Source organism: Alistipes sp. (assembly GCF_048465575.1).
GTDB lineage: Bacteria > Bacteroidota > Bacteroidia > Bacteroidales > Rikenellaceae > Alistipes.
Map to the genome: position 1 here is coordinate 1 of NZ_DBFWLG010000038.1, position 57671 is coordinate 57671.

At 63.4% G+C, this 57671-nt stretch carries 44 protein-coding genes (1 of these 44 running past the window's edge); 27 read left to right on the forward strand and 17 right to left on the reverse strand.

All coding sequences use genetic code 11. The features are described 5' to 3' along the window. Nucleotides 1–148 precede the first annotated feature (148 nt). Both ACMQ11_RS09950 and ACMQ11_RS09955 read left to right on the forward strand, forming a co-directional pair. Nucleotides 149–517, forward strand: a complete 369-nt coding sequence (locus ACMQ11_RS09950; RefSeq protein ID WP_418992617.1) for a DUF6567 family protein — start codon at nucleotides 149–151, stop codon at nucleotides 515–517. Nucleotides 518–699: 182 nt separating this feature from the next. Then, entirely contained in the window at nucleotides 700–1065 is a 366-nt protein-coding gene (locus ACMQ11_RS09955; protein ID WP_418992618.1) for a hypothetical protein, read from the forward strand. A 50-nt stretch (nucleotides 1066–1115) separates the two neighbouring features. Here the strand turns inward: ACMQ11_RS09955 and ACMQ11_RS09960 are convergent, their stop codons facing one another. After that, nucleotides 1116–1820, reverse strand: coding sequence for a FadR/GntR family transcriptional regulator (locus tag ACMQ11_RS09960; protein WP_418992619.1), 705 nt, complete (start codon nucleotides 1818–1820; stop codon nucleotides 1116–1118). A 262-nt stretch (nucleotides 1821–2082) separates the two neighbouring features. Between ACMQ11_RS09960 and ACMQ11_RS09965 the strand changes: the two genes are divergently transcribed. From ACMQ11_RS09965 to ACMQ11_RS10030, 14 genes are all read left to right on the forward strand, one after another. Beyond that, a complete protein-coding gene (locus ACMQ11_RS09965) occupies nucleotides 2083–3153 on the forward strand; it encodes a LacI family DNA-binding transcriptional regulator (protein ID WP_418992620.1) in 1071 nt (356 codons plus the stop codon). Between the two features lie 64 nt (nucleotides 3154–3217). After that, the gene (locus ACMQ11_RS09970; RefSeq protein ID WP_418992621.1) at nucleotides 3218–5206 is read left to right on the forward strand and encodes a hypothetical protein; all 1989 of its coding nucleotides are present in this window, start codon (nucleotides 3218–3220) and stop codon (nucleotides 5204–5206) included. Nucleotides 5207–5225: 19 nt separating this feature from the next. Then, entirely contained in the window at nucleotides 5226–8336 is a 3111-nt protein-coding gene (locus ACMQ11_RS09975) for a SusC/RagA family TonB-linked outer membrane protein (RefSeq protein ID WP_418992622.1), read from the forward strand. Between the two features lie 14 nt (nucleotides 8337–8350). Further along, nucleotides 8351–9904 carry a RagB/SusD family nutrient uptake outer membrane protein gene (locus tag ACMQ11_RS09980; protein ID WP_418992623.1) on the forward strand — a complete coding sequence of 518 codons (1554 nt, stop codon included), beginning with the start codon at nucleotides 8351–8353 and terminating at the stop codon, nucleotides 9902–9904. Then, nucleotides 9898–10314 (forward strand): DUF5017 domain-containing protein, encoded by a 417-nt coding sequence (locus ACMQ11_RS09985; RefSeq protein WP_418992624.1) that lies wholly within the window; start codon nucleotides 9898–9900, stop codon nucleotides 10312–10314. The genes ACMQ11_RS09980 and ACMQ11_RS09985 overlap by 7 nt, the downstream gene beginning before the upstream one ends. Before the next feature lie 11 nt (nucleotides 10315–10325). Then, nucleotides 10326–12299 (forward strand): SUMF1/EgtB/PvdO family nonheme iron enzyme, encoded by a 1974-nt coding sequence (locus ACMQ11_RS09990; protein WP_418992625.1) that lies wholly within the window; start codon nucleotides 10326–10328, stop codon nucleotides 12297–12299. Continuing rightward, on the forward strand, nucleotides 12296–13441 hold the full coding sequence (locus ACMQ11_RS09995) for an exo-alpha-sialidase (protein WP_418992626.1): 1146 nt from the start codon (nucleotides 12296–12298) through the stop codon (nucleotides 13439–13441). The genes ACMQ11_RS09990 and ACMQ11_RS09995 overlap by 4 nt, the downstream gene beginning before the upstream one ends. A 6-nt stretch (nucleotides 13442–13447) precedes the next feature. Beyond that, nucleotides 13448–14866, forward strand: coding sequence for a sialate O-acetylesterase (locus tag ACMQ11_RS10000; protein WP_418992627.1), 1419 nt, complete (start codon nucleotides 13448–13450; stop codon nucleotides 14864–14866). 11 nt (nucleotides 14867–14877) lie between these two features. Then, nucleotides 14878–15885 (forward strand): nucleoside hydrolase, encoded by a 1008-nt coding sequence (locus ACMQ11_RS10005; RefSeq protein ID WP_418992628.1) that lies wholly within the window; start codon nucleotides 14878–14880, stop codon nucleotides 15883–15885. Between the two features lie 210 nt (nucleotides 15886–16095). Next, a complete protein-coding gene (locus ACMQ11_RS10010) occupies nucleotides 16096–17703 on the forward strand; it encodes a thiamine pyrophosphate-dependent enzyme (RefSeq protein WP_418992629.1) in 1608 nt (535 codons plus the stop codon). Between the two features lie 178 nt (nucleotides 17704–17881). Beyond that, on the forward strand, nucleotides 17882–18466 hold the full coding sequence (locus tag ACMQ11_RS10015; RefSeq protein ID WP_418992630.1) for an indolepyruvate oxidoreductase subunit beta: 585 nt from the start codon (nucleotides 17882–17884) through the stop codon (nucleotides 18464–18466). Beyond that, entirely contained in the window at nucleotides 18463–19776 is a 1314-nt protein-coding gene (locus ACMQ11_RS10020) for an aminotransferase class I/II-fold pyridoxal phosphate-dependent enzyme (RefSeq protein WP_418992631.1), read from the forward strand. The genes ACMQ11_RS10015 and ACMQ11_RS10020 overlap by 4 nt, the downstream gene beginning before the upstream one ends. Before the next feature lie 120 nt (nucleotides 19777–19896). Beyond that, on the forward strand, nucleotides 19897–21195 hold the full coding sequence (locus ACMQ11_RS10025; protein ID WP_418992632.1) for an acetyl-CoA hydrolase/transferase family protein: 1299 nt from the start codon (nucleotides 19897–19899) through the stop codon (nucleotides 21193–21195). Between the two features lie 46 nt (nucleotides 21196–21241). Beyond that, entirely contained in the window at nucleotides 21242–21892 is a 651-nt protein-coding gene (locus ACMQ11_RS10030) for an HAD family hydrolase (protein ID WP_418992633.1), read from the forward strand. Between the two features lie 129 nt (nucleotides 21893–22021). Here the strand turns inward: ACMQ11_RS10030 and ACMQ11_RS10035 are convergent, their stop codons facing one another. Genes ACMQ11_RS10035 through ACMQ11_RS10060 form a run of 6 tightly spaced genes read right to left on the reverse strand, consistent with a single transcriptional unit; the run spans nucleotide 22022 to nucleotide 33436 of the window. Further along, nucleotides 22022–24193, reverse strand: coding sequence for a S46 family peptidase (locus ACMQ11_RS10035; RefSeq protein WP_418992634.1), 2172 nt, complete (start codon nucleotides 24191–24193; stop codon nucleotides 22022–22024). Nucleotides 24194–24248: 55 nt separating this feature from the next. Further along, nucleotides 24249–26201, reverse strand: a complete 1953-nt coding sequence (locus tag ACMQ11_RS10040; protein WP_418992635.1) for a 4Fe-4S binding protein — start codon at nucleotides 26199–26201, stop codon at nucleotides 24249–24251. 40 nt (nucleotides 26202–26241) lie between these two features. Further along, nucleotides 26242–27840 carry a fimbrillin family protein gene (locus tag ACMQ11_RS10045; RefSeq protein ID WP_418992636.1) on the reverse strand — a complete coding sequence of 533 codons (1599 nt, stop codon included), beginning with the start codon at nucleotides 27838–27840 and terminating at the stop codon, nucleotides 26242–26244. A 22-nt stretch (nucleotides 27841–27862) separates the two neighbouring features. Beyond that, entirely contained in the window at nucleotides 27863–29359 is a 1497-nt protein-coding gene (locus ACMQ11_RS10050; protein WP_418992637.1) for a DUF6850 family outer membrane beta-barrel protein, read from the reverse strand. Continuing rightward, nucleotides 29356–30600 (reverse strand): DUF4876 domain-containing protein, encoded by a 1245-nt coding sequence (locus ACMQ11_RS10055; protein WP_418992638.1) that lies wholly within the window; start codon nucleotides 30598–30600, stop codon nucleotides 29356–29358. The genes ACMQ11_RS10050 and ACMQ11_RS10055 overlap by 4 nt, the downstream gene beginning before the upstream one ends. A gap of 4 nt (nucleotides 30601–30604) precedes the next feature. Beyond that, nucleotides 30605–33436: a TonB-dependent receptor gene (locus ACMQ11_RS10060; RefSeq protein ID WP_418992639.1), complete on the reverse strand. Its 2832-nt coding sequence runs from the start codon at nucleotides 33434–33436 to the stop codon at nucleotides 30605–30607. Nucleotides 33437–33956: 520 nt separating this feature from the next. On the opposite strand from ACMQ11_RS10060, the gene ACMQ11_RS10065 reads away from it, so the two are divergent. Then, the gene (locus tag ACMQ11_RS10065) at nucleotides 33957–35618 is read left to right on the forward strand and encodes a putative transporter (protein ID WP_418992640.1); all 1662 of its coding nucleotides are present in this window, start codon (nucleotides 33957–33959) and stop codon (nucleotides 35616–35618) included. On the opposite strand, the gene ACMQ11_RS10070 is transcribed toward ACMQ11_RS10065, so the two are convergent. The 5 genes from ACMQ11_RS10070 to ACMQ11_RS10090 form a co-directional block, all read right to left on the reverse strand. Next, nucleotides 35541–36887 (reverse strand): mechanosensitive ion channel family protein, encoded by a 1347-nt coding sequence (locus ACMQ11_RS10070; RefSeq protein WP_418992641.1) that lies wholly within the window; start codon nucleotides 36885–36887, stop codon nucleotides 35541–35543. The genes ACMQ11_RS10065 and ACMQ11_RS10070 overlap by 78 nt on opposite strands. A gap of 481 nt (nucleotides 36888–37368) precedes the next feature. After that, entirely contained in the window at nucleotides 37369–39777 is a 2409-nt protein-coding gene (locus tag ACMQ11_RS10075) for an OstA-like protein (protein ID WP_418992642.1), read from the reverse strand. A gap of 4 nt (nucleotides 39778–39781) precedes the next feature. Further along, nucleotides 39782–41188, reverse strand: a complete 1407-nt coding sequence (locus ACMQ11_RS10080; RefSeq protein ID WP_418992643.1) for a peptidylprolyl isomerase — start codon at nucleotides 41186–41188, stop codon at nucleotides 39782–39784. 20 nt (nucleotides 41189–41208) lie between these two features. After that, nucleotides 41209–42090, reverse strand: coding sequence for a hypothetical protein (locus ACMQ11_RS10085; protein ID WP_418992660.1), 882 nt, complete (start codon nucleotides 42088–42090; stop codon nucleotides 41209–41211). Between the two features lie 63 nt (nucleotides 42091–42153). Then, nucleotides 42154–43041, reverse strand: a complete 888-nt coding sequence (locus ACMQ11_RS10090) for a lysostaphin resistance A-like protein (protein WP_418992644.1) — start codon at nucleotides 43039–43041, stop codon at nucleotides 42154–42156. Between the two features lie 110 nt (nucleotides 43042–43151). On the opposite strand from ACMQ11_RS10090, the gene ACMQ11_RS10095 reads away from it, so the two are divergent. From ACMQ11_RS10095 to ACMQ11_RS10140, 10 genes are all read left to right on the forward strand, one after another. Continuing rightward, a complete protein-coding gene (locus tag ACMQ11_RS10095; RefSeq protein ID WP_418992645.1) occupies nucleotides 43152–43922 on the forward strand; it encodes a ParA family protein in 771 nt (256 codons plus the stop codon). Between the two features lie 181 nt (nucleotides 43923–44103). Then, complete coding sequence (locus ACMQ11_RS10100) at nucleotides 44104–44973, forward strand: ParB/RepB/Spo0J family partition protein (protein WP_418992646.1); 870 nt, start codon at nucleotides 44104–44106, stop codon at nucleotides 44971–44973. A 4-nt stretch (nucleotides 44974–44977) separates the two neighbouring features. Further along, on the forward strand, nucleotides 44978–46147 hold the full coding sequence (locus tag ACMQ11_RS10105) for a DUF5683 domain-containing protein (RefSeq protein ID WP_418992647.1): 1170 nt from the start codon (nucleotides 44978–44980) through the stop codon (nucleotides 46145–46147). Nucleotides 46148–46149: 2 nt separating this feature from the next. Continuing rightward, nucleotides 46150–47517: a transglycosylase SLT domain-containing protein gene (locus ACMQ11_RS10110; protein ID WP_418992648.1), complete on the forward strand. Its 1368-nt coding sequence runs from the start codon at nucleotides 46150–46152 to the stop codon at nucleotides 47515–47517. Next, complete coding sequence (mnmE, locus tag ACMQ11_RS10115; protein ID WP_418992649.1) at nucleotides 47514–49184, forward strand: tRNA uridine-5-carboxymethylaminomethyl(34) synthesis GTPase MnmE; 1671 nt, start codon at nucleotides 47514–47516, stop codon at nucleotides 49182–49184. The genes ACMQ11_RS10110 and mnmE overlap by 4 nt, the downstream gene beginning before the upstream one ends. 28 nt (nucleotides 49185–49212) lie before the next feature. Further along, nucleotides 49213–51030, forward strand: a complete 1818-nt coding sequence (locus ACMQ11_RS10120; RefSeq protein WP_418992650.1) for a GmrSD restriction endonuclease domain-containing protein — start codon at nucleotides 49213–49215, stop codon at nucleotides 51028–51030. Beyond that, nucleotides 51027–51446: a secondary thiamine-phosphate synthase enzyme YjbQ gene (locus ACMQ11_RS10125; RefSeq protein WP_418992651.1), complete on the forward strand. Its 420-nt coding sequence runs from the start codon at nucleotides 51027–51029 to the stop codon at nucleotides 51444–51446. The genes ACMQ11_RS10120 and ACMQ11_RS10125 overlap by 4 nt, the downstream gene beginning before the upstream one ends. Before the next feature lie 386 nt (nucleotides 51447–51832). Beyond that, the gene (locus ACMQ11_RS10130) at nucleotides 51833–52291 is read left to right on the forward strand and encodes a YqaA family protein (protein WP_418992652.1); all 459 of its coding nucleotides are present in this window, start codon (nucleotides 51833–51835) and stop codon (nucleotides 52289–52291) included. Between the two features lies 1 nt (nucleotide 52292). After that, entirely contained in the window at nucleotides 52293–52742 is a 450-nt protein-coding gene (locus ACMQ11_RS10135; RefSeq protein WP_418992653.1) for a GNAT family N-acetyltransferase, read from the forward strand. Nucleotides 52743–52745: 3 nt separating this feature from the next. Further along, nucleotides 52746–53471: a DUF5131 family protein gene (locus ACMQ11_RS10140; RefSeq protein ID WP_418992654.1), complete on the forward strand. Its 726-nt coding sequence runs from the start codon at nucleotides 52746–52748 to the stop codon at nucleotides 53469–53471. A gap of 99 nt (nucleotides 53472–53570) precedes the next feature. Here ACMQ11_RS10140 and ACMQ11_RS10145 read toward each other — a convergent pair whose 3' ends face one another. The 5 genes from ACMQ11_RS10145 to ACMQ11_RS10165 form a co-directional block, all read right to left on the reverse strand. Beyond that, nucleotides 53571–54095, reverse strand: coding sequence for a ferritin (locus ACMQ11_RS10145; RefSeq protein ID WP_418992655.1), 525 nt, complete (start codon nucleotides 54093–54095; stop codon nucleotides 53571–53573). A gap of 190 nt (nucleotides 54096–54285) precedes the next feature. Further along, nucleotides 54286–54729, reverse strand: coding sequence for a PepSY-like domain-containing protein (locus ACMQ11_RS10150; protein WP_418992656.1), 444 nt, complete (start codon nucleotides 54727–54729; stop codon nucleotides 54286–54288). Nucleotides 54730–54828: 99 nt separating this feature from the next. Beyond that, a complete protein-coding gene (locus ACMQ11_RS10155) occupies nucleotides 54829–56091 on the reverse strand; it encodes a sensor histidine kinase (protein WP_418992657.1) in 1263 nt (420 codons plus the stop codon). Further along, nucleotides 56088–56765, reverse strand: coding sequence for a response regulator transcription factor (locus tag ACMQ11_RS10160; RefSeq protein WP_418992658.1), 678 nt, complete (start codon nucleotides 56763–56765; stop codon nucleotides 56088–56090). Before ACMQ11_RS10160 ends, ACMQ11_RS10155 begins: the two co-directional genes overlap by 4 nt. A 64-nt stretch (nucleotides 56766–56829) precedes the next feature. Continuing rightward, nucleotides 56830–57671 carry the 3' portion of a glycosyl transferase family 90 gene (locus ACMQ11_RS10165; protein ID WP_418992659.1) on the reverse strand. Its footprint extends 145 nt past the window's final position, so 842 of the gene's 987 nt are visible here — the last part of the coding sequence; its start codon lies beyond the right edge, outside the window — the gene reads right to left on this strand; its stop codon occupies nucleotides 56830–56832.

The window sequence follows — 57671 nt, forward strand, 5'->3', positions numbered from 1 at the left end:
ACGGTCGTATTTCTTATTGTCCATAATCAATTGCCGACCGTTTTATAGATCATCCAATCGGTACACAAAGATAAAGACCCGATGATCCTTGCACAAGATGCATTAGAACGGATATTTACCTTGGGCGACAACCTAAACTTTCATTATTATGAAAAAACTTTTATGCGCGGCTGCCGTTGTAGCAGCTGCCGGTCTGATGACCAGCTGCGCAACCTCTGCGCACCTGACAGCCAACCGGAACGTCACGCAAACAAATGTCGAACTTGCACAGAAGAACTACCGGGTTATCGGCACCGTCGAAGGTTCCGCCAAGATCGGCCGTGTCTTCGGTATCGGAGGAATTTCGGGTAAAGCCATCCGGGCCAATGCTTACGCAGACATGGTGAAAAATGCCAAACTTTCGGGTTCTCAGGCAATCATCAACACGACCACCGAGGTCAAGCAGCGCGGCGTAGCCCCGTTCTATTGGAAGACCGTCGTAACAACTTACGGGCAAGTAGTCGAATTCACGGAATAATCATCCATCGAGCCATAGCCTGGTCAATCGGGCTATGGCTTTTCCGTATGCGAAAGTTCTTAACACTGCTTCTGATCGGAAGCCTTTTCGCCGATCCGTTATCGGCCGTCCCCCTCAAACGCGGAATTCCGTTGATCGTCTGCATGCGCACCTCGGCTAACAGCAATCGAAATACGCCCATCATGGCAGAGGTCGCAAACGACCTGATCGTGGCGGGCGAAACCGTAATCGTCCGGGGCACCCCGGTTATGCTGGCCGTCAACAAGAAGAAAGCGAAAGGCGTAGGAAAACCGGGTTATTTGCAACTGAGTTGCATCTCGACCTATGCTGTTGACGGGCAGACGATCCTCTTGTCGGGCGGAATCGAAAGAGAGGGTGAGAATCGGGAAGGCACCGCCATCGGTCTCGGGGTCGGACTGGGTCTTACGTTTTTACCTCTTGGAGGGTTCTTCTTTCTGTGTCTGAAAGGCGAAAAGGCGGTTATACCCGCCGGAACCGTACTCTTCGGCGTAACAGTAGCCGAAAGTTACGAGGTAGAAATCAACTGAACGCAAGCCCGCCGCCTTTTCGAGGCGGCGGACTTGCATAACCGGATGACTTACTCCAGAAAGTGATTCTCGTCGTTATTCGTCACAGCGAATTCGCTGAGCGAACGCAGGTGGCGGCGCAGCATCTCGGCGGCACCCTCCTCGTCCTGCTCGCGCACGCAGCGCAGCAGTTCGCGGTGCTCGAAACACACCTCTTCCAAGGGCACCGTGCAGACGCGGTAGCGCTGGTAGTAGCGCAGCACGTCGGGCGTGATGACCAGCAGCAGCGACACGATCACCGGATTGTGCGATCCGCGGGCGAGGGCCTGGTGGTAGGCAAAATCTTTCGACACGCGCTCATCGGTATAGAATTTCTCCTCGCACTCCCTCAGCGCCGCCTCGATCCGCATCAGATCATCTTCGGTACGGTTGCGAGCGCATAGCTTCACCGCCTCGATCTCCAGCAGCACGCGCACGTATACCAGCGATGCGAAATCGTACCGCTCGATCTGAAGCGCATCCGTTATCATGCGTTCGAGCACCTGCATCTTCTCCTGAGCCACGACCGTACCGCTCTGAGGAAAAGTCTGCACGATCCCGTAAAATTCGAGCTTCTGAAGCGCCGCACGCACATGGGCGCGCCCCACTCCCAGCATTTCGGCCAGGCGTCGCTCGGCAGGCAGCCGCGCGCCGGGTTGCAGGCAGCCCGAGTAGAGCTGCTCCTTGACATATTTGAGTACGCTGTCGACCTGTTTGCTGTTGGGTGAGTGATTCATCATTTTCGATTTACGGAGGCAAAGATCGTAAAAAAACCAATCAAACCAAAATATGACATGCCTGAAGCAGCCATGCAGGTTCGCCCGGCTGCAAGTTTTTCACGAACGGTCTATCGGAATTCTACCGTTATAGGTCGGATTCACAACTTGACTTGTTGCCTTGCCTGAAAAAATTTGCTAAAATTTTTGGATAAATAAAACGTTTTAGCTTACTTTGCAAAAGCAGGAGTTTTTCCATGCGACACAAGCAATGCTGAAAAATATGCGTACCCGCAAAGTTACGATCAAGGATATAGCCACCGAGGCAGGCGTTTCGGTCTCCCTGGTGTCGTTCGTGATGACCAACCGGGCCGGCGGAAAGGACGTGTACCGCGTCAACAAAGAGACGGCGCAGCGAATCCTCGAGGTGGCCGAGCGGCTGCGCTACCAGCCCAACAACGCCGCCCGCACGTTGCGAAGCGGCAAAACGCGGACGATCGGCGTCATCGTCTCCGACATCTCCAACAAGTTCTTCGCCGACATCGCACGCTGCATCGAGGATTTGGCTTATAAACATAAGTATACGGTTCTGTTCGGCAGCACCGACGAAAATCCGCGCAAACTCGAAAATCTGATGACGGTCTTCTTCAACCGCGGGATCGACGGGCTTATCATCGTTCCGTGCGAGGGGGCCGACCAGGCCATCCGGCGCGTGGCGCAGCAGGAGATTCCCATCGTCCTGCTCGACCGCGAGGTGGAGGGCGCCGAACTGAGCAGCGTGGTGCTGAACAACTGCAAGGCGGGCATCCGCATCACCGAGTCGCTCGTGGACCGGGGATATACGCACATCGAGATGGTCTCCTACTCCATGTCACTTTCCAACATCCGCGAGCGCGAAGAGGGGTATCGCCGCTGTATGGCACTGGCCGGACTGGAGGAGCGCATCCGCATCCACCACCTGCACCACGACCGGCTTGAGCAGATCGATCCGGTGGTGCGCGATGCCCGGGCGCGCGGCGTCGAAGCCTTCGTCTTCGCCACGAACACGCTGGCCCTCACCGGCCTAACAGCCATTCACCGAAACGGCTGGCACGTGCCGCAGGATTTCGCCCTGGCGTGCTTCGACAGCAACGAAACATTCGACATCTACGGCACCGCGGTGGCCTGCGTGCGCCAGCCCATCGAACAGTTCGGCCGCGAAGCCCTCGAACTGCTCATCCGTCACATCGAGCACCGCGACCAGCCGCCGAGCCCGGCGCGCATCGTCCTCACGCCCGAGATCGTCGAACAGGGTGACATCGCAGCTTCCGAGCCATCCTCCGCAAGCGACCGGGCCGCACCGATTCCGGTGTAATCCTTTTTTTTGTCCGCAATGCTAAATCGTTTTAATTCAACCCAAAACCCAATCCAACCAACCTATGAACAGTAAAATTCTACCATTCCTCTGCCTGCTGTGCTGCGTTCAGCAGGGCTGTACGGACGAACCCGACGGTGCGGGGGGGGGAGTTCCTCCCACCACCGGATTCGGTAACCGGATCACGGAGCTCACCGCCACACTCCCGAACGCCGGAAGCGATACCGAATGCGTGTGGCTGGTCGGCGATGCGGTCACCGTGACCGACGGCATCCGTTCGGCCCGGTTCGGCGCCAGCGCCGGCATCGGCACGGCGACCGGCAAATTCAACGGTTCGCTCGCGTGCGAGGCAGGACCTCTGTACGCCGTCTATCCGCCCGTCGGCGACCTGAACGGCTTTGTCGCACCGATCACGATCGGCACGGCGCAGCATGCCGGAACGCGCCTCGCCAACGACATTCGCGTGGGCCGCTGCGACGAGGCGCTCTTCCCCGCCGGCTCGCACTTCCAATTCGAGCGCAAAGCCGTCGAGGTGCATCTGACGCTCGACTTCGCGGCACCGGACGATCCCTATGCCGCCGAAAGAATCGCATCGGTGAAGATCACCGCCGACGGGGTGAATATCGCCGGAGAGTGCGCCTGCGACCTCCGCACGCCCGATGCCGCGCTGACGGGTTCGGTCAACAGCATCACCTACACGTTCCCCGAAGCGCCCGCGCTGGCCCGTCCGGTCGAAGCGGTTGCGCTGCTCGCCCCGTGCGACCTCACCCGCGCCGCCAGCGTACACTACCTCGTCACGACGGACCGCTATTCGTTCCTCTTCAGCCAGCGACCCGAAGAGGCTTTTGCAGCCGGACAGACGGTCCGTGTTGCGTTGGCGATCGGGGAGTTCTCGCCGACCGATGCGGAGACCCCCGCCGAGGGCGAGGTTCGCATCCGCCGCGAACTCCCGGCTCTCGATCTGAGCGCCCGGGGCACGGCCAACTGCTACATCGTGGACCGGGAGGCCCGTTGCAGTTTCGACGCCACCGTGATGGGCAACGGCGCCGCGGGCATCCTCGCCGCCGGCGGCTTCACCGACTACCTGGGCAACCCCCTCGCGGAGTCGGCGGCCATTGAGCCCGTCTCGGCCGCACTCCTCTGGCAGACCGCCGACGGGTTGATCTCCGAGCCTGTCCTGAGCAACGGCCTCGTCACGTTCACCTCCTCCGGCAAGCGGGGAAACGCCCTGGTGGCCGTTTTCGACGCCGAGGGGCGGATCATGTGGAGCTGGCACATCTGGTGTACCGACACCCCCGCCGAGCTATCCTGCATGCCCAATAAGGCGGGCAACGCCTACACGTTCCTGGACCGCAACTTAGGTGCGACCGCGGCGGACGACGATCCGGGGCTCGCGCTGGAAAAGGACCCCGCTCCCACCCTCGGTCTGCACTACCAGTGGGGCCGCAAGGACCCGCTGCCGGGCGCCGCCTGCTACAACAGCATGGCCGAACCCGCCCTCTACGGTCCGGTGGACAAGGTAGCCGTCGAAGCCCCCACCGCCGCCACGACCATCGGCTATGCCATTCAGCATCCCGCCACTTTCTTCAAGGCCGCGGACTGGCTCCAGGCCGGGCGCAACGACGCCCTCTGGGGCAATCCCGACGGGGAGGGTTCGACCCCGGCCGCCGTCCGCAAGTCGATCTACGACCCGTGTCCGCCCGGCTACAAGGTTCCGCCCCGCGACGCTTTCACGCTCTTCACCACGACGGGCGAAAACACCAAACTGCCCGCCGAACACAACATCCGCTTCGCGGAGTCGGCCAAGCGCGGCTGGCACCTCTACTACACGGCCACGGGGAGCGGGGCCGCCGCCTGGTACCCCAGCAACGGCTGCCGCTATTACAGCACGGGAGCGCTCAACCGCGGATCGTTCTACTACTACTGGACCTCGGCGCCGTCCGCCGGCACCAAGGCCTGCTGCCTGGCCGTCAAGAACGACGCGAAAGAGGTCGACCCGCTCTACACGTTCCAGCGCGGCAATGCGCAGACCACGCGCTGCGTCAAAGAATAACCGACAAAAAACCGAAGAAATGAACCGCATAATCCAAATCGCACTCCTGCTCCCGCTCCTGGCCGCGGCCTCTCCGGTCGCCGCCCAGGCCAAAGGGCACAAGGTCGCGGGCACGGTGATGGGCCCCGACAGCCTGCCGCTGACGGGCGCCGCCGTCATCATCAAGCAGGTCAACCGCGGCGCCGTGGCCGACTCCCGGGGCCGCTACGTCCTCCCGAACGTCGAGCCCTCGGCCACGCTCGTCTTCTCCTATCTGGGCATGGTCACCCGGGAGGTCGTCGTGGGCGACCGCACCGAGATCGACATCGTGCTGACCCCGGCCGACGCCCGGCTGGACGAGGTGGTCGTGGTCGGCTACAGCGAAGTCAAATACCGCGACCTGACCGGAAGCGTGGGCCGCGCCGACGTGGGCGAGATGCTCAAGGCGGATGCCGGCAATATCGCCGAGGCCTTTGCGGGCCGTGTGGCCGGGGTCGAGGTCTCCTCGAACGAGGGTATGCCGGGCGCCGAGATGAACATCGTCGTCCGCGGCAGCAACTCCGTCACCCAATCCAACGCCCCGCTCTACGTCATCGACGGATTTCCGCTCGAGGACACCTCGCTGGGCCTGCTGAACCCCTCGGACATCGCCTCGATCAGCATCCTCAAGGACGCTTCGGCCACGGCGATCTACGGTGCCCGCGCGGCCAACGGCGTGGTGATCGTCACCACCCGGCTCGGCACGCCGGGCGCCACCCGGGTGTCGTTCGACGCCAGCTGGGGGTTCGCCGACATCTCCCGGAAGATCGAGCTGATGGACGCCTACGATTTCGTCCGGCTCCAGCAGGAGATCATGACCGGGGCGGATTTCGAAAAGACCTACCTGGGCGAGGGCGGCTCCGTGGAGGATTACCGCCGCGCCCGCACGATCGACTGGCAGGACAAGGTGTTCCAGCGGGCCCCCGTGCAGAAATATTCGCTCAACCTCTCGGGCGGCAACCGGTCGACGCGCTTCAGCACCACCCTCTCGGTTCTCGACCAGGACGGTATCATCCGCAACTCCAATTACAGCCGCTACCAGGGCCGCGCCACCGTCGACCACCGCTTCGCAAAGCGCTGGCACGTGCAGGCCACGGCCAATTTCGCCCGGACCGTGCAGACGGGAGACTCCCCGTCGCAGACCAACTATACCGGGAGCGCCAACCTGCTTCCCAACGTCTGGAGCTACCGCCCGTTCGCATCGGTCGGCAACGACGACCTGGTGAACGAATGGGTGGACCCCTCAATCAACCCCTCGCAGGACTACCGCGTCAACCCGGTCTACATCGTCTCGGAGGAGATGCGCCGGCGGTTCAACAACAATTTCAGAGCCAACGCCTACGTCGAATACGAGATCGTGAAAGACCTCAAGCTCAAAGTGATGGGCGGTTTTCTCAACGACGACTACGCCTACGAGCAGTTCAACGGCTCGCGTTCACGCACGGGCAACAAGTACCGTTCGGACGGCGTGAACGCCTCCGTACAGCACAAGTCCACGCAGCAGTGGGTCAACGAGAACACGCTCACCTGGAAAACCGCGCTGGACGCCGACGGCAGGCACCGGTTCGGTCTGCTGGTGGGCCAGACCATGCAGGGCAGCCGCTACACCAACACCTATCAGAAGACCACGCACATCCCCAACGAGCACATGGGCATGAACGGCATGGGCGAGGGTTCGCCCGTGGTCTCCACCTACACCTCGGCCGAGTGGACGCTCATGTCGCTGCTTTCGCGCCTCGACTACAACTACGACGACCGCTACTATCTCACCGCGACGCTGCGGGCCGACGGTTCCTCGAAATTCGCTCCTAACCACCGCTGGGGCTATTTTCCCTCGATATCGGCGGCCTGGGCCCTCTCCCGGGAGCCTTTTCTGAGGGACAGCAAGGTCCTCTCCAACCTCAAGCTGCGCGTCAGCTGGGGCCTGACGGGCAACAACCGCGTGCCGGAGTATGCCTGGCGCACCCAGATGAACGCACTCGAAGGCTCGGAATACCCGTTCGACAACTCCAACACCACGGGGTACGTCATCACCAACCTCGGCAACCGCGACCTGAAATGGGAGACGACCTCGCAGTGGGACGCCGGCCTCGATGTCGGGCTCTTCGACGACCGCATCGCGCTGACGATAGATTGTTACCGCAAGGTAACATCCGACCTGCTGCTCTCGGCCGACATTCCGCCCTCGTCGGGATTCCTGACCAACACGATGAACGTGGGCAAGGTCCGCAACCAGGGGCTCGAAATCACGCTCCGGACCGAGAATATCCGGACGCGCCGGCTGCGCTGGACCACCGATTTCACTTTCTCGATGAACCGCAACCGGGTACTGGCCCTGTCGCGCAACCAGGAGAGCATCGTCAATGTCATCTCCTACGCCAACGCCTACATCACCAAGGTAGGCAAACCGATGGGCATGCTCTACGGCTATATCTACGAGGGTACCTACAAATACGAGGATTTCGACCGCGTGAACGACAAGTGGGTGCTTCGGCCCGAGATTCCCGAGAACGGCACGGGCCGCTCGGGCATCCAGCCCGGCGACGCCCGCTTCCGCGACCTGAACGGCGACGGCACCGTCAACTCCGACGACTGCACCGTCATCGGACGCGGGCAGCCGCTGCACACGGGCGGACTGAACAACACGATCGAGTTCGGCGGCTTCGACCTGAACCTCTTTTTCCAGTGGAACTACGGCAACGACATCCTCAATGCCGCCCGCATGCAGTTCATGCGCGGCAAATCGGAGGTGGGCTACAACCGCTGGAAGGAGTACTGCGGACGCTGGACGGCCGACAACCCCACAAGCGACATTCCCCGCGTGGGTGGCTGGGGCTCGGGCCAGTACTCGTCGTTCGAGGTCGAGGACGGCTCCTACCTGCGGCTGAAAAACCTCTCGCTGGGATATACCCTGCCCGCGAAGATCACCCGCAAGTTCTTCGTCGAGAAGTTGCGCATCTACTTTTCGGCGCAGAATCTGGTCACCTGGAGCAATTACTCGGGCTACGATCCGGAGGTCTCGACCAAAAACTCGGCCCTTACGCCCGGTTACGACTGGTCGGCCTATCCCCGGTCGAGGGTCTATAATTTCGGCATCAACGTCGTATTCTAAAACAACCGAACGCCATGAAAAAAATACTTATTCCGCTTTTGGCCGCCACGCTCGCCGCATGCGATTTCTTCGACGTCGAGACCGGGGGCTTCATCCCGCCCGAGACCTCGTACGTCGACCGGAAGAGCGTCGAGATGGCCCTCACGGGGGTCTATGCGCCCCTGTCGGACCTCTCGTTTTACGGCCGCGACTGGTTCTACGCTTTCAACCTCCAGGACGACCTGAGCTACTACGACCGCAACTACACCAAGCAGGAGTTGTTCCTGAACAACTACACCAACACCAACGCTACGCTCAACAACCTCTGGACGACGCTCTACCTGGGTATCGACCGCGCCAATTCGTTTCTGGAGTACATCCAGGGGTCGCCCGTGGACGAGGCGCTCGTCACGCGCTATACGGGCGAGGTGCGTTTTCTGAGGGCCTACTACTATTTCACGCTGGCGAGCCTCTGGGGCGACGTGCCCCTCCGGCTGCAATCGACCCGCGACGCCGGCGCCTTGCAGATGCCGGCCACTCCCGCAGCCGAACTTTTCCGGTTCGTGGCCTCCGAGATGGAGGGCGTCGTGGATCTGGTGGAGCCCGCCGACCGGCTCGCCGGCCCGGGCCGCATTTCGCAGTCGACCGTCGCGGGCATTCTGGCGCGCGTCTATCTCAAGATGGGCGGCTTCCCCACGCACATGGGCAAAGAGGCCTACGAGAAAGCCGCCTACTGGGCCCGGCAGGTCGTCGACAGCGGGCTGCACACGCTCAACCCCTCCTACGAGGAGGTCTTCACCAACCTTTGCAAAGATGTCTACGACCTCCAATACCGCGAAAGCATCTGGGAGATCGAGTTCAAGGGCAACAACCAGGACGGCCACACCACGGGCGGCTGCGTGGGCAGCTACAACGGGGTCTACAACAACCAGAACGACAGCTACGGATTCGGTTACGGCTACGTTTCGGTCACGCTCAAGCTGTTCGACCTCTACGACGACCCGGCGGATACGCGCCGCGCGTGGAACATCTGCGAGTACTACTACCGCAACGGCGAAAAGCTGTGGCGCAACCTCAACAACAAACAGCACGTCTATTGCAACGCGGGCAAGTTCCGCCGCGAATACGAACTCTCCGGCACCCGGGACAAGGACTACACGCCCATCAACTTTCCGGCGCTGCGTTACGCGGACGTGCTGCTGATGCTCGCCGAGGCGGAGAACGAAGCCTACGGCGGTCCGACCGGCCTGGCCCTCGACTGCCTCGACCGGGTACGCCGCCGCGCCAACCCCCTCTGCGCCGCGACCGAGGGGCTGGACCAGGCGGCTTTCCGGCAGGCGATCGTCGACGAGCGCGCCCGCGAGCTCTGCTTCGAGGGGTTGCGCAAGCAGGACCTCATACGTTGGGGGCTCTACGTCGAAGCCATGACTGTCGAACGCCGCGCCCAGGTCGCCGACCCGCGCTGGCACGCCAACAAGAGCTACGCCGGTGCCGTCGCCGACTACACCGAGTACCGTCACAACTGGTACCCCATTCCCAGCAAGGAGCTGGCCACCAATTTCCAGATCGAACAGAACCCCTTATGGTAATCCGACCCATGAAAAAGCTCATCCTCCTGCTGGCGGCCCTGTGCTGCCTGGCCTCCTGCGACAAGGTGCTCGAAGAGGTCTCGTTCCGTGTCGAAGCGGACGGAAATACACCCTGCGAAGCCGGCCGCGAAATCGTCTTCCGCCTCGGCGGGAACCCCGATTACATCACGTTCTACTCGGGCGAAGCCGGACACCGGTACGAATACGCCGGGCGGACCGATCCCGACGGCACGGCCCACTACGGCGTGTCGGTCAAGGCGATGGACAACCGCAAAAACGCTTTCACGTATGTCTATGAAAATCCGGGCGAATACGATGCGGCGTTCGTCGCCAAAAACGTTACCTTCGAGGGTGAAAACACCGCCGTCGTGCGGCTCCGGATCACCGTCTCCGAGCCCGCCGACCAATAAAACCGCCTGCCATGAACGCCAAAACGCTTTTCTCACTCTGCGCGCTGCTGCTCTGCGCAAACACACGGGCCTCAACACCCGACCAAATCCGTCTGGTCGAAATCCCCGCCGGTTGGTTCTGGATGGGTTCCAACGGAGCGGGCCCGGACTACGACGAAGCGCCCCTGCACCGGGTTCGTATCTCGCAGCCTTTCCGCATGTCGGCGACCGAGATCACCAATGCCCAGTACGAGCGGTTCGATCCCGCGCACAGGGCCCTGCGGGGCAGGCAGGGCTTCTCCACGGGCGACAACGAAGCCGTCGTCTTCGTCAGCTGGCACGACGCCGTCGCTTTCTGCCACTGGCTCTCCCGCCAGGAGGGGCGCAACTACCGGCTTCCGACCGAAGCCGAGTGGGAGTACGCCTGCCGCGCCGGCTCCTACATGCACTACTCGTCGGGCGACCGCCTGCCCGAAAAGTCGTTGAAAAACCAGACCGAACACCATGCGTTCCGCCCCGTGGACCTCACCGTCGGACAGGGCCGTCCCAACGCTTTCGGGCTCTACGACATGCACGGCAACGTCGAGGAGTGGTGCCGCGACTGGTACGGCCCCTACATCGGGGGCGAGCAGACCGATCCGGCGGGTTACGCCGACGGCTGGTACCGCGTGACCCGCGGCGGCAGCCACTCCACGACCGCCGAACACCTCCGCTCGGCCAACCGGCTGGCGATGATCCCCGAAGACCGCCACTTCCTCACGGGATTCCGCATCGTCGAAGCCCCGCTGCCGGACACTCCGCCCCTGCCGTTCGAGGCTCCGGCTTTCGAGGTCGCGCAGGAGCCCACCCGCTGGACCCCGGAACGAAAACCGCTGTTTCTCGAACCGCTGGTCTATGTGCGTCCGCCCGCCGCATCCGTTCCGCCCCTCTACCCCCACAACCACTGTCCGGCCGTGACTTGGTGCGCGAACGGCGACCTGCTGGCCGTCTGGTTCTCGACCATCACCGAGTTCGGGCGCGAAATGGCCATCTGGCACAGCCGCCTGCGAAGCGGCGCCGCGGAGTGGGACGAGGCCGCGCTCTTCTGCAAGGTCCCCGACCGCAACATGACCGGATCGTCGCTCTGGACCGACCCCGACACGGGCCGCCTGCTCTTTCTCAACGGCGTCGAAGCCGCCGGCTGGTGGCGCAACCTGGCGCTGATGATGCAGTCGTCCGACGACAACGGCGCCACTTGGAGCCGTCCGCGCATCGCGGCACCCGACCACGCGCCCGGACACCAGGTGATCGCCGGCATGATCCGCACCCGCGAGGGGTGGCTCCTGAACGCCTGCGACGCCGGACCCGACAACAACGAAGGCTCGGTCGTGCAGATCAGCCGCGACGGCGGCCTAAGCTGGACATCTCCCTGCGGCGAGCGGCCCGCAGAGTTCCGGGCCGGGGCCACGGGCGGCACGATCGCGGGCATCCATGCCTGCGTCGTGCAGCTTCTGGACGGCTCGCTGCTGGCTTTCGGCCGCGGCAACGACCTCCCCGATTCCGAGGGGCGCCGCCGCATGCCCCGCAGCATCTCCCGCGACATGGGCCGCACGTGGAGTTACTCGGCCTCGCCCTTTCCGCCCGTCTCGGGCGGCCAGCGCTGTACGATGATCCGGCTGCGGGAGGGGCCCATCCTGCTCGTCTCGTTCACCCACCATCCCCTGCGGCCGCCCAAAGAGGACGAGCGGATGCGCATCGGCTCCCAAATCGTGAGCGGCATCTTCGCCGCCGTCTCCTACGACGAGGGCGAAACCTGGCCCGTCGTAAAACTCCTCACGGACGGCGAATACCGGTTCATGGACGGCGGCGCCTGGACCGGATTCTTCGAAACCGACGCCCGCCGGGCCGAACCGCGGGGCTACCTGGCGATGACGCAGACCCCCGACGGGATGATCCACCTGCTGTCGAGCCGCAACCACTACCGTTTCAACCTCCCCTGGCTGGAGAAAACCGATCCCGAACCATGAAACCCGTTCGCAGACTGACCCTCGTACTGGCCTTCGCGCTGGGCCTCCCGGCTCTTGCAAAGCAGCCGACGCTCTTCACCAACCACTACGACCCCGCGGCCGACACACCCAAGCTGGACGCCGAGAAAGCCGTCGTCTTCGACCCCGTCGGGAGGTGGACCTACGCGCACCACCCCACTTTGGCCTTTTTCAAAGGCTGTCTTTACGCCGCTTTTTCCAACGGACCGGCCGGCGAGGACGAACCCGGTCAACGCATCCTCCTCTCCCGCTCGGAGAATTTCACCGACTGGAGCGAGCCGGAAGTGCTGCTCGAACCCGGCGCGGGCGACTACGGACAACCCGAGATTCTTACGCCGGGCGGACTGAAAGTCATCGGCGACAGCCTGGTGCTCTACTACACCGTCAACGACAACGACGGCACCTCGAACCGCCGTCTCGACCCCACCCTCCACGCCATCGTCACGCGCGACGGGCTGGAATGGTCCGACCCGATCCGCCTCTCGCTCCGGGTCTTCCCGTGTCACAGCCCGCTGACCCTCTCCGACGGGCGCATCCTCCTGACGGGCAACACGCTGGTCTACTATACCGACGACCCGTCGGGCACGGGGCGCTGGAACCGCTGCCGGATGGAGCTTCCCGAATTCCAGGACGGAGCCATCACGTTCGACCAGGTGCGCCCCTCGCTCTGCGAGGGCGCCCTGCTGGAGCACCCCGACGGACAGGTCTTCTGCCTGCTGCGCAGCACGGGCAAGACCTACGACGGCTATCTGTGGCAGATGCAGAGCGCCGACGGCGGCCGGTCGTGGAGTTCGCCCGTGAAGAGCCGCTTCACCGACAACAACACCAAGTCTTTCTTCGGACGCCTGCCCGACGGTCGCTGTTTCTACGTCGGCACTCCCGACACCACGCATCCGGGCGAACGGTGGCCGCTCGTGCTGGCCCTCTCCGACGACGGCTACGACTACGACCGCACCTGGATTCTCTCCGACGACCGCTATGCCCAGCAATACCGCGGCCGCTGGAAAGGCGGCGAATACGGCTATCCCTACGCCATCCTGCACGACGGCTACGTCTATGTGATCCTCTCGCGCCGCAAGGAGCGCATCGAGGTGATCCGCATCGAAACCGAGGCCTTGAAATAAAAAACCATGACACGACTTTTCCTGCTTCTGTGCTCATTCGCGCTCCTGCCGGCATCGGCGCAGCAGCTTCGATTCCCCTCCATCATCAGCGACCACATGGTCCTCCAGCAGCAGACCGACGTGCTGCTCTGGGGCCGGGCCGCCCCCGGTGTACGCATCACGGTCGCGCCCTCGTGGTGCCGCGAGACATTCTCCGCCGCAGCCGACCCCCGCGGCCGCTGGGAGCTGACCGTCCCCACCCCGGCGGCCGGAGGGCCTTTTCGGATCGAGGTCACGGCCGGGCAAGAATCGCGGACGCTGCACGATGTCCTGGTGGGCGAGGTGTGGCTCTGCGGCGGACAGTCCAACATGGACGTCAGTTTCCGCGGCCTTCAGAATCAACCCGTAGCGAACGCCGCGGACGAGATTTTCGATTCGAATTACCCCGCGCTGCGCCTGTTCCGCGTGAAGCGCGATTACAGCCTCGCTCCGCAGGAGGATTGCCGCGGAGCGTGGGCCGTGAGCAGCAGCGAATCGGCCGAGACGTTCAGTGCCGTGGGGTTTCTGTTCGGCCGGCTGCTCCACACGAGCGAGCGGGTACCTGTCGGGATGATCCTCTGCGCCTGGGGCGGATCGAAAGCCCGGGCGTGGATGAGCCGCGACGACGTGCTCCGCTTCGCCGGGATTCCCATTCCCGACACGACCGACCTCCATCATGCCAACGTCACCCCCACCGCCCTCTACAACGCCATGCTGCTCCCCATTGCCGGCTACACCATCCGCGGCTGCCTCTTCTACCAGGGCGAAGCCGACGTGGCGGACCCCGCGGGCTATCGCGCGCAGTTCCCGGCCCTGGTCCGGGAGTGGCGCAGGCTGTGGCGCAGGGAGTTCCCGTTCTTCTATGTCCAGCTCGCGCCCTACGGCTATCCCGACCTGGGCTGGACGCCGCGGGGCCGGGAGGCCGCCCGCTTCCGCGAGGTACAGCAACAGTGTCTCGCGGACATTCCCCGCAGCCGGATGGCTGCCACCTCCGACATCGGAGCGCCGCACACCATCCACCCCGACGACAAGCAGACCCTCGCCCGGAGACTCTTCTACCTGGCCGCCGCCGACTGCTACGGGCGCAAGGGTTTCGAACCGTCGAGCCCCGCCTACTGCGGCATGGAGATTCACGGGGATTCCGTCGCCCTCCGTTTCGAACACGCTCCCTACGGAATCAGCTCCCGCGGCCGGCCGATCACGGGATTCGAAATCGCGGGCGCCGACCGCACCTTCCACCCCGCCCGGGCCTGGATCCGGGGCCGCTCGACGGTGTGGGTCCGCAGCGACCGGGTTCCCGAGCCCGTCGCCGTGCGCTACTGCTTCACCAACTACTACCGGGCGAACCTTTATAACAATTACGGCGTCGTCGCGCTCCCGTTCCGCACCGACGACTGGAACGACTGAAAACCGAACACATGAACCCTGCTTTGCTCTTCTGCCTGACGTTGCTGTGCGCCCTCGGCGCAGGCCGCGTCCCCGCCGCGGAACCCGTCCGCGTAATTTTCGAAACCGACATGGGCAACGACGTCGACGACGTGCTGGCCCTCGACATGCTCTACAAATACCGGGAAGCCGGGCTCGTCGACCTGCTGCTCGTCTCCAACAACAAGGGCGACGCGTTCTCGGTCCCGTTCATCCGCCTGATGAACGCCTTTTACGGCCATGCGGACATTCCCGTCGCCTCGTCGCCCGACACGCTGCTGCCCGCACAACGAATGAAACAGCCTCCCTACACAGAGGTCGTCGTCCGCTCGGGCGAATTCGTTGTGCCGGACGGCCCCGCCGGCGATGCGGTGGATAGGTACCGGGCGACGCTGGCCGCACAGCCCGATCGGAGCGTGGTGATCGTCTCGGTGGGCTTCTCGTCCAACCTCGCGCGGCTACTCGCCTCCCCGCCCGACCGGCACAGCGACCTCGCAGGCCGCGAACTGGTCGCCCGCAAGGTGCGGCTGCTGACGATGATGGCCGGGAATTTCGACGGCGCGGGGCGCCGCGAGTTCAACGTCCGCATCGACATCCCGGCCGCCCGCGCGGTCTTCGTCCTGTGGCCCTCGGACATCCTGGTCTCCCCCTGGGAAGTCGGCGGAAGCATCTTCTACCGCTCCCCGGCACTGGACGGGATCGACTATGCCGCACCCCATCCGCTGAAACGGGCCTACGCCGCCTACCTCCCCATGCCCTACGACCGGGAGTGCTGGGACCAGACCGCCGTGCTGGCGGGCGTCGAGGACCCCCGGCGCTGGTTCTCGCTATCGCCCCGAGGCGAGGTCACGGTAGACGACCGGGGCCGCACGACTTTCACGCCCGCCCCCGCAGGCCGCATCCGCATCCTCGAAACCACGCCCAGGCAAAGGCGGCGGATCGCCCGCCGCATCACGCAGCTGGTCGGACGGACGCCCCGCCGATACGCAGCGGACAGGTAAGCGTCTCGCAGATAGGCGGAAGCCCGTCGACAGAAGCGACGGCAGCACTCCTGCTGCCGTCGCTTTTCGTATACTTACAACTTGACGGGCAAACCGCCCTGTTGGTAATATTTCGACGGATTTCGGTCGAATTTCTTAACTTTTTATCGCCAAACCGCAATTTTTAATTAAATTTTCCTAAATTTGTAAATCAGGATTAAAACCGCAGCTATGGCAAAACGAGAACTTTTACTCGGAGACGAAGCCCTCGCACTGGGGGCGCTCCACGCGGGACTCTCGGGCGTCTACGCCTATCCGGGCACGCCCTCGACCGAAATCACCGAATACATCCAGGGCCATCCGCTCACCGCCGCGCGCGGCGTGCACTGCACCTGGTCCGCGAACGAGAAAACCGCCATGGAGGAGGCGCTGGGCATGTCCTACGCGGGCAAACGGGCGCTGGTCTGCATGAAACACGTGGGGCTGAATGTGGCCGCGGACGCTTTCGTCAACTCCGCCATGACCGGAGCCAACGGCGGCCTGGTCGTGGTGGTGGCCGACGACCCCTCGATGCACTCGTCGCAGAACGAACAGGATTCGCGCTTCTACGGCAATTTCACCCTCGTGCCCACCCTCGAGCCCTCCTCGCAGCAGGAGACCTACGAGATGGTCCGCGCGGCATTCGACCTCTCGGAAAAGTACCGTCTGCCCGTGCTGATGCGCCTGACGACCCGCATGGCCCACTCGCGCGCCGTGGTCGAGGTCGCCGACGTGCGCGAGCCCAACCCTTACGCCTGCCCCGCCGCCGACCGCACGCGCCAGTGGGTGCTCATGCCCGGCAATTCGCGCGTCCGCTACAAGGCGCTGCTCGACGACTGGGACCGGCTGGAGCGGGAAGCCGCCGAGAGTCCGTTCAACGATTATGCAGACGCCGCGGACAAATCCCGCGGCATCATCGCCTGTGGCATCGGCTGGAACTACCTGATGGAGAACTTCCCGGACGGCTGTCCCCATCCGGTGCTCAAGATCACGCAATACCCCCTGCCCCAGGAACTCGTGCGCCGCATGGCCGCTCAGTGCCGCGAACTGCTCGTCATCGAGGAGGGACAACCCGTCGTGGAGCAGGCCGTGCGCGGCGTGCTGCCCGCGCCGCTGCCCGTGCGGGGCCGCCTGACGGGCGACCTGCCCCGCACCGGTGAGCTCACGCCCGACAGCGTGCGCATGGCCCTGGGCATGGCACCCCACCGGGCGCATGCCGCCAGTGAGACCGTCGTACCCCGTCCGCCCGCCCTGTGCCAGGGCTGCGGCCACCGCGACATGTACACGGCCCTCACGGAGGTGGTCCGCGAATACGAAAACGCCCGGGTCTTCAGCGACATCGGCTGCTACACGCTGGGGTGGCTCGCACCGCTGCACGCCATCGACACGTGCGTGGACATGGGTGCCTCGATCACGATGGCTAAAGGCGCCGCCGATGCGGGACAGCACCCCTCGGTGGCCGTCATCGGCGACTCGACCTTCACCCACTCGGGCATGACGGGCCTTTTGGACGCTGTGAACGAACGGAGCCCCATCACGGTCATCATCTCGGACAACCTCACCACGGGCATGACCGGCGGGCAGGACTCGGCCGGCACGGGGCGGCTCGAACAGATTTGCGCCGGCATCGGCGTCGAGGCCGACCACATCCGCGTGGTAGTCCCGCTCCCGAAGAACCGCGACGAGATGAAGCGCATGATCCGCGAGGAGATCGAGTACCCCGGCGTCTCGGTCATCATCCCCCGCCGCGAGTGCATCCAGACGGCCAAACGGCACGTCGCCGAGAAAATAAGAAAATAGCGGATTCCCGGGTGCCGCCCGCCGAAAGGGAGCAACACGGCCTACCGACAAAGCCCCTCCCGAGGGAGGGGTTTGGGGTGGGGTCAGCATTGTAAACACGGCGTTCCGCCGTGCATTCGAGACCGGCTAATACGCAAAACATTCGACAAGGACAATCAGGTTACAAAATCGTACAACCATGAAAAAAGACATCATACTCTCGGGCGTGGGAGGTCAGGGCATCCTCTCGATCGCCACCGTGATCGGCAGGGCGGCCCTCGACATGGGCCTTGCACTCAAGCAGGCCGAGGTCCACGGCATGAGCCAGCGCGGCGGCGACGTGCAGTCGAACCTGCGCATCTCGTCCTCGGCGATCCGCTCCGACCTCATCCCGCGCGGCGCGGCCGACATCGTCATCTCGCTCGAACCGATGGAGGCGCTGCGCTACCTGCCGTGGCTCTCGACCGACGGGTGGGTCATCACCAACACCGCGCCTTTCGTCAACATCCCGAACTATCCCGATGAGGAAGCCCTCCGGCGCGAGCTGGCGGCCCTGCCGCACGTCGTGGCGCTCGATGTCGACGCACTGGCCCGGGAAGCCGCCTCGCCGCGCGCCGCCAACATCGTCCTGCTGGGCGCCGCGGCTCCGTTCCTGGGGCTGGAGGCGGAAAAACTGGAGCAGGGCATCCGCGACATCTTCGCCCGCAAGGGCGACGCGGTGGTCGACACCAACCTCGCGGCATTCCGCGCCGGATACGAATACGCACAAAAACAACTGCGATGAAACTGCCGCTCGACAACTCGCTCCTCGCCTCCGCGCTGGAGCGCATGGACATCCGGGACATCGCCCGGGCGACCATCCGGCAGTCGGGCGACATCGCCCGCATCCTCGAACGCGAATCGGAGGTGGAGTTCCTCCACCTCGAAATGGGCGTCCCGGGGCTTCCGCCCGAACAGGCGGGCGTCGAGGCCGAGTGTGCGGCGCTGCGGGCGGGCGTTGCGTCGCAATACCCCAACATGTTCGGCATCCCCCAACTCAAGGAGCAGGCCTCGCGCTTCATCCGGGCGTTCCTCAACGTGGAGGTCGCCCCCGAGGGGTGCATCCCGACCGTCGGTTCGATGCAGGGCAGCTTCACGGCGTTCCTCATGTGCTCGCAACTGGACCCCGCACGCGACACGATCCTCTTCATCGACCCCGGCTTCCCCGTGCAGCGCAGCCAGGTCCGCATCCTGGGCATTCGGAGCGAGTCGTTCGACATCTACGACTACCGGGCCGGGAAACTGGGGCCCAAGCTCGAAAGCTACCTATCGACCGGCCGTATCGCCGCCATCGTCTACTCCAACCCCAACAACCCGGCCTGGGTCTGCCTCACGGAGGATGAGTTGCGCACCATCGGGGAGCTGGCCACCCGCTACGACGCCATCGTCATCGAGGACCTGGCCTACCTCTGCATGGATTTCCGCAAGCCGTTGGGCCGTCCATTCGAAGCGCCCTACCAGGCTTCGGTGGCGCGCTATACGGACAACTACATCCTGATGATCTCCGGCTCCAAAATATTCAGCTACGCCGGCCAGCGCATCGCCGTAGCGGCCATCTCGGACAAGCTCCGCACCCGGGAATACCCCGCCCTGCGGGAGCGCTACAACATCGGCCGGCTGGGCGACGCTTACGTACTGGTCTACCTCTACGCCGCCTCGTCGGGCACGAGCCACTCGGCCCAGCACGCCCTGGCCGCCATGTTCCGCGCCGCGGCGGACGGAGAGCTCGATTTCGTGGGCGAGGCTTCGGAGTATGCACGCCGTGCAAAGCTCACCAAGGAAATTTTCCTGCACCACGGCTTCCACATCGTCTACGACAAGGACCGGGAGGAGAAAGTGAGTGACGGTTTCTTCTACACCATCGGCCGCAAGGGCTTCGGCAGTGCGGAGCTGCTGCGCGAACTCATGCTCTACGGCATCTGCGCCATCTCGCTCACCTCGACGGGCAGCCGGCAGGAGGGCATCCGCGTCTGCGTCTCGCAAATGAACCGCCCCGAACAGTTCGAGCTGCTCGACCGCAGGCTGGCTCTGTTCGACGAGCGACACCCCCGGTAAAATCGGTTGCGAGGAGGGCTTCCGGGCACTGCGGCGGCATCCTATCCGTCCGGCGGCAGCGCAACGGACCCGGTGAGTGCCGACAAGCGGTCGCCCCGGAATAATTATGAATTGTGAATTATGAATTTTAAATTGAAAACTCCCGCCGAAGCCGTGCGGCTCATCTCGTCCGGCGACAGCGTCTACATCCAGGGCAGCACCTCGATCCCCGAGGTACTGGTCCAGGCCATGACCGACCGCGCCGCCGAGCTTCGCGGCGTGAAAATCTACTCGGGCTTCGCCGTGGGACGCGCCGACGCCCCCTACTGCCGCCCCGAGCTGCGGGATTCGTTCCTGGTGAACAGCCTCTTCGTGGCCAACAACATCCGACGCCACCTGGCCGCGGGCGACGGGCAGTCGATCCCGGCCTTTCTGGGCGAGATTCCCGGCCTGTTCCGCGACGGTACGCTTCCGGTGGACGTGGCGCTCGTGAACCTCTCGCGGCCCGATGCGGAGGGGTACTGCTCCTACGGCGTCTCGGCCGACCTGGCCGTCTCGGCCGTGGATTGCGCACGGATCGTCATCGCCCAGATCAATCGGGCCATGCCGTTCTCCTACGGCGATGCCGTGATCCACCTTTCGGAGGTCGACGCCGCGGTCGAGGTGGACGAACCGCTGGTTGAGGTTCCCACCGCGACCCCGACCGAGACCGAGACCCGCATCGGCCGCTACATCGCCGAACTGATCCCCGACGGCGCCACGCTCCAGATCGGCGTGGGCGGTATCCCAAACGCCGTGCTGGCGGCTCTCAAGGACCACAAGCACCTGGGACTGCACACCGAAGCGATGACCGACGGCGTGCTGCCCTTGTTGGAGAGCGGCGTGATCGACAACTCGCTCAAAACGGTCATGCCCGGTGTATCGGTGGCTTCGCTGGCACTGGGTTCGCGCCGCCTCTACGACTACATGGATTACCGCAAGGACCTTGTGATGAAAGACGTGGCGTGGACCAACGACCCGTTCCGCATCCGGCAGAACCCCCGCGTGATGGCGATCAACTCGGCCGTCGAGGTGGACCTCACGGGCCAGGTGTGCGCCGATTCGGTGGGCCAGCGCATCATCTCGGGCGTCGGCGGCCAGCACGATTTCATGTACGGCGGGTCGCTGTCCGAGGGCGGCAAGACTTTCATCGCCATCCCCTCCACCACGCCGCGCGGCGAGTCGAAGATCAAGGCGCTCCTTACGCCGGGTGCGGGCGTGGTCACCACGCGCCACATGGTCCAGCACATCGTCACCGAATACGGCGTGGCGCACCTGCGCGGCAAGAATCTTGCGGAGCGTGCCCGGGCGCTGATCGCCGTGGCGCACCCCGCCGTGCGCGAAGAACTGGAACGGGCCGCCGCCGAGCGCTTCGGCCATTCGTTCCTCCGAATCAAGTAACCAAACCCCGGCTCCGAAAAAGCCGGGGTTTGCATAACCGCATTTTATGAACCGCAAATACCTCTTTTTCGACCTCGACGGCACGCTGACCGACTCCATGCCCGGCATTACGCGCGGGGTGCAGTACGCCCTCGCCCATCTGGGCATCGAGGTCGACGACCTCAAAACGCTTCTCCCTTTTATCGGACCGCCGCTGCGCGACTCTTTTCGCGTATACTACGGACTGGACGAAGCCCGGATCGATCTGGCTGTCAGTAAATACCGCGAATACTACGAGCCGCGGGGCCTCTTCGAGAACGCGCCCTACGAGGGCATCCCCGAGCTGCTCCAAGAGCTGCAATCGGCCGGCTTCCGGCTGGTCATGGCCACCTCCAAGCCCGAGCACCTCGCCCGCCGGATCGCCTCGCATTTCGGCTTCGCCGACCGCTTCGCGCACATCGCGGGCAGTGCAGCCGACGGTTCGCGCGACAGCAAGGCCGACGTGATCCGCCATGCGATCCGGACGCTCGGCATCGCCGATCGGCGCGAGGCGGTGATGATCGGCGACCGCCGCCACGACATCGAGGGTGCGGCCGCCGCGGGCGTGGACGCAATCGGCGTCCTATGGGGCTACGGAAGCCGCGACGAACTCCTTACAGCCGGAGCGCACACCCTCGCGGCCGACCTCGGGGAGCTGCGACGCCTGCTGCTCGGATAGAGGCTGCGACCGGAGTATTGGTTGGACCGGCCGAGGTAGAAACTGCGAGCCGGGGAGCCGCACAAACGAATCGCCCTCTGCCGGAACAAGCTCCGGCAGAGGGCGATTCCCGTCACGGCAGAGCCGCAGCTACTTTTCGAACCGCATCTCCCGGAGCAGCTGCCCGGCCCCTGCGTAGTGCTCGATCACCCACATCACGTAGCGGATGTCGACCGAGACCGTGCGCGCCAGTTCGGGGTGGAACCACACGTCGCCGGCCATCGACTCGCGGTTTCCGTCGAACGCCAGCCCCACCAGCCGGCCCCGCGCATCGAGCACCGGGCTTCCCGAGTTTCCGCCGGTTATGTCATTGTCGGTAAGGAAATCGACATGGAGCGTTCCGTCCTCGCCCCAGCGGCCCCACGCGCGGGCCTCGACGAGTCGCCGCAGCCGTTCATCCACACGCCATTCGTAGACGCCCGGATCGTACTTTTCAAGGTACCCAGCCACTGTCGAACGGGCGTCGTAGTGAATCCCGTCCGCGGGGCTGAGGGGTCGGACCGTCCCGTACGAGAGCCGCATCGTCGAGTTGGCGTCGGGATATTGCGGCACGCCCTGCGCGGCCCGGAAATCGTAGAGCGCCTCGGCGTAACGCCGCTCGGACGGGCCGATCTTCACCCTCGCACGCTTCTCGGCCCGGTCCACCTCGCCCGTGAAGCGCTGGACGCGCACCGATTCGGTCAGCGCCACCAGCGGATCGCGGCGTATTTCCGCAACCGACCGGTCCCGGGAGAAATAGGCGTCGTAGCGCGCTGCCGTTGCGCAGAACGAGCGGTCGAACGCCTCGCGGGCCATGCGGTCGGCATCGCCGCCGGCCGCGTCGTACATCGCGCACAACGTCTCGCCCCACATCCCGCGCGGCACGTGGGCCGTAAAATTGACAGCCATCCGGGCCAGCAGGTCGCAGTCGGTCGCCGGATCGTAGTTGCGCTTCAGGCGCCCGCTCCCCGCGACCACGGCCTGCGCGTCGCGGTCCGACAGGCGCAGCGAATCGCGCCCCGTGCGGTCGAGTTTTCCCAGAAACGACGAGACGCGGTTGGCCACCAGGAGCGCTTCGCTCGGCCCGAGCCACGCCTCGCGGAAATAGTTAAGGTCCCGCTCGGCTTCGCGCCGCGCGGCATAGCCCCGCTCCAGTTCGCCGAGCACCCCGCCGTAACGGGTCCTCCGCGCCGTGTCGGCCTCGATCCAGCGCTGCATGGCCTGCTCCTCCTGCCGACGCCGCTCCGCCACGTCGAACCGCCTCAGACATTTCGTCTCCCACTTGGCGTAGTCGGCATAGTTGCTCAGCGAGAAAAAGGCGTCGGAGTAGGCCATCCGCACCTTCGGGTCGCGCTCCATGTGGCGGCGAATGATCGCCATGCGGTCGTGGCGGTTCCCCACGACGATGGGGTTCTTGATCCGCTCCCGCTCCCGGATGGCCTGCGACGAGGCGTAACGATTGGTGTGCCCCGGAAATCCCACGACCATCGTAAAGTCGCCCTCCCCGACGCCGCCCGCAGCGATCCGCAGCACCCGGCGCGGACGCAGCGGCACGTTGTCCGCCGCATACTCCGCCGGACGCCCATCGGCATCGGCATAGACGCGGTAGAGCGCGAAATCGCCCTTGTGCTGGGGCCAGCCCCAGTTGTCGTAATCGCCGCCGAACGCACCGATCGAGACGGGCGGTGCGCCCACCAGCCGCACGTCGCGGTAGACGTCGTAATAGTACATCAGGTAGCGGCGCCCGCCCCAAATCGACGCACACGACACCTCGCAGTCGGTCCCCTCGCCGTGACGCTTCTCCAGGTCGGCATAGAGACGCCGCATCGACATCATGCCCCACCGTCCCGCGGCTTGCATCCCGGCCCTGAGCGCCTCGGCCTCCGCGGTCACGTCCTCGACGCGGCGCAGAAACGACACCGTCTTACCCGGAACCGGAATTTCGTCGGCGCGCTCCGTAGCCCAGAAACCCGTCTCGAGGTAGTTGCGCTCGGGGGTCGAGAGGGCGCAAATATCGCTGTAAGCGACGTGGTGGTTGGTAATCATCAACCCCTCTTCGGAGATCATGCTGCCCGTTCCCGCACCGCCGTCCACGGCGACCACGGCGTCCGCCAGCGCCTCCTCCTGCTCGTTGTAAATCGCTTTCAGGTCGATCTTCAGGCCCGCTTTCCGCATCCGGGGGTAGATCCCCTCCAGCGAATTGACAAGCCACATCCCCTCGTCCGCCGCCACAGGTTGTGCGAGCGGGAGCAGGACGACCAGCCAGATGAACCATCTTTTCATATCCGTTCCTTTCTAAATACGGTCGAGGGCCGTTGACGGCCCTCGACCCGGTACGTTACTCCCCGACGGTCCGCCCCTCGCGGGTGAATTTGAGCCGCGGGTCGACCTCCTTGAAAGTGCCGTCGGCCATGCGGACCGTCCATTTCTCGGCCTGGAAAACCTCGTTCCACAGCCGCGCGTCGTCCCACATCGACCGCACGTAATGCACGCGCATGACGGGCACGAGGTCTCTCAGCACGAAATCCACCGACACGATACCGTCCGTACACGAGAGAAAACTCTTGAAATAGGGGAATCCCATGCGGATCGGCAGTTTCTCGATCCCCGGGAACTCCATCTCATAGACCGCCTTGGGGAACTGCTCGTCGTCCCCCCATTTTTCGGCATTGGCCACAAAGCGGCCCGAGAGCTTCTCGACCTCACGGAACATCGTCTGCGCAAACTCTTCGCGCGAAATCCGTCCGGCGACGTCATACGTTTTCAACACCGTGTGCATCGGGATAATTTTCTCGCCCTCCTTGGACGGAATCACCAGCTCGCGGGCGTCGATGGCCTCTTCGAGCTGCTTTTCGGTGATCCCGGCCGCCGGATCGGCATAGACCGTCACGTCCACCGGGCAGGCGAACTCGGTCGTGAAGCCGTACACGCCCTCGATCCGCTGGAGCACCATGCCGAAATAGACCATGTCCATGCGGTCGTGCAGCCCCTCGACGCCCAACTTGAGCACGTCGAGTTCGGGAATATGCTCACCCGGCGTGGCGAACTTGCGCAGCGTGGGAGAGAAGATCGCCGCCTGAATCTTCAGCGTATCGGTCTTCGCGGGATCGTACAACACCTCGATTCCGTGGCGCCGCACGAACGTCTTGACGCCGTAAACTCCCGGCACGGTCTGCATCTTGGCCGAAAAGGCTTTCGACGAACCGAAGCACTTGATGGTTTGCAACCCCTCCATCTCATAGGTCCTGAGCCCCTCGGCCTGCTCGTATTGGCCCCATTTCTCGTCGATGGTCGGCAGTTCGAGCTTCGACCCGAGCCACAGGGCCATCAGGAAGAGGACGATGGCCAGCAGGCCCGGCACCCAGCGCCACGAGCGGCGGCCGTTGACCTGGAGCGCCTGCGTGGCGCACGACGAGATGCACTGCCCGCACATGGTGCAGTCCACGTGCTTGACCTTGGCGTAGTCGTGGATCGGAATGCGGTAGGGACACTTTTTCTCGCACAGCCCGCAGTTGTTGCACAGGGCGGCATCGCGCCGCACGTACATCAGCGGGAATGCGCAGCTGCGCAGCTTGACGATCTCGATCAGGTAGGCCGCCGCGCACGTTGCGCCGACCACCCACACCCAGGCTTTTTCGACGCCCAGCAGGCCCAGCACCCACGCTCCGACGGCCGCCACGACGAGCAGCACCGTGAATTTGAAGATGTTGCTCACGGCTCCCAGCGGGCAGATATAGCGGCACCAGAACATCCTGACCACGAAGCCGCCCAGGAGGAGCAGCACCAGGCTCGTCAGCGACATCCACAGCACGATCTCACCCTGGAAGCCCGTGGCCACGGCATAGTACGGGTCGAGCTTCTTGCAGAACAGTTCGCTCGACGAGAGCGTGAAATAGAGGATCGTGAAGAGCAGCACGTATTTCACGGCCCGCAGCAGGCGGTCGGCCGCACTGCCTGACGGCACCTCGACCTGTATTTTCAGCTTCCGCCCTGCGCGGCCCATCGCCTCGCCCACCGTACCCAGCGGGCAGAGGTAGCCGCAAAAGAGTTTCGAGAAGAGGATGACGCCCGCGGCCAGCACGAGGCCCATCATGATCTGGAGCATCGACATCGAGCAGGCCAGCGAGTTGTTCACCAGGTAGGTGCCGAAAGCCTGCAAGCCGCCGAACGGGCAGTATTTTTCCACATCGACGGGTTTGTCGCTGAACGTGGCCCAGAGCACCGTCGTGACGATGGCGGCCAGGACGCCCCATTGCAGTATGTGCTTCAGGTAGTTGGGTTTTCGTTTCATCTATTGTTGTGTGTTGTGTGTGTTTGTGTGTGTCGGCAGGTTATTCGGCGTTTTTGATGCAGCGGACGGGAGCGGCACCGTACGCACCCTGATAGGCAACGGTCAGTCGGTTATTCTTGGCGTTGTAGGTCAGCATCCCGGCATAGTATTGTATGTTCTTGATGCCGCTCGTCGTATCGTCTGCCGTGTTGTAAGTAAGTTTGTAGGCCGTGGATGAAGCGAAATAACCCATGCCATAAGCCGACTGGTCCACAGCGGATTTCGTCGCTGCATAAGCGGGAGCCGCCACGGAACTGGCTGCATTGATATAGCCGTAACCGGCGATGTTCAACCCGTCGGCATTGAGTTTCGGAATCGGTGCTCCCGACTCAGCCGCATCGAAATAGGGCGAGGTCGGATCGGAAAGGCTGCCGCTTCCGGTACCGGCCAGTTTGAGCCATTCGGCCATGGTCGGCACGTGCCAGCCATCTGGGCAGATACCCTGCACGCCCTCCTTTTTGTCGAAATTGTCCGCTGTAAATTCGCCGGAGATCCCCAACAGCATGGGGTAGCTGTACAGCAGGCCATTGGTCTCGACCAAGGCCGGATCGGCAGCCTTTTCCAGATTGCACGGATACCATACGCCGTTCCCGTCCGAGGGATCGCTCGATGGAGTTTTCCCCTCCGGCACATACCTCAGGTTCTCGGCCATCCACGTGCGGCCGTCCTTGAGGGTGACGATCTTGTATTTCACGCCGCCCCACTCCACCGTGGGAATCTCGATCGTTCCCTCGCCGTCGGGCAGCAGTTCGTCGCCATCCTCCCAGCCGGCGATCGCTCCGGTGTATTTCACCTCGATGTCGGCGGGCTGGACGTTGCATTCCATGCCGCGGTTCTCACCCGACTTGAGGTCGGTCACCCCGAGCGTCTGCGTACGCTTCTTGCCGTCGGCCGTCGCCACCGTGACCTGGAGTTGCACGCCGCTCTGGGGCACCAGCAGCGCATAGTAGACCGACGCGGAGGCCTTGTTGGCCGTCACATCCACCTTTTCGGCGCCCTCCTTGGCCGTGAAATCTCCGGTCCCGGGGTCGAGCACACCCGTGCCGACTGCGCCCTTGACGACGATTCCCGTCACATCGGAACCCGATTCGTTGGTCACGCGGATGACGATGCGCGCCATCTTGTGCCGAAAGGTCATGGCTGTGGACGAAAGCGTGGGTTTCACGCCCGCCTTGACCGCCACGATCAGGTCCGAAGCCTTGTAGTTGTCGCCGCCCTGGTCCGCCAGGACCGCGAACTCCGTGGGGACGGTCGCTCCCTCGGCAAAAGGATAGTAGGCCAGCATCGTCGAGGTGGCGTTCACATCCTCGTACCAGAGGAATCCGTCGCTCTTGAAATCCGTGCCGTCGAACGACATCAGTTTGTTGTCCACGAATTGCGAGCCGTCGGCATTCATCGTGATGCGCAGGCCCACCCGGTCGCCCAATTCGAAATCGGTATCGGTCGCGCGTGTCGATTTTGCGGAAGGCGTCAGCGCCGGATTGGCGATCGTGGGGTTAATGCGGACCGTCCGGTCGCCCGCAGCCGTCGTTCCCTCCTCCTTGGAGCAGGCGGATAAAAGCATTGCCGCCAGCGCCATCATCGTAATCGAGTTTTTCATAATAGGATGGTTTTAAAGTAATTTAAAAATTATACCCTACGCTCACCGTCGCCCGCACGCGGTAGGACTGCGGCGCGAAGCGCAGGCCGAAGCCGTGCTCGTAGCGGGCCGAGAGGTCCACGTAGAAACGGTGTATGTTGCGTCTGAGGCCCGCTTCGACACCCACGCGGTCGGCCGTGAGGTATTCGTTCTCGCGGTCGTACCAGGCGCTCAGCCGCTCGGGGTAATCACCCGGTTCGGCGGACGACTCATAGCGTCGTTCCCGCTCCGAGAATCCGCCCGTGCGGAAATCGGCCGCCAGGGAGACCTCCCAGAATCCGAACATGCGGATGACGGAAGCGTAGATCTCGGCATAGCGCAACTTCTGCCCCTTGACCAGCGGGTACATGAGCGTCGATTCGCGGTTGAGCTCGGAATAGGCCGCCCCTGCGCGCAGGTCTGTCTTTCGGGTCACCCACTCGTACTCGCCCCTCAGGTCGAGGCTCCGGCGCCCGAACGTGGGCGTCGAGCCGTGGATGCGGGGATTCGAAACCCCGTTGACCGTCTCGTAGGTGATGATGTTCTCGTTGTTCTGCTGCCGTTGCCACGCGAGCCCCAGGCGCAGGAAATGCAGGCCGGATGTCCCGCCGAGCGTCAGCGCCGCATCGGCCGTCACCCGGTCGGTCGTGAACTCGTGCCAGATCACGCCCCGCTCGCCCGTCTCGCCCTGCCGGTTGCGATAGGTCGCGTCGACATAGAGCGGGCCGTATTGCAGCTCGACGCCCGCACCCTGGGTATTCTCCCGCACGGGGAACCCCGATACGCCGCTGGTGGTCAGGTGCATGTCGCTGCTCTCCCACAGTTGCAGCGACCCGTAGCGCAGCCCCCGGTCGAAGAACGCCTCGTAGGAGTCGGACGAGGAGCCGATCTCCTCGGCCTCGAGTTTCTCGGAGTTGGTGCCCACGATGTAGGCGGCCCCGAATGCAAAGCGTCCCGCACGATACATCGCGCCGGGTGCGAATTCGAAATCCAGCCGCGTGTTCTTGTGGCGCAGGTCCTTGCGCTTGGCGTAGTTGCGGGCTTCGAACGCGACATTCAGCCCGCCCGTCCAGCGCCGCCCCAGCACGGCCGCGACAGCGCCCGTGAAAGCATAGGTCTCGCGGACCTTGCGGCCCGGCGTGAACTCCAGTATATCCACGGGATAATATCCCGGAGAGGTGAACATCGACCCCGCCATGTTGCGGCCGTCGAAATAGTCGTAGGCGAAGCCGCCCCGGAACGACACCTTGTCGAAATGGCGCACCGACTCGGTCGCGGCCCCGGCGTTCCAGCTGTCGTCCGAGGCCGAGGGGTCCGCCAGACCGCCGTTCTCCTTGGTAAAGTAGACCACGGCATAGGAGCGGCTCAACGTATCCTGCCGGATGCCCGCGGCATTCACGCTCCCGTTCCACGCATTGCGGCGCACCACGTAGTCGAAACGCTCCTGCGCCCCGGCGCCCCAGGCGGCCAGCACCGCCCCGATCAGCAATATCCGTCTCATAGGCTCTCGCGCAGGGATTGTGTCTCACGCTCGTAAAAGTCGTTCGACGAGTTGTTGGTATCGACGAGGATTTCGAATCCCGCGGCGCCCGAGGCCTCCTCGTCCCGCTTGCGGTGGACGGTATGGCCCAGCGAGGTGCCCGAAAACCCGAAATACCCGGCATCCACCTCGCCGTGGAGGCGCTTGTTGCGCACCGCCTCGCCGGCATTGCACACCTCCGCCCCGTCGACGATCCACTCCCAGGGAATCTTCGAGTAGAGGATGCTGCTGTTCTGCACCGTCGATTGCTGGTCGTCGGCCAGGTAGGCCTCGAGATCGACGTCGGACGGCGCTCGGAAGAGAATCACGGCGGGCGAGAGATCCGAGATCACATAGGTGTTGGCCCCGTTCTCGCCGCTGCGGCCCGTCTTCTTGAGCACCTTGAGGTAGTGCGACGGATCGATCCGGTCGCCCGGCACGGGCGTGGGGTTGGCCTTGTTGCCGGGATAGAGCGCCTGGTCGTAGAGGACGAAACAGCCCTCGCGGTCGAGGTTCACCGAGCGGGAGTAGGTCTGCGTGTGGTCCACGCCGTGGAACGCCACCACGGCGTCCTCGCCCGGTTCGAGCGGGAAATCGGTGCCCGAACCCGGGAATGCCCAGATGCAGTCGGGCACGGCGGCATAGTCACGGAAGAGGATATTCCCCGACGGATCGATGCTCGTCCACGGGTTGTTGGCGTTCGAATTGTAGGGCGCGACCATGTCCAGACACAGCCCGTCGAGGTAATAGGTTTCGAACGAGTTGTTGTGCAGGACGATGTACTTGTCTTTCTTGTAAGTCCCCGTGGCGGGCGGGTCGACGGGGCAGCCGCCCGAGTAGATCTCCTTGATGAGGATCGAGCCCGGTTTGGCGGCTTTCAGCTCGACGGTGAGCGCGGCGTCCTCGCGGGCCAGGTCCACCTGCTCGATGAGGCCGTTGAAGACCACCTCCGCCGAGGCCCTGTCGAGCGACGAAAGGCGGTAGTGACCGGCCGCCACACGGAAAGCGGCCTCGCCCCGAGCGTCCGTAAGGGCCGTATAGACGTTGCTCGTGTTGCGGTCCGCCAGCCGCACCTCGACCCCCGCGCGCAGGTAGGAGCCGTACTCGGTAGGATAGATCAGCCTTACGTCGAGCGTCCGCAGCGTATCGCCGTAGGGATTTCCCTCGAACGAGGTGCAGGCCGCCGGCAGCAGGCAGAAAAGTATGCAGACAATCCGTTTCATCGTTTCAGAATTTGAGCCGCAGCGTGAGTCCGTAGTAGAACCCGGGCGTGAAGACCGCCTTGACGCCCGTGGCCCACGAGCGCACGAACGGCCGCGAGTTGGTGAAATTGTTGGCATAGAACGAGATCGAGACGTGGTCGCCGATCTCCTTGGTAATGCTCAGGTTGGCCGAGAAATAGGGGTCGTAGCCGTCCGGATCGTAGGTGTAGGCGTTGGCCGAACGCAGCAGCAGCGAGGCGAAAGCGGGGTCGTTGCGCTCGGCATCGGTGAACGGACGGCGGTTGCCCTCCAGGTCGATGTAGGCCGTGGGCCAGATGGCCGTATAGCTTCCGCCGCCGTAGATCGAGCCGCCCGTGGGGTTGCGGTTCTCATCCACGTTGAAAGCGTATTCGCGCCCACCCAGTTCCGAGAGGTTCTGCGACCGCCTGACCAGCGAGGCTTCGAGCCGCAGCGAGACGATCATCCGGATCGAGGGCAGGTGCGTCGTGGCCGTGAGGTTCATGTCGAGCGCATGGGTCTTGCGGCCGTTGTAGGTCACCACCGAACTGCCCCCGTTGTCGGCATAGATGCCCACATAGGGGTAAAAGTCGCCGCCCGAGGTGGTCGAGGGGTAGTAGGCCGCCTCGCCCTCGTTGACGTATTTCGTGTAGCCGTAGGCTCCGTCGAGCCGCAGCTGCGTGCGGATGGGGTTGATCTGCGGAAAATCGACCACCAGCTCCAGCCCCATGCGGTCCACGGGCGATCCGTTGTCCTGGCAGGTGTTTTTCACGAACGTCCGCTTGGTCGAGGTCACGGGCATGGCGATCCACCCCGGCGAGGGGTTGTCGGCATCGCGGACGAAGATTTCGCCCGTCTGGCTGTCCACCCGGAACAGCGGATTGGAGGGCATGCGGTAGGTGGTTCCGTCGGGCAGCGTCGCGGGCAGGCCCATCAGGTTGTAGGTGAACGGCTCGTAGGAGGCGCTCAGTTCGTAGGGGTACCGGGTCCGGTTGAAATAACCCACCAGCGAGACGGAGGTGCCGCCCAGCCGCAGGTCCAGGCCCACCTCCGCGTTGCGGTTGCGCTGCCAGCGCAGTTGGTCGTTGTAGCGGATTTCGAAAGGCTGCGTGTGGTAGACGTAGGCGCTGCGGCCCGCGGCGTAGGTGGTGCTGAACACGCGCGTATCGCGGTACTGGGGCTCGGGATAGAGCACGTTGAACGACGGCAGCTTCTCGGTGATGCCCCAGCCGCCGCGCAGGGTCACGGCTTCCGAGATGCGGAGCTTGAGGTTCAGACGCGGCGAGAGGCTCTGCGTGTTTTTGTACTGCGAATTTTCGATGAACGTCTTTTCGGCGCGCAGCCCCGCCATCAGTTGCAGCGACACGGAGCCCAGCGGCACGGTGAGCGTCTCCTCGACGTAGGCCGCGAGGTTGTGCATGTAGGGAATGTCGGTGTAGGGCCGCGGCCGGTAGCCGTTAGGCGCAAGGGGGGGGGAGTCGTAGTACGCGCCCTTGCCCACATTGCCGTCGGCGCGCCACGAGACGCCGACCTTGGCGTGGCTGTGTATGCCGCCCCAGCTGCGGACCCACGAGGCTTTCAGGTTGGCCGCGTAGTCGAGCTGTTTCGAATCGACGTAGCGCGTGGCATAGTAGGTCGTCGGCAGCATTTCGGCCTGGTAATAGCCCTCGTCCAGGCTGTGAACCGCCGGGCTTTCGGTCGCCGAGGAGAAATAGGCATGCGTGCGCGCCAGATTGTCGGCATAGTTGAGCGAAGCATCGAAATCGAGGCTGGTGATCCACTTGCGGTTGAGCTGCCACTTGAGCGACGTGTTGACCCGCACGGCGTTGTCGCGCTCTTTCTCCCACTCCCCGACCATCGCGTCGGGATCGTCCTCGGTGTTCATGCCGCCGATATTGGCCGCCAGACCGAGGTTGAAGCGCAGGACCTGCCGAAAGGTATTCTGGTAGTTGAGCGAGAGGCCCGTACGCGCATAGGAGGTGTAGGGCGAGGTGGGGTTCTTCGTGGCGCGGGTGTACTCGACGCTGCTGTTCAACACCCCGCGGTCGCGGCCCAAATCGAAGCCCTTTGAGGCCGAGATCTGCTTGGTGCGCGGATTGGTCGAGAGCACCAGCGTGTAGGGGGTTTTGCCCTTGCGCGTCCGGACTTTCACCACGCCCGAGGTGATGTCGCCGTATTCGGCCGACGGAACGCCGGTCACCACCTCCACCGACTCGATGTTGGTCGAGGCGACGTTGCGCGTGCTGGCGCCCGACATGTCGGCGAGCGAAGCGTTGGTCGAGAGCCGTACGCCGTCCACCTCGACGGCCGTGCCGAACGAGGCATTGCCGGCCGAGGAGCCGCCGTCGCGCAGCGAGAAGACGTTGTCGGTCATCAGGTCGGGATTCACCGTCTTGCCGCCGGGCAGCAGCGAAGCGATGTCCGAGGCGTTGACCATTTGGAGGTGGTCGATGGCGCTGCCGCCGATCGAGCGCGAGGTGGCCATGGCGTTGGGGGCCTCCCGGGCCGTAACGACCACGCTTTCGAGCGTCAGGTTGTCCTCTGGGGCATAGAGCCTCAGCGAATCGACTCGGCCCCGGATGTCGATCTCCGCCACGGTGGTGACGTAGCCCAGACACGACACGGCGAAGCGCGTCTTTCCGGCCGGCACGCCCTTTACGAAGAAATTGCCGTCGCTGTCGGCCACGGCCCAGAGTCCGTTGCCGGGAAGTTCCACGACAGCCTGCCCGATGGGCTTGTCGGTGCCTGCGACAAGCACCTTTCCCGTCACGTCGAAACGCTGGGCCAGGGCGAGCGCAGGAGCGGCGGTATACAGAATCAACAGGAAAAGTTTTCTCATAGCAGCCCTCCTAACGCAACAAATATAACAAAAAAGAGCCGTACATATATCGCATATCGTACTTTTTTTTGCCGTTTCGGTTGCCTGAGCAAAGGTAGAGCATCTTTTCGGGGGCTGCAATCGCCAGAAAAAGGTATTTTCCGAAGACGGGATCCGACGCTTGTTGGTAGGGAAACCGGCACGAAAAAAGGGCGGCCGAAACCGACCGCCCCGAGGCTGCGAGATAACCAATCCCTCAAAAGTATCCCGACAGCGACCGGGTGGGTTTTGCAGGCTCTGCCCGGCACAGAAGCCTTGTGCGTCATTACATTCCCTGTGTGAATCAAGGCAGGACAAAGATATGCAATAAAATCTACGAATCCATGCCCGGAACGGATTTGTCGAGACGTCGGACCGAATTAACCGGTCGAAACGTCTGGCAATAATCCATGCGGACCGGATCGGAAAACAAATCGTTCGGCGAAAACGGGGGATTTTGGAAAAATTGCCCTACTTTTGCAGCAGTTCACGTGAAGCAGAGATGGAATGGCTTAAAAACTTAGTGGTCGAGCACTCGGCGTTGCAGGCCGTGGTGGTGATCTCGCTCATCTCGACCGTCGGTATCGGGCTGGGCAAAATCCGGTTCATGGGTATCTCGCTCGGCACCGCTTTCATCTTCTTCGTAGGGATCGTGGCCGGCCATTTCGGACTGACGCTCGACCGCTCGATGCTCATCTACGCCGAGAGCTTCGGCCTGATTATCTTCGTCTACGCGCTGGGACTCCAGGTCGGACCCGGCTTCTTCTCCTCGATGCGCTCCGACGGCCCCAGACTGCTCTCGCCCTCCGTCGCCGTGGTGCTGCTGGGCACGGCCGCCGCCGTGGGGATGACCTTTTTGCTGGGCGTCCCGCTGCCCGACATGGCGGGCATCCTGTGCGGCGCCACGACCAACACCCCGGCCCTCGGAGCCGCCCAGCAGACGCTCGAGCAGTTGGGGATGGACACCAACGGCGCAGCCCTGAGCTGCGCCCTGACCTATCCCTTGGGGGTGGTGGGCGTCATTCTGGCCCTCATCGCCGTCCGCAGGCTCTTCGTCCGGCCAGGCGACCTGGCGGGCCCCGACGTCGAGCACCGCAAAAACGTCTTCATCGCCAGCTACCACCTGACCAACCCCGCCGTTTTCGGCAAGAACGTCCACGACATCGCCGTCGAAAGCCACCACCGCTTCGTCATCTCGCGCCTGTGGCGCGATGGCCGCGTCTCGATCCCCACCTCGGACAAGACCCTGCAAAAGGACGACGTGATCCTGGTGGTCACCACACCCGGCGAGGCGGACGCCCTGCGGCTGATCTTCGGCGAACAGGAGAAGAAAGACTGGAACCGGGAGAACATCGACTGGAACGCGGTCGACAGCCAGCTCACCTCGCAGCGCATCCTCGTCACGCGACCCGAGATCAACGGCCGGAAACTCGCGTCGCTGCGGCTGCGGAACAACTACGGCATAAACATCAGCCGCGTCTACCGCTCGGGCGTGCAGCTGCTGGCCACGCCCGATCTGAGGCTCCAGCTGGGCGACCGCCTGACGGTCGTGGGCGAAGCGGCGGCGATCCGCAACGTCGAAAAAATCCTCGGAAACGCCGTCAAGAGCCTCAACGAACCCAACCTGGCGGCGGTCTTCATCGGGTTGATCCTGGGTCTTGTGCTGGGGTCGATCCCCGTCTCGCTGCCGGGCATCTCGATTCCCGTCAAGCTGGGGCTTGCGGGCGGCCCGATCGTCGTGGGCATTCTCATCGGCACGTTCGGACCCCGCCTGCACATGCTCACCTATACCACGCAGAGCGCCAACCTGATGCTGCGCGCGCTGGGCCTCTCGATGTACCTCGCGTGCCTGGGGCTCGACGCCGGCGCCCATTTCTTCGAGACGGTCATGCGGCCCGAGGGGGCGCTGTGGCTGGTGCTGGGCTTTCTGCTGACGTTCGTTCCGGTGGTGCTGCTGGGGCTCTTCTCGCTGCGCGTGCTGCGGCTCGACTACGGCTCGGTGGCCGGCCTGCTGTGCGGCAGCATGGCCAACCCGATGGCCCTGAACTGGGTCAACGACACCGTCGAGGGCGACAACCCGTCGGTATCATACGCCACGGTCTACCCCGTCTGCATGTTCCTGCGCGTGATCGTCATTCAGATCGTGCTGATGATCTTCCTTTAAGGATACGTCCGGCCTGCGCAGCGCCTCCAGATCGCTGCCCGTAGGGTTCTGGAATACCCTGAGGTCGAACTCCGGAATAATGGCCAGCACGTGGTCGAAGACATCCGACTGAATGCCCTCGTAGGCGATCCAATCCACCGTGTTGGTAAAAAAGTAGAGCTGCATCGGCAGGCCCGTCTCGGTGGGTTGCAGCTGGCGGACCATGAGCGTCATCTGCTTGTTGACGGGCACCTCGTTCTGCAAGTAGCGCACCAGGTAGGCGCGAAAGACCCCGAGGTTGGTCTGGTGCAGCCCGTTGATGCGCCGCTCCGCAGCGGCGATGCCGTGCGCCGTGTTGTAGGTCTCGACGCGCTTCTCGGTCTGGTCGATGTAATCCTTGATCAGGTCGATCGTGCGGTAGCGGTCGAGCATATCGGAGGTGCAGAATTGCACGCTGGTCATGTCGATGGCCACCGAACGCATCACGCGGCGTCCGCCCGAGAGCTGCATGGCCCGCCAGTTCTGGAACGATTCGCTCACCAGAATGTAGGGCGGCAGCATGACCACCGTGTTGTCGAAATTGCGGATTTTGACCGTCGTAAGCGACACCTCGATCACGTTTCCGTCGGCGCCGTACTTGGGCACCGAAATCCAGTCTCCGACCTGAAGCATGTCGTTTGCCGAGAGCTGAATGCCCGACACGAAACCCAGGATGCTGTCGCGGAAGATCAGAATAATCAGGGCCGCCGAGGCGCCCAGACCGGTCAGCAGAATGGTCGGAGACTTGTCGATCAGGATCGACACAATCAAGATCACACTGATTATCAGCGCGATTCCCTGCGCCGTCTGGCGCAGCCCCTTGATGGGTTTGTTCTGCCACGCAGGCCGGTCCGAGGCGATGCGGAACGCGGCCGAAAGCAGGGCGTTGACGAAGCGCAGGACTGTGATGACAACATACACCTCCATGAGCCGCATCACCACCTCGCGCGCCGTCGACGCCTCCTCGAAGACCACGGGGAGGATGAATGCCAGCAGCACCGCGCTCAGGATGTGGCACAACCGGTTCAGCACGTCGGTGCTGAAGAGTTCGTCGTCCCACCTTGCGCGCGTACGCTGCACCAACCGCCTCACGCCGCGCACCAGAATCAGCCGGCTGACGAAATCGAACAGCACGACCAGCACGACAGCCAGCGCCAGCGCCACCCAGCGATCCCAGCCGTCGTGCTGCGCGGAGGTAGCTCCCAGCCAATCCAGCAGGGCATCGGTCCATTTCTTCAGAAACGTCTGCATGCCCCGCCTATCCGCAATTTCCGCGCCGTGCGGTCGAACGCCGAAGCCCGCAAATACGCGTACCATCCGACCGCCCAATCCCTAACTGCCAAACCCGAGTCATTCCGAACGTCTTATCTTACCATTCCGACCGCCAGCGGGCCCCTCCTTGCCATCCCGACCGACCCTATCCAGCCCTCGCGGCCACACATTGTCATTCCGACCGACACACTTTGTCATTCCGACCGTCCCAATCCTGTCATTCCGATCGTCAGCGAGGAATCTTCCGTTTATGATCTTTCCCTTGCCTCCCGCAGGCTCCAAGCCACCGGACCGGTTCGTTTCGAGCATCTCGAAGCACGGACGGGCGCCGCTTCCCGTTTTCGATTTTAGAGGAGCAGATTTGCGCTTAAACGAGCAGCGCGCGGATGGGTAGTACATAAGTACGTCCCATTCGCGCGCAGCGAAGAGCAAGTGCAAATATGCCCTATAAAATCGAAAACTACCGTGGCTGGCCGACCTCGTAACCCAACGTCCGCATCCATTCGACGGTGGCGGCATCGACCTGATCCTCGCGGTCGGACCAGCGGTGCAGCTCCGTCAGACGCACGCGGTCCTCGTCGATGCGGCGGCGGATGGGAAAGTCGGGCCTCCGCAGCCCGGAGCGGTACTCCCGCTCGGAGGGGCGGATCGTGCGGTCGAAGACCTCGTCCCGGGTCGGACGCCGGGCGCCCTCCCACTTGAAGCCCTTGAGGTAGAGCTCCTGGTCGGGCGGAATCTTGTTCATCGGATAGAAATTGTAGACCGGATTTCCCTGCCAGGCGATGCGCACGACCTGCTTCTGTTCGATATAGAAAGTGATGCTGCCGCTCTCCACCACGCCCATCATCGTGATCTCGGGCGGCTCGCCGTCCTGCATGAAATAGAGGGTCTGGGCATTGCCGTTGACGTCGTTGCGGTAGATTTCGTTGTTGCGGAAATAGGCCGTCATGGTCTTTCCGGCCACCTGGTTGTAGTGGAGGGTATCGATTTCGGAGACCATCATCGGGCTGCCGATGAACTCGGCGCGGACGATCTGCTGGTTCTCGGTGAAGATGTCCATCACGTCGGAGGTGATCTGGTTGTTCTGGTTCCAGATCACGGGATCGATGTAGAGGTGGATCGTCGAGTCGGTCGAGATGGCTACGATCGAGTCGCAAACGGACTGGAAATCGGTGCGGAAAATCCGCACGTCGCGGTAGCCTTTCACGAGACGGTACATGGTGTCGCGGGGCGCGAGCGAATCCGGAGCGAGCGCCGAGGGATTCATCCCGAGGCTGTCCGCCGCGAGCGAATCGGCCACGGCGCGCTGAAGCGAATCCTGCTGGGCGCCGTTTTGTTCGAGGAGCGAATCCAGTTCCCGCAGTCGGGTCGAGTCGGCCGGGAACGGCTTGCCGCGTCGCTCGGCACGCAGTCGCCGCGCCCGGAGTCTGGCCTCGGCTTTCAGCCGCCGGGCCGCCAGCCGCTTCTCCTCTTTCTCATTCTGGGCCAGGAGTTTGGCCGTGGCTTTCTCCTGCCTGGCGGCCGCTATCTCGGCCAGTTTTTCCTTTTTGGCCTTTGCGGCGGCCGCTTTCTTCGCGGCGGCGGCCTTGCGAGCCTCCTCTTTGAGGTAGGCCTTGCGGGCGTCGCCCACCAAAGTATCGAGGGGATTGACGGGCTGCGGGGCCAGCGAGTCGGCCTCCATGCGCAGCGAATCGACCGGCTGGGCGGAGAGGAGCGAATCGGGCCGCGAGAGCCGCAGGCTGTCGGAAGCGGGCTTCAGCGAGCGCAGCGCCCCGGCCAGCGAATCGCTCGGTTGCACAGGTGAAGCAACCAGGGTGTCCTGCACGGCGGCAACCGCCGTGCTGTCGGCTTGGGCCGCGGGCTCGTCCCGCTCGAAGACGGTGAAGAGAAAGAGCGAGTCGGCGCGCATGAAGAGCGAGTCGGGCCCCTGCGAGAGGTCGTAGCTCACCACCGACGGGCGCCTGGTGAGAAAGGCGTCGCCCGGCTCTTTCCAGTACTCGCCGTAATCGCCGAACAGAAGCACCTTGTGCTCCGTGTCGTCGATCTGCAAATCGTGCCGCAGGATGACGTGCTCCTCGGCGCGGTAGTAGTGGATGCTGTCGCTCCACATCTCTTCGTCGGGGGTGAGCACATAGCCGTTGCGCGTGACGATGTAGAGCGTGTCGGCTTTGTCGTAGGCGCCGCGGTCGGCATAGAGGTAGTCGCCGTCCCGGCTCCAGATATTCGTCCGGTCGAAGAAAAAAGCGTTGTCGGTGGCCATGTTGTAGACCACCGAGTCGCCCTTGAGTTCGTATTCGTCGTTGCGCATCTCGACCCGCTCGACGCAGATGAGCTCTTTCGAATCGGCGTAGTAGTAGCCGCGCACCGATTCGAGCAGGTTCTCGCGGTTGAGCATCACCCCGCCGCCATCGAACTCGCCGATGTTCTCCTTGGTGTTGAACAGGAAATCGTAGGTGTAGAGCGTGGCATCGCCGTCCACGACTTTCACGATGTCCGAATAGACGCGCGCCTCGTTCAGGTCGCCGTTGTATTCGGCCCGGTCACCGTAGATGTAGGTGGTGTTCTTGTTGATCAGGACGTTTCCGAAGAACTCGATCCGGCGGTCCGAGTAGCGGACGGCCGAGTCGCAGGTGATGACCGCGCCGTTGTGCTGGGCGGCGAAATTGCCGACCAGGAAGATCACCGAGTCGCCCGGCGCCACCGGCCCCGAGAGGTCCGACTTGAGGTCGATGATCTTCTTCTCGGACTCCGCCTCGGTACCGGTTTCGGTCGCGCGCGGTCCGGTCGGGGGAGGCTGCATGCCGCCGCGGGCGAAGAACACCCCGCCCGCCGCGAGCGCCACGGCCGCTATGGAGACGATCCGGCGCACGGTGCTATTTCACCCAGTGTTTGTTCTCGAACTCGCCGTCGCGGAATTCGGGCGTGATAAAGACGTACATGCCGTCGATCTTCTTGCCGAGCCACTCCTTGAATATCCGCTCCTTCTTGTCTGCGAGGGCCATATCCTCCAGACGCAGGTAGTCTTCGTTGAGCGAAGCCGTATGCGTGGGGATGATCTCCACGAGCTTGACGATCTTGCCCAACTGGTTACCCAGAATATCCTGCGTCAGAAAGGCCCCCGACACCTCTCCGGGCTTGAGTTTCGAGAGGGCGTTGTAGTCGTCCAGCGCGTTGAAATGGGCGAAATCCTCCTTGAGGAACCGGGTGACGGTCAGCTTGGCGTCGAATGCGTTGAAACGCTCCAGAATGTCGTGGTTCGAGACGATGCCGCCGTTCATCTTCGACGTGGCGTCGTCCGAATGGAGCAGCGCGGCACGCTCGAACGTGATCGAATCCCGGTGGATCCGGTCGGCGATGCTGTCCAGCACGTTCAGCGTCTCGCCCAGCTCTTCGGTCGTATAGACCGGACGCAGCAGGATGTGGCGGAAATGGTAGAGCTGGCCGCGCTTGTCCAGGAGCTGGATGATGTGGAACCCGAACTGCGACTCGACGACCTCCGAGATCTGCCCGGGACGCATGTTCTCGAGCGCCGCAGCGAACGACGGATCGAGCCCCGCCAGCGGCGAGGGGTCCATCTCGCCGCCCCGCATCATCGTTCCGGGGTCCTGCGAGTACATGCGGGCCAGGTTCTCGAACTTGGCCTTGCCGGTGATGACCCGCTCGCGCATGTCCAGCAGCCGCTCGCGCGTACGCTGCTTGGCCGCGGTCATCGACTTGGGGAACTTGGTGATCTGCGCGTAGACGTACTGGTCGGCGACGGTAGGCAGGCTGTCTTTCGAGATGGATTTGTAGAAGCGCTCGACCTCGCCGGGAATGACCGAGACCTTGCCCGTCACCTCATTCTGCATGCTGTTGGCATAGGCCTGCTCCTCGTACCGGCGGCGCATCATCTCGCGGATGTTGAAGATGGCCATGTGGTGTTTGGCCTCCAGCAGGGGGATCGACCCCTCGGTATCGACCATCTGCTGCACCTGCTCCTCGACATGGGCGGCAATGTCCGCCTGGTTGATCTGCACCGAGTCGATCTGGGCCTGGTTGTAGAGCAGTTTCTGCGTCATCAGGGCTTCGAGCGCCTCGTTCATGGGGTCGCGGTCGGAGGTATACCCCTCCTGCCGCCGCTGCTCGGTGAGCTGGCGCGCGTATTCGTCCACCTCGGAGTAGAGGATCGACGACCCGCCCACCACGGCCACGACCTTGTCGAGCATCACCTGCCTCTTCTGCGCGACGGCACCCGCTGCCAACAGGGCGAGCGCCACGGCCATCATACCTTTCTTCAACATCTTCTATTCGTTTATCGTTTTTATTCTTCTTTTCCGTTTTCCGGTTCGTAGACCCGCACCTCGCCCTGCTCGGCCGAACGGGCATACAACTCCTCCTCGTAGCGGCGGATCGCTTCGCCCTGCCGCTGGTTGAAGAGGATGCGGCGGATGATCGGCCGCAGCCGTTCGAGCGGTATGGGCTCGCCCGCGCGCCGCACCTCGTCGATCTGGAAATAGTAGTAGGAGTGGCTGTCGCGCATCTCCTGCACGCCGCTGGACGCCAGCAGCGAGTCGTAGCTGGCCGAGCGCAGCGTGGGCAGGTAGCTCAGAAACTCCGTGTAATCGACCCAGCGGTCGCGGAAATCGCTCACCGTAAATTCGTTCTTGGCGCAAATATCGTGAAAATCCTGCTGTTTGGCCTCCGCCGGGGAGCCCATCAGCTCCTTGAGCTTGCGGGCCTGGCGGTAGTTCTCGCCGAAGCGGACGATACGGCCCTTGACCAGCGTGCGGTCCAGCTTGAAATCGCCCTGGTGAGCGTCGTAATAGGCCGCAATGTCCTCCTCGGTAAAGGTCGTGTCGACCCAGCGGTCCACATAATGCTGGTCGAGCTTGCGGATCAGCAGCGCCTGGCGGTACTCCTCGACCATCTTGTCGATGTCCGCGGCCGAGGAGGAGAAGAGTATCTCGGCCTCCTGCAGCTTGAGCTGCTTGCGCACCCAGCGGTCCACCCACACCTTGACGAACGCCGCGCTGTCCTCGGCGGCCATCCCTTTCGGGGCCACCGACCTCAGGTCGCGCAGCAGCAGTTCATTGCCGCCGGCGCGCGCCACGACCGTGTCGCCTCCCAGATAACGGGGCAGCTCCCGGCAACCCGCCAGGAGCAGCACCAGGGCCGCGACCGCTATTTTCGTCCGCCGATTCATCATTGACTTACCGGGCAAAGATACGCTTTTTTACTTGTATGTAACGCGGCGCGGCACGGATTATTACTCCGCGGCCGCAATTTTCTCCTGCGCACCGAGCCGGCGCAGGGTGCGCCAGACCATGTATCCCGAGACCCCCGTGACGGCCAGCGCCGCAATGTAGATCACTGCATAGAGGGCGCGGCTCTGTACCATATCGTACAGCAGTATTTCGCCGTTCCCCGTTACCAGCAGCAGGTAGGCCACGGCGTTGTTGAGCGCATGCAGGATGATGACGGCCCAGAGCGAATCGGTGGCGATATAGATGAATCCCAAAATGAGTCCTATGACGAAAGCGTTGATAACCAGCGTCGGCTGTACGTGCAGCACGCCGAAGAACACGGACGATACGAGCCACGCCGTCAGCACGCCGTAGCGTGCGCGCAGCGAGCCCAAAATGACCCCGCGGCAGATCAGCTCCTCCAGCACCGGAGCCAGGACGACCAGCGCCACGATCGTCCACAACCCGCGTCCTACGTCGGGCGAGGACACGGGCAGCAGCGCCAGCAGGGGTTCCACGACGATACCCGCCGCGATCATCAGCACGAAAGCCCAGAGCAGCAGCACCGGATTCAGCCCCCGGCCGGAGAAACGCAAGAGCGGACCCCGCGCCCCGCGTACCCGGCGGTAGCGGCGAATCAGGAGGTAGGCCGGGAGCATCGAGAAGAGGTAGGTTGCAGCCAGCAGGCGCCCCATCGCAGCCGGGTCCAGCTCGTTCATATTCCGGCCGCCGACCAGCAGCACGACCGCCGCCACCAGCCCCACGCCGATTTGCAGGCCGAGGACGATACCCAGCATGGCGAACAGATCGCCTACCGACGGAAATTTCTTCCGCACGATCTCCTGCACCGGAGCATTCGGCGCGGCTGCGGATTCCCGGCCGGGAATCTGCGGATTGTTTTCACTCTTCATAATGCGCACAGTCACAATTTTCCAAGCCCAAAGGTAAGCATTTTTCGGGAACGGTTATGGATTTCCGCGGATTTTGTGTAAATTTGCCCGATTATAATCCCGTTCGAAACATGGCAAAGGTTATCGCATTAGCAAATCAGAAAGGGGGCGTGGGCAAGACCACCACGGCCATCAACCTCGCGGCCTCGCTGGCGCTGCTGGGCAAAAAGGTCCTGCTGCTGGATGCCGATCCGCAGGCCAACGCCACCTCGGGTCTGGGTTTCGACCTCGACCTCGAGGGTATCTACGAATGCATCGCGGGCAGCAAGAGGCCCGAGGAGGTGATTCTTCCGAGCGAGGAGGTGAAAAACCTCTGGCTGCTGCCCTCGTCGATCGATCTGGTGGCCGCCGACACCGAACTGGCGAAGCGGGACGATGCCCATTTCGTAATGAAGCGTCTGGTGGACTCCGTGCGCGAACGGTTCGACTACGTCTTCATCGACTGCTCGCCCTCGCTGGGCTACACCACGGTCAACATCCTCACGGCCGCCGACTCGGTGCTCATCCCCGTGCAGTGCGAATACCTGGCCCTCGAGGGGCTTTCCAAACTGCTCAACACCATCCGCAAGGTCAAGTCGGGTCTCAACCCCGAGCTCGAAATCGAGGGGTTCCTCCTGACCATGTACATGCGCAACCGCCTGAACAACCAGGTGGTCGCCGAGGTGCGCGAGCATTTCGGCCCGCTGGCCTATGACACGATAATCCAGCGCAATATCCGTTTGGGAGAGGCCCCCTCGCACGGCAAACCCGTCATGCTCTACGACGCCTCGGCCGTCGGCTCGGAGAACTACCTCAACCTGGCGCGTGAGTTTTTGAAAAGAAACAGGAAGAAGAATTCATAATTTAAAATTCACAATTCATAATTACCGGTAATAATCGTTTGCCGCCGCCGGCACGCAAGCTCCTCCCGAGGGAGCGGTTCGGGGTGGGGTCGGAATTACGAACGACGCCGAAGGCGGCGCAAACAGCATTCGGCAGCGAAAACGGACTGACGGATAGATAACAGAAAAAGGAATTACAACCATGAAACAACCAAAGGGCTTAGGGCGCGGACTGGACGCCATTTTCGGTTCCGAGCGGATCGACGCCGGGCTCAAACCCATGAGCCGGATGGCCGAGATCGAGATCGAGCGGATCATCCCCAACCCCGCGCAGCCGCGCACGCAGTTCGACGAGGAGGCGCTGGACGAACTGGCCGACTCGATCCGCCAGCTGGGCGTCATCCAGCCCGTGACGGTCAAGAAGACCGCCGGCGACCAATACATCCTCATCAGCGGCGAACGCCGCTGGCGGGCCGCGCAGCGTGCCGACCTGAAAACCCTCCCGGCCTACATCCGCGAGGTGGACGACGAGAACCTGCACGCCATGGCCCTCGTGGAGAACATCCAGCGCCAGGACCTCAACGCCATCGAGATCGCGCTGGGCATGCAGCGCCTCCTGGACGAGTGCAACCTCACGCAGGACGCCCTCTCGGAGAAAGTGGGCAAAAAACGCTCGTCGATCGCCAACTACCTGCGCCTGTTGAAACTCCCCGACCAGGTGCAGCTGGCCCTCAAGGAGGGGCTGATCTCGATGGGCCACGCCAAGGCCATCGCCGCGGCTCCCGCCCCCGAGCAGCTGCGCCTGCTGAAGCGGTGCCTCAAAAAGGGCCTTTCGGTCCGCCAGGCCGAAGAGCTGGCGCGCACGCTCTCGGAACGGCCCTCCGCCCCGGCCGCCGAGGCGGAGGAGGAGTACCCCGAGAGTTACTCGCGGCTGGTCGAGCAGCTCGAACGCTTCTTCTCGCAAGACATTTCGATCAAGCGCTCGAAGAGCGGCGGAGGCCGGATCACGATCAGTTTCGCGGACGACAGCGACATCGAAAATTTCATCGAACGCTTCTCGAAGCACTCCTGACGGTATGACGGCACCCCGGTTGCGCTTTTTGCTGCTGGTCCTGCTTTTCGGGATCGCCTCGCTGCCCGCCTCGGCACAGCTGCGCCGCGGCGCCCGCACGGTGGTCCGGGGCGGCATGTTCGAACGGCCCGACTCGCTGCGCCTCAGGGCCGATTCGCTCGCCCGTTCGGCTTTCGCCCGCGCGATGGATTCGACCCTCAGGGCCGAATACCTCGTCGACTCGGCGCTCGTGGCGGCCCTGCGCACCGACGACCGGCATACGCTCGACTCCATCGCGCTGGCCGAGTTCCGCTTGGGCGGCGTGCGGCCCGACACCGTGAAGAAGCACCTATTCAAGAAAGGGTGGTTCATGAGCGACTCCATGTCGCTCTCCAAGGTGTGCTGGATGTCCACCGTCGTGCCGGGCTACGGCCAGATATACAACAAGCAGTACTGGAAACTGCCGATCCTCTACGGCACGGTGGGCGCGGGCCTGGCGCTGTTCCTCCACGAGAACAAGAACTACAAGCCGCTCAAACGCAAGTACGAGGCCATGACCGACATCAGCCTCACGCGCACCCCCGAGATGAACGCCCTGCAAACCAAGATGATCCGCAGCAACACGCGCCGCCAGCTCTACCTGGGGCTGACCATCGCGTCGTACATCTATTTCATCGGCGACGCGGCCGTGAGCTACAAGACCAACGACGTCTCGGACGTCAAGAAAGCCACCACGCTGGCCTGCATCTTCCCCGGCGCGGGTCAGATTTATAACAAGAGCTACTGGAAAGTGCCGTTCGTCGTCGGCGGCTTCGCCTCAATGATCTACTGCATCGACTGGAACAACCGGGGTTACCAGCGCTTCAAAAAGGCCTACAATCTCCTGGCCGACTACGAAGCCCATCCCGACAAGTACCCCGACGGCCCGACCGACGAGTTCCACGGGCGCTACTCGGCCTCGTTCATCCGCAACCTGAGGAACAACTACCGCCGCAACCGTGACCTCTGCATCATCATCACGGGCGCCCTCTACGTCTTGCAGATCGTCGACGCCCACGTCGACGCCCACCTGAAGGACTACGACATTTCGGACGACCTGACGATGAACCTCGAACCGCTGGTCGACTACACCTACGTGCCGAACCTGGGCGGCAACCGCCCCGTCTTCGGCTTCAACATGAGCATCAAATTTTAGCGATGAGAATCCTGATCCCGATCGTCCTGCTGCTGGCCTTTGCAGCCGCTCCGGCCGCAGCCCTCGACCGCAAACCCCGCAAGAAGAGAAAGGCCCGGACCGAAACCCCCGTACAGATGGCCCCCGCGCCGCAGGCCGCTCCCATGCCGGAGCCGGAGCCGACGCTGGATTCGGCGGCGCTGCTGCCCCCGCCCGAACGGGTCGACGACCTGACGCTGGGCCTTTCGGCCGCCCAGGCCGATTCGCTGGTGGCCGCCTGGAGCGAGCGGCAGCGGCAGGAGGCGTTCCGCGCCTTTTTCGAGAATTACGTGCTGGTCGACCCGCCCGCCGGCGACACCACCCCCGACTCGGTCTACACCCACCGCCTGCGGGCCCTCGCCTCGCCCGTCCAGCTCCCCTACAACGCCATCGTGCGAGGCTACATAAACCGCTACGTCGATTCGCGCTACGGCACCATCGGCCGCATCCTGGGCATGTCGCAATACTACTTTCCGCTTATCGAGGACGAACTCATCCGCTCCGGCCTGCCCGTCGAACTGCGCGCCCTGCCAGTGATCGAGTCGGCCCTCTCGCCCACGGCGATCTCCCCGATGGGCGCCGCGGGACTGTGGCAGTTCATGCCCTCCACGGGCAAGAGCTACGGGCTGGAGGTCAACTCGCTGGTCGACGAGCGGCGCGACCCGATCCGCTCGACCGAGGCCGCCTGCCGCTTTTTGAAAGACCTCTACGCCATCTACAACGACTGGACGCTGGCCATCGCCGCCTACAACTGCGGTCCGGGCAACGTCAACAAGGCCATCGCCCGCTCGGGCGGCAAGACATTCTGGGACATCTACGACTACCTGCCGCGCGAGACCCGCGGCTACGTCCCCGCATTCATCGGCGCCTCCTATGCCTATGCCTACCACCGGCAGCACGGGATCCAGCCCGTCGCGGCCCCCGTTCCGCTGTCGGTCGACACGCTGCGCATTTCGCGCCTGATGCACCTCGAGCAGATCGCCTCGACCATCGACGTGAAGATGGAGACCCTGCGCCAGCTCAATCCCCAGTACAAGCTGGACATCATCCCCGCCACGACCAAGACCTACACGCTCGTCCTGCCGCAGCGCAACGTGGCGCAGTACATCGCCCGCGAAGCGGAGATTCTGGCCAAGGACTCCATGTACCTCAAGGAGTACATCGACCCGGCCAACCTCGACAAGAAACGCCAGGAGCGCACCGGCACGGTCTACACCGTCAAGCGGGGCGACACGCTGGGCGCCATCGCCCGCCGCTACCGCGTCACCACGGCCCAACTCATGCGCTGGAACAAACTCAAAAGCGCCCACAAGCTGCGCATCGGGCAGCGCCTGCGCATCGAGGGACGATGATCCGCGACCGCGATACCATCGCCGCCCCCGCCACCGCGCCGGGCGGCGCCTTGGCCGTCATCCGCCTTAGCGGCGGCGAAGCCCTCACCATCGCCGACCGCATCTTCCGCGGCGCGGCGCCCTTGTCCGAAGCCGCGGGCTACACGGTCCATTACGGCCGCATCGTCGAGGGCGAACAAACGGTCGACGACGTGCTGGTCACCGTCTTCCGCGCCCCCCGCTCCTACACGGGCGAGGACGCGGTCGAAATCTCGGCGCACGGCTCGCCGTTCATCGTCTCCGAAATCCTGCGTCTCTTGATCGCCTCCGGCGCCCGCATGGCCGAGCCGGGCGAGTTCACCCTGCGCGCCTACCTGGCGGGCAAGCTGGACCTCTCGCAGGCCGAAGCCGTCGGCGATTTGATCGCCTCCTCGTCGCGCGCGGCGCATGCGCTGGCCTCGAACCAGATGCGGGGCGGCTACTCCGAGGCGCTCGAGGCACTGCGCGAAAGGCTGCTCCACCTGGCCTCGCTGCTCGAACTGGAACTCGATTTTTCGGAAGAGGAGGTCGAATTCGCCGACCGCTCCCTCCTGCGCGACACGATGCAGGAAATCGGCGGCCGGATCGACGCGCTGAGGCAATCGTTCTCGCTGGGAAACGCCATCAAGGAGGGGGTCGCCGTAGCGCTGGTCGGCGCGCCGAACGTGGGCAAGAGCACGCTCTTGAACCGCCTGCTGTGCGAGGAGCGGGCGCTGGTGTCGGAGATCGCCGGCACGACGCGTGACGTGATCGAGGAGCGGGCCAACATCGATGGCGTGGTGTTCCGGTTTCTCGACACCGCGGGCCTCCGCTCCACCGACGACCGGCTCGAGCGGATGGGGATCGAGCGTACGCTGGCGAGCCTCCGCCGCGCCCGGATCGTCGTCTGCCTTCTCGACGCCGCGAGCCTCTCCCCGAACGCCCTTTCCGTCGAGAGCCCGCACCCCTCCGACCTCTCGACCGACATTCCCGCCGGATCCGCCCCCGCTGCGCTCACCCCTGCCGCAACCGCTTATACCGCATCCTGCCCCGTCGAATCCGCACCCGTTGCAACCGTCCCCGCTGCGTCGGCTGCTGGCGTGTCCTCTCCTGCCGTTCTCCCTCCTACCGTTCTTCCTCCTGCCGCAACCACCAATACCGCTTCCTGCTCCGCCGGGTCCTCCCCCGCCTCAGCCGTCCCCGCTGCGTCGGCTGCTGGCGTGTCCTCTCCTGCCGCATCCGCCCCTGCCGCATGCACCGTTCCAGCCCCCGATTTTCCGCTGCACGCGGCCCAGACGCTTCTGACGGTGGTCAACAAGATCGACACCGTGCCCGGCCTCGTGCTCCCGGCCGGCGTCATCGCCATCTCGGCCAAACGGGGCGACGGCATCGACCGCCTGCGTGAGGCCCTGCGTTCGGCGGTCCCGACAGACGAACTCTACGCTGGCGACGCGGTGGTCTCCAACAGCCGCCATTACGAAGCCCTCACCGCCGCCCGCGAGTCGCTCGACCGAGCCCTTGCAGGCTTGCGCGACGGCCTGCCGACCGACCTTTTGAGCGAGGAGGTCCGCCAGGTCATCGACCGCCTGGGCACCATCACCGGCCGCGGCGTCATCACCCCCGACGAAATCCTCACCTCCCTCTTCAGCCGCTTCTGCATCGGCAAATAACCCGCTACTAACGCTTAAAAAACAAATTATGTCCGTCAAATCGCACGATACCGACCTGAGCGAACTGCTCGCAATGGTCGAAACCGGAAAAGCCCAGCTGCCCGAGTTTCAGCGGAGCTGGGTCTGGGACGACACCAAGATATGCAAGCTGATCGAAAGCATCACCTCGGGCTTTCCGATGGGGGCGGCCATGTTTTTGGAAAACGGAGGAAACACCAAGTTCAAATACCGCAAATTCACCGGCACGGCACCCGATCTCGCAGCCGATCCGACCTACCTCGTTTTGGACGGACAGCAGCGTCTGACCACGCTTTTCCAGGTTTTCAAGTGCCGGAACGCCGTCGAAACACGTGTCGAGACCAACCGGGAGCAAACCATCAAACGGTACTATTACCTCGACATCCGCAAGGCGCTCGACCCCGCAGCGGATCGCCTCGATGCGATCGTTTCGCTACCCGACACCCGTAGAGTCTCGACCAATATCGGCCGGGAAATCGTATTGGACCTGCAAACGAGGGAGAAAGAGTACGAGCACCTCATGTTTCCGCTGAACATCACCTTTTCACAGGCCGACCTCAGCCATTGGATGCTGGGTCTTCTGAACTACTACCGGGACGCGAGCACCACCTACCTGGAACTTTTCACCCGTTTTCAGGTCTCTGTCCTCAACAGCATAACCACCTATAAAATACCGGTTATTTACCTCACCCAGGATACACCCAAAGAGGCCGTCTGCCAGATCTTCGAAAATGTGAATACCGGAGGTGTCTCCTTGACCGTGTTCGAATTGGTAACCGCCACGTTCGCTGCCGACGATTACGATCTGCGGGCGGACTGGGATTCCATTCGGGACGATTTCGCGGCACACAAGAAAGAGACCCTCACAGAGCTCGACGGGACCCATTTCATCACCTCGATGACCCTGCTGGTAAGCTACATCAGAAGCCGTTCGGGAGAGGCCCCTGTCAGCTGCAAGAAACGGGACGTACTGAGGCTGGAACTCTCCGACTACCGACAATACCGCGACTCGCTGGTAAAGGGATTCAAGGCGTCCGCCGATTTTCTCGTACACCAAGGCGTCTACGCAACCCGTGATTTGCCGTACAGTTCCCAGTTGATTCCGCTGGCTGCAGTTTTCGCTTTCGACGACCTGAACGGACGCAAATTCCATCTTTCGACAGCCAGAGAGCGCTTGAGCAGGTGGTATTGGTGCGGCGTGTTCGGCGAACTTTACGGCGGTGCCAACGAAACGCGCTTCGCCCAGGACATCGCAGGCATCTTCGACTGGATCGACAACGACCGGCAACCCGACACGGTCGTGCGTGCCAATTTCCAGGCAACCCGTCTTCTGACGATGCAAACCCGCAACAGCGCGGCCTACAAGGGTCTGATGGCGCTGATCTTGCAGGATTCCCCGCTGGATTTCATGAGTGCCAACAAAATGGACATCGCATCCTATATCGACGAAAATACGGACATCCACCACATCTTCCCGCAGGCACACTGCCAGCTGCGAGGCTATCCCGTCCGGAAATGGAACTCGGTCATCAACAAGACCCCGATCTACGCCAGTACGAACCGTTCGATCGGAGGACGGGCTCCAAGCGAATACATCCGGACTATGGAGAAAAAAGGGTTAACTCCGACCACTATCGACGATGCTATCTCCTCTCATCACATCGATCCGCGACTGCTCCGTGCGGACGCTTTCGAACCGTTTTTTCTCGACCGGGCTCTTCGGCTGCTCGACAGAATAGAAAAGGCGATGGGAAAAACGGTGTCCGGCCGGGAGAGCGAAGATACGGTCCGAGAATTCGGAACGATTTTGGCAGCATCCCGTCCATGATCCTCCAAACCGCATTCACCCTCCGCCCCCGCCGCCGGGGTTTCCACCTGATCACGGATGAGATCGAGGCCAACCTGTCGCCGCTGCCCCGGACTGGAGTGGTACACCTCTTCATCCAGCACACCTCGGCCGCCCTTGCGATCAACGAGAATGCCGACCCCGACGTGGGTATCGATCTCCGAGCCATCTTCGACCGCCTGGTCCGCGAGCGCGAAAGCTACTACCGGCACACGCTGGAGGGCGACGACGACATGCCGGCGCACGCCAAAACCGTGCTCGCGGGCGTCGACCTCACGCTCCCCGTCACCGGAGGACGGCTCGCCCTGGGCACGTGGCAGGGCATCTACTTGTGTGAATTCCGCGACCGCGCTCCGGGCCGCCGGATCGTCGCCACGGTCATCGGAGATACGCCCTGAGCCGTTCTTTCGTCTCTGTTTCACAACCGAGTCGCAGCTGATCGATCCCCGAGCCTGTCGAGGGGTCGCAAGCCTCCTCCCCACCCCCGTCGAGAACCAGCAAGCCCCCCTGTCGAGGGGTCGAAATAATATTCTCATTCCGAAACGCTTCCATTTGTCATTCCGAACTTTATGTGAGGAATCTCCCGCTTCCGCTCTTCTGTCCGCACAACCTCAGCCGCAGCAGCCCGGCGTCGAAAACGCCGGCGAGAGGCTGCACCCCGAGCAAAAGAAAGATTCCGCCCCTGCAAGTCGGAACGACCTATAATTCTGCATCGGGAACTCCGAATTGTGAATTTCTCTCGCTATCTTTGCCGTGCAGGCGCACACGTCCTGCCTGAAAACGGATGGAAACCTTTACGCAACTCGTCCTCGATTGGGGCTATTGGGGTCTCTTTCTGTCGGCGCTGATCGCCGGCAGCATCCTCCCGTTCAGCTCCGAGGCCATCCTGGTCGCACTGGTGGGCATGGGGCTCGACCCCGCGTGGTGCGTCGTCGCCGCCACCGCGGGCAACACGCTGGGCGGCATGACCTGCTACGCCATCGGCCGCCTGGGCCGTCCCGAGTGGATCGCGCGGCTGGGTATCGGCGAGAAACAGCTGGCAAAGGCCCGCCGTTTTCTCGCAGGACGGGGTGCACTGATGGGCTTCTTCGCATTCCTGCCCACCCTGGGCGAGGCCGTCGCCGTCGTACTGGGGCTTCTGCGCAGCAACCTCTGGCTCACCGCCGGCTCGATGCTCGCGGGCAAGGCGCTGCGTTATATCCTCCTTTTGGCCGCTTTCCAAGGCGCTGCAAAACTCCTTTGACATGGAACTGAAGATCGAAAAAACCGACGCGCCCTCGCGCGAACTGCTCCTCCTGGCCGACGAATCGGAGGCACTCGACGACTACATCGACCGCGGCATCGTCTATGCCGCCCTCCGCGACGGCCGGATCGTCGGGCAGTACGTCCTGCTGCACACGCGGCCTTTCACGGCCGAGGTGGTGAACATCGCCGTCGCCCCCGACTGCCAGCGGCAGGGCATCGCCACGGCCCTCCTGCGCCATGCCGCCGAGACAGCCCGCCGGGCGGGCTTCCGCATTCTCGAAATCGGCACGGGCGACTGCGGACTGGGCCAGATCGCCCTGTACGAGCGGTGCGGCTTCGTCCGCACGGGCCTCGACGTGGACTATTTCCGCAAATTCTGCCCTGTCCCCGTCTTCGAAAACGGCGTCGAGTGCCGCCACATGGTGCGCCTGAGCATGGACCTGAACTGAGCCATGTCCGTCTCGTGGAACCCCTGGCACGGCTGCCGCAAGCTCAGCGAAGGCTGCCGCCACTGCTATGTCTACCGGCAGGACGCCCGGCACGACCGCAACGCCCGCGAGGTACGGCGCACCGCGGCGTTCGATCTGCCCGTCCGCCGCAGCCGCAACGGGCAATTCAAGGTCCCGGCGGGTGAGATGGTCTATACCTGCTTCACGTCCGATTTTCTGCTCGAGGAGGCCGACCCCTGGCGCGCCGAGGCATGGGAGATGATGCGCCTGCGGGAGGACCTGCGGTTCATGTTCTTCACCAAGCGCATCGACCGCCTCCGGGAGCTGCTTCCGCCCGACTGGGGCGCGGGCTATCCGAACGTCATCGTGGGCTGCACGGTCGAAAACCAGGCGATGGCCGACTACCGGCTGCCGCTCTTTCTCGACTTGCCGCTCCCCCACCGGATCGTCATCTGCGCGCCGCTCCTCGGCCCGCTCGACCTCGGAAGCTACCTCACGCCGCAGATCGAGCTGGTCTCGGCAGGCGGCGAGTCGGGCGCCGAAGCCCGCGTCTGCGATTTCGACTGGATCCTTTCGCTACGCGACCAGTGCGTCGCTTCCGGCACGCCATTCTGCTTCCACCAGACCGGAGCCCGGCTTATCAAGGACGGCCGCCTCTACCGCATCCACCGCCGCTTCCAGCATTCGCAGGCCCGCAAGGCAGGCATCGATTACCGCTTCGGCCGGTAATCCCAGCGCACGCAGTCCGACTTGCCCCCGTCACACAAAAAATCCGACCCCCAGACGGGGGCCGGACCACTCATACTATGGGTTTTCGGAAACCGGAGGCTACTCGTTGGACGCAGCCAGCGGCGACGCCTGCACGTAGGTGCGTGCCGCCAGCTCCTTGTCGAGCATGTAGAGGCCGAACTTGTTACCCTCGACGGCCTCGCAGGCCTGGATCATGTCGCGTGCCGACTCCTCCTCCTCGACCTGCTCGTCGACGAACCAGACGAGCATATTCGACGAGGCGAAATCCTTGTCGGAGGCGGCGATCGAGGCCAGGTTGTTGATCATGGCGGTCACCTCCTTTTCGTGCGCGAGCGTGTCCTGGAACATTTCGAGCGGCGAGGCCCACTTGGTGCGCACCTCCTCGATGGGCAGCAGCTTGACCTCCGCATCGCGCGAAAGAATGTAGTTCATCAGAATCCGGGCGTGGTCCTGCTCCTCCTGGAACTGGACATAGAACCAGTTGGCGATTCCCTTCAGCCCCTTGGCCTCGGCGTCCATCGACATCGAGAGGTAGAGATAGGCCGACCAGAGTTCGGCGTTGATCTGCGCATTGAGCGCTTCGTGTAATTTCGAGCTTAACATGGTAGTATTGTTTTTAAGTTTGCGGTTATTTTGTTTTTGCTGATACAAATATACAATAGTTTTTCGTGATATGTACCATTGCGCCGATCATATTTTTTGATACCGCCATAGCCCGCATCTATACCCTCCGCGCAAACGGCGCCGGAGCCCGCCCAACGGGTCCCGGCGCCGTCCTTGAGCTTGCGCGCGATCAGTCGTCGATCTTGGTCACCTGGAACCGGTTGTTGAAATCCAGCTCGATCCCGTTGTCCAGCACGACCTCGTATCCGCGGCGCGTGCGTTCAATGTCCGTGATGCGGCGGCCTTCGAAATGCGCGGCCACATAGCTGCCGATCTGGGGCGGAACGATCGCCTCGGGCACCATCCCGAACTTGCTTTCGACCTCTTTCCACTCGCCGTTCTTGTTGAACTCCACTTTCGAGCCGTCGACGAAGACCACCGTGTAGTCCTTGTCCATCACCCCGCCGTCCACCTTGGCGTAGGAGACCTTGACGTTCTGGAAATGGTCCCTTACGAATTGCTGCGAAGCGGCCGGAAGCTCCCCGAGGGAGATCGGACGGTCGTTTCCCGCCAGCGCGGGGAGGGCAGCCACGGAGAGGACCGCGCCTGCGAGAATCATTGCCAACTTTTTCATACTCATTTTCGATTAAGGTTTTACATGTGTTTTCTGTTCACACTGCAAAATTGCTACCCGAATCTGAAATGAATATGAATTTTTCGCTTTTCGGCACATTTATTTTGCAAACCGCACCCGGAAGCAGTGCCGGCCGGCTTCGTAGGCGTAGTCCGCATGCGCTCCGTAGAGGCGGCAGACGGCCTCGACCAGCGCCAGTCCCAGTCCGGCCGACCCCTTGCGGCCGTCCGCGCGGTAGAAGCGGTCGAAGATGCGCGAGGCATCCAACGGGCCATCGGAGGCCGTGTTGCAGATCAGCAGTTCGCCCGCACCCGACACGACCGTCACCTCGCCACCCTCCGGCGCGTGCAGGAATGCGTTTTTCAGCAGATTCCCCACCAGCACCCCGGCCAGTTCCGGGTTCATTTCGACGCGCAGCGGCTCCGCAGCCCGCAGCTCGAAGCGCAGGCCCCGCGACGCATGCACCTCCCCTATCTCCCCGGCCAGACGTTCGGCCAGCGCCGCAAGATCGACCTCCTCCACCCCGGGAAACCGGCCGTTTTCGATCCGGGTCAACAGCAGCAGCGAACGGTTCAGCCGCACCAGACCGTCCAGCGTCCGCTGCACCTTGGCGATCTGTGTCAGCTGCCGCTCGGTGAGTGTATCCGACTCATCGACAAGCATCTCCAGCCGGTTGCGGCAGACCGCCAGCGGCGTCTGCATCTCGTGCGAGGCGTTCCCCGTAAACTGCTTTTGCCTTTCCAGCAGCGCCTCGGCCCGCGCGGCATAGCGCATTGCGGCTTCGTTCAGCCGCCGGAACTCGGTGATCCGCGTATCGCTCCGCAGAGGCGGGTTTTCGCCCCCCGCGGCATAGTCGTCCAACCACCGCAAGAGGGCGCGCAGCGGCCGCAGCGTGCGGTGCACGACGGCGGCATTGACCGCAAGGATCGTCCCCAACAGCAACAGGTAGAGCGCCACGACCCACCCCAGAATCGTCTCCTGCAAATCCTCTTTCTCCACGCTGGGGCTCATCACCGTCACTTCGTAGCGGCGGCCCGCGGCGTCGCGGAAAAGCATCCTGCCGACGCGCGCCGGCTGCCGCTCGTCCTCGTGCGGAAAGTAGGTCTCCTCGTCGGTGTAGACCATCCGCCCGAGCGGGCCGTCCGATTCCTCCGCCTCCCGGATGCAGAAGCCCTCGCCCTCGCGCGGCTGCGCTCCGCCCAGCATCCGGCGTACCAGCACCTCGGCCCTGTTCTCCAGCATCTCGTCCGTCTGGTCGTCGATCTCGTCGACCAGTACGACGTAGAACAGAGCTGCCCACGCCCCCACGAGGAGCGTCAGCAGCCACGACATGTGCAGCACGATCCGGTAGACCAGTTTCACGGGACGAAGAGTTTGTAGCCGAATCCGTACACGGCGCGGATCTCGATGTCCGCTCCGGCCTCGGCGAGTTTGCGCCGCAGGTTCTTCATCTGCGCATAGACGAAATCGAAATTGTCGGCCTGGTCCGCATGGTCGCCCCACACGGCCTCGGCCAGCGCGGCCTTGTCGATGGTGTGGCCCGGGCGGCTCAGAAAGTAGTTCAGAATGTCGTACTCCTTGCGCAGCAGCTCCACCCCGCGGCCGTCGATCTCCACCCGCCGGCTGTCGGGAAAGAGCCTCACGTTCCCCGCATCGAGGCTTTGCTGCCCGTCGCGCTGGTGGCGGCGCAGGACGCTGCGGATGCGGGCGCTCAGCTCCGCGAGGTGGAACGGCTTTGCGAGGTAGTCGTCTGCGCCCAGTTCCAGCCCGGCGATCTTGTCGTCGAGCGAATCGCGCGCCGAGATGACGATCACGCCCGCCCGGCGCCGCAGCCGCCGCAACTCCTCCAGCAGGCGAAGCCCGCTGCCGCCGGGCAGCATGATGTCCAGCAGGATGCAGTCGTAATCGTATTCGGCCATCTTGGCAAGCGCCTGCGAAAAGTCGGCGGCCTCCTCCACGACGTAGCGCTCGCGCACCAGCGTGCGGACCATGATCTCGCGCAGCGAGGGTTCGTCTTCGACGATCAACAGTTTCATAGCATCTCTCTTATCCAGCGCAAAGTTCGCACGCAATTCCGAAAAGAAACCGAAACGCCGCCCCTCAGAGCTGCCCCGTGCGCTCGAAATATTTTTGCAGCACCCCCAGCGCGATCAGTTTCTCGCGCTTCGGGTCCTCGAACTGCGCCACGAACTCGTGGGCATGGGCGACGATGGCTTCGGCCTCCACGGGATGGTCGATGTAGTAACGCATGCGCTCCTCCAGATCGGAGTAGTCGGCCCGAATCTCCACATAGTGGTAGTTCGGCACCAGCCGCCCCTCCATGAACCACGTCTCGTAAGTCGGGCGCGGCATGACGGCCAGCGAGTTCGACGACAGGACCCACTTGAGGTTGGTCGCCACGTCGTTGCCCTCGATGCAGAGGATGAACTTGTAGCCGAGGTGGTCGTACATGGGGATCAGCGGCTTGGTCCACTCGGGCGGCAGCGAGGGGTGGCGGTTCGAAATACCGGCGTCGCACACCGCCGAATCGGCATAGAGGCGCATGAACCTTTCGCGCAGCACGTGGTTGGGGTGGTGGCAGTTGATCGCCCCGCGGAAGATCGCCCGGTCCTCCTTGTTTCTCCAGGGTATGCCGTCCCTTAGAAAGACGAAATGGCGGTGCTTGTCCAGGTTGAGCAACACCGCATTGCGGTTGTCGCCCGCGATCGGCCGGCTCTTGACCACGGCGGGAATTTCAGGCACGGTCGTCACGTCGCCCGGCACCATGCACCACCTCAGGTCATCCCGGAACCAACGGGTGAACTCGTACGAATCGAAGAAATAGGCCGTCCGCACCCCCTTGCGGAAACGGTGCTCGCCTAAGGGGCGCATCCCCTCGCGGGGGGGGGTGACGGAGCCGTCCAGACGGTTGTAGTAATCCGTGCGCTCGCGGATCCTCTCCC

Bases quoted from the DNA above. Each gene is read 5' to 3' on its own strand.
- ACMQ11_RS09950 (WP_418992617.1), top strand. From the start codon at position 149: ATGAAAAAACTTTTATGCGCGGCTGCCGTTGTAGCAGCTGCCGGTCTG.
- ACMQ11_RS09955 (WP_418992618.1), top strand. From the start codon at position 700: ATGGCAGAGGTCGCAAACGACCTGATCGTGGCGGGCGAAACCGTAATC.
- ACMQ11_RS09960 (WP_418992619.1), bottom strand. From the start codon at position 1,820: ATGAATCACTCACCCAACAGCAAACAGGTCGACAGCGTACTCAAATAT.
- ACMQ11_RS09965 (WP_418992620.1), top strand. From the start codon at position 2,083: ATGCGTACCCGCAAAGTTACGATCAAGGATATAGCCACCGAGGCAGGC.
- ACMQ11_RS09970 (WP_418992621.1), top strand. From the start codon at position 3,218: ATGAACAGTAAAATTCTACCATTCCTCTGCCTGCTGTGCTGCGTTCAG.
- ACMQ11_RS09975 (WP_418992622.1), top strand. From the start codon at position 5,226: ATGAACCGCATAATCCAAATCGCACTCCTGCTCCCGCTCCTGGCCGCG.
- ACMQ11_RS09980 (WP_418992623.1), top strand. From the start codon at position 8,351: ATGAAAAAAATACTTATTCCGCTTTTGGCCGCCACGCTCGCCGCATGC.
- ACMQ11_RS09985 (WP_418992624.1), top strand. From the start codon at position 9,898: ATGGTAATCCGACCCATGAAAAAGCTCATCCTCCTGCTGGCGGCCCTG.
- ACMQ11_RS09990 (WP_418992625.1), top strand. From the start codon at position 10,326: ATGAACGCCAAAACGCTTTTCTCACTCTGCGCGCTGCTGCTCTGCGCA.
- ACMQ11_RS09995 (WP_418992626.1), top strand. From the start codon at position 12,296: ATGAAACCCGTTCGCAGACTGACCCTCGTACTGGCCTTCGCGCTGGGC.
- ACMQ11_RS10000 (WP_418992627.1), top strand. From the start codon at position 13,448: ATGACACGACTTTTCCTGCTTCTGTGCTCATTCGCGCTCCTGCCGGCA.
- ACMQ11_RS10005 (WP_418992628.1), top strand. From the start codon at position 14,878: ATGAACCCTGCTTTGCTCTTCTGCCTGACGTTGCTGTGCGCCCTCGGC.
- ACMQ11_RS10010 (WP_418992629.1), top strand. From the start codon at position 16,096: ATGGCAAAACGAGAACTTTTACTCGGAGACGAAGCCCTCGCACTGGGG.
- ACMQ11_RS10015 (WP_418992630.1), top strand. From the start codon at position 17,882: ATGAAAAAAGACATCATACTCTCGGGCGTGGGAGGTCAGGGCATCCTC.
- ACMQ11_RS10020 (WP_418992631.1), top strand. From the start codon at position 18,463: ATGAAACTGCCGCTCGACAACTCGCTCCTCGCCTCCGCGCTGGAGCGC.
- ACMQ11_RS10025 (WP_418992632.1), top strand. From the start codon at position 19,897: ATGAATTTTAAATTGAAAACTCCCGCCGAAGCCGTGCGGCTCATCTCG.
- ACMQ11_RS10030 (WP_418992633.1), top strand. From the start codon at position 21,242: ATGAACCGCAAATACCTCTTTTTCGACCTCGACGGCACGCTGACCGAC.
- ACMQ11_RS10035 (WP_418992634.1), bottom strand. From the start codon at position 24,193: ATGAAAAGATGGTTCATCTGGCTGGTCGTCCTGCTCCCGCTCGCACAA.
- ACMQ11_RS10040 (WP_418992635.1), bottom strand. From the start codon at position 26,201: ATGAAACGAAAACCCAACTACCTGAAGCACATACTGCAATGGGGCGTC.
- ACMQ11_RS10045 (WP_418992636.1), bottom strand. From the start codon at position 27,840: ATGAAAAACTCGATTACGATGATGGCGCTGGCGGCAATGCTTTTATCC.
- ACMQ11_RS10050 (WP_418992637.1), bottom strand. From the start codon at position 29,359: ATGAGACGGATATTGCTGATCGGGGCGGTGCTGGCCGCCTGGGGCGCC.
- ACMQ11_RS10055 (WP_418992638.1), bottom strand. From the start codon at position 30,600: ATGAAACGGATTGTCTGCATACTTTTCTGCCTGCTGCCGGCGGCCTGC.
- ACMQ11_RS10060 (WP_418992639.1), bottom strand. From the start codon at position 33,436: ATGAGAAAACTTTTCCTGTTGATTCTGTATACCGCCGCTCCTGCGCTC.
- ACMQ11_RS10065 (WP_418992640.1), top strand. From the start codon at position 33,957: ATGGAATGGCTTAAAAACTTAGTGGTCGAGCACTCGGCGTTGCAGGCC.
- ACMQ11_RS10070 (WP_418992641.1), bottom strand. From the start codon at position 36,887: ATGCAGACGTTTCTGAAGAAATGGACCGATGCCCTGCTGGATTGGCTG.
- ACMQ11_RS10080 (WP_418992643.1), bottom strand. From the start codon at position 41,188: ATGTTGAAGAAAGGTATGATGGCCGTGGCGCTCGCCCTGTTGGCAGCG.
- ACMQ11_RS10085 (WP_418992660.1), bottom strand. From the start codon at position 42,090: ATGAATCGGCGGACGAAAATAGCGGTCGCGGCCCTGGTGCTGCTCCTG.
- ACMQ11_RS10090 (WP_418992644.1), bottom strand. From the start codon at position 43,041: ATGAAGAGTGAAAACAATCCGCAGATTCCCGGCCGGGAATCCGCAGCC.
- ACMQ11_RS10095 (WP_418992645.1), top strand. From the start codon at position 43,152: ATGGCAAAGGTTATCGCATTAGCAAATCAGAAAGGGGGCGTGGGCAAG.
- ACMQ11_RS10100 (WP_418992646.1), top strand. From the start codon at position 44,104: ATGAAACAACCAAAGGGCTTAGGGCGCGGACTGGACGCCATTTTCGGT.
- ACMQ11_RS10105 (WP_418992647.1), top strand. From the start codon at position 44,978: ATGACGGCACCCCGGTTGCGCTTTTTGCTGCTGGTCCTGCTTTTCGGG.
- ACMQ11_RS10110 (WP_418992648.1), top strand. From the start codon at position 46,150: ATGAGAATCCTGATCCCGATCGTCCTGCTGCTGGCCTTTGCAGCCGCT.
- mnmE (WP_418992649.1), top strand. From the start codon at position 47,514: ATGATCCGCGACCGCGATACCATCGCCGCCCCCGCCACCGCGCCGGGC.
- ACMQ11_RS10120 (WP_418992650.1), top strand. From the start codon at position 49,213: ATGTCCGTCAAATCGCACGATACCGACCTGAGCGAACTGCTCGCAATG.
- ACMQ11_RS10125 (WP_418992651.1), top strand. From the start codon at position 51,027: ATGATCCTCCAAACCGCATTCACCCTCCGCCCCCGCCGCCGGGGTTTC.
- ACMQ11_RS10130 (WP_418992652.1), top strand. From the start codon at position 51,833: ATGGAAACCTTTACGCAACTCGTCCTCGATTGGGGCTATTGGGGTCTC.
- ACMQ11_RS10135 (WP_418992653.1), top strand. From the start codon at position 52,293: ATGGAACTGAAGATCGAAAAAACCGACGCGCCCTCGCGCGAACTGCTC.
- ACMQ11_RS10140 (WP_418992654.1), top strand. From the start codon at position 52,746: ATGTCCGTCTCGTGGAACCCCTGGCACGGCTGCCGCAAGCTCAGCGAA.
- ACMQ11_RS10145 (WP_418992655.1), bottom strand. From the start codon at position 54,095: ATGTTAAGCTCGAAATTACACGAAGCGCTCAATGCGCAGATCAACGCC.
- ACMQ11_RS10150 (WP_418992656.1), bottom strand. From the start codon at position 54,729: ATGAAAAAGTTGGCAATGATTCTCGCAGGCGCGGTCCTCTCCGTGGCT.
- ACMQ11_RS10160 (WP_418992658.1), bottom strand. From the start codon at position 56,765: ATGAAACTGTTGATCGTCGAAGACGAACCCTCGCTGCGCGAGATCATG.